The organism is Paraburkholderia sp. J41 (assembly GCF_905220235.1).
In the GTDB taxonomy this organism is placed as follows: Bacteria; Pseudomonadota; Gammaproteobacteria; order Burkholderiales; family Burkholderiaceae; genus Paraburkholderia.
Window position 1 is genome coordinate 1 of record NZ_CAJMZE010000016.1, and the last position, 57237, is coordinate 57237.

Sequence of the window (57237 nt, forward strand, 5' to 3'; positions counted from 1 at the left end):
AACGCCGCCGCGCAAGGGGGGCGCGAGAGATTTATTTCGCCCGCAAATCGGCCAGCGGCACCGCGTTAGCCATCGTCGCGTAGCCCAGGTCGCTCGGATGAATGTGATCGCCGCTGTCGTACATGGCGCGTAGGCGCACCGGATCGGCGGGATCGCGCAACGCCGCGTCGAAGTCCACCACGCCGTCGAACGCGCCGCCCGTGCGAATCCACCGATTCACCGCCGCGCGGATCGCTTCGCGATCCGCCGGCAGCGACGCCGGCGTAAGCGTCGCGCCGACAATCCGCACGCCGCGCGCATGCGCCTCGGCGATCACACGTCGGTAGCCCGCGATCAGATCGTTCGCATCCACATGCGTATGCGGGAAATCGCAATCGAGGCCGGAACGCGCCGGCATCGCCTGAAAATTGATGTCGTTGATGCCGATTAGCATCACCACGGTCCGCACGCCCGCATGCCCCAGCGCGTCGCGCGCGAACCGCTTCTCGAGCGCCTCGCCGTAACACGGCGAATCGCTGAGCAGCCGGTTGCCGCTGATGCCGAGATCGATCACCGCCGTATCGGCCCGCTGCGACTGCGCGAGCCGCCGCGCCAGTGCGTCCGGCCAGCGCCGGTTCTGATTGAGCGACGAACGCATGCCGTCGGTGATGGAATCGCCGATCGCGGCCACCGCCGATGCGCCCGGCGCCTCGACCGCCAGCCCCGTCACCCAGGCGTACTGCGTGAAGCGCTCGACGAACGCGCCGATCGACGGATCGCTCGTGTGATTGCCCGGCCGCGACACGTAATTGACCTGGTTCGCCACGCGATGCCACGCCGCCATCGTCTGCTCGGCGCCCATGTAGGTGCTGATCGCGTACGGTTTGCCGGCCTTCACGTCAATGCGCACCGGATCGCTGTCCAGCGCGCCGCCCGGCGGCACCGAAACCGAAGCGCGTCCGCCGAATGTCACCTTCGCGGTGTCGCCTTCGTTCGCCGCGGCGCCGCCCGCCGAGGACGCCATCGCCATCGCCTCGATCACCAGCGGCGTGCGCCCGTAGAGATTGCTCACATGCACGCGCGCGACCGTGCCGCCGAGCGTCGGATAGACGATCTGCCGGACCGTGCGCCCGGCGACGTTCGGCGCGCGATACAGCGCAGGCAGCGAATCGCGCTGCGGAATCTGCTGGAGCGTCGTAGCCCAGCTCGTCACCCATGTGCCGGACGGCGACTCCGCGTGAGCGGGCAAAGCGCCCCAGGCGGCCAAAGCCGCCACGAGCGGAGCAATAACAGGAGCAAAACCAGTCTTCATTCGAGAACCCGTGCGCGCAGGCAAAGGCGCATTGTGCCCGATAGCCGCGCCCGCGGCCTTGCATCGGCCTGACAGCTTCCAAAAGCGCCGCGGCGCCCGCTAATCCCGCATCGTCCGAACCCTTTTTGCGCTACCTCAAAATATTCATTTACCGACCGGTCGGTTGGTTTATACTGCACGACATATCGAATTCACCCACGACGAGAGCGTCTCCATGTACACGCAATCCCTCGACATTCCGGGCAACGTCGCGCCGCTCGACGCGGCCGCCGCCTCGCCCGAGCAAGCGCAGTTCGACGCCGTGATGGCCGCCGACGGCAAGATCGAGCCGCAAGACTGGATGCCCGACGCCTACCGCAAGACGCTCGTGCGCCAGATTTCGCAGCACGCGCATTCGGAAGTGGTCGGCATGCTCCCCGAAGGCAACTGGATTTCGCGCGCGCCCAGCCTCAAGCGCAAGGCGATCCTGCTCGCCAAGGTGCAGGACGAAGCGGGCCACGGCCTCTATCTCTATAGCGCGGCGGAAACGCTCGGCGTGTCGCGCGACCAGTTGATCGACGCGCTGCACGCGGGCAAGGCCAAATATTCGAGCATCTTCAATTACCCGACGCCCACGTGGGCGGACGTGGGCGTGATCGGCTGGCTCGTCGACGGCGCCGCGATCATGAACCAGATTCCGCTGTGCCGCTGCACCTACGGCCCGTATGCGCGCGCGATGATCCGCATCTGCAAGGAAGAATCGTTTCATCAGCGCCAGGGTTTCGACGCGTTGCTCGCGATGATGCAGGGCACCGACGCGCAGCGCGAACTCGTGCAGCAGGCCGTGAACCGCTGGTGGTGGCCGGTGCTGATGATGTTCGGCCCGAGCGACGCCGACTCCGTACACAGCAATCAATCGGCGAAATGGGGCATCAAGCGCATTTCGAACGACGATCTGCGCCAGAAGTTCGTCGATGCCACCGTCGAGCAGGCCAAGGTGCTCGGCGTCACGCTGCCCGACGCGGACCTCGAATGGAACGACGTGCGCGGCCATTACGACTACGGCGCGATCGACTGGGAAGAGTTCTGGCGCGTCGTCAACGGCGACGGCCCGTGCAACCGCGAACGTCTCGGCACGCGCGTGAAGGCGCACAACGAAGGCGCGTGGGTGCGCGAAGCCGCTCTCGCCCACGCCGAAAAACAACGTCAGCGCGCCGAAAAGCACGCGGCCTGACCACCGAAGCAAGGAGATCCGGAATGAACAAGGAATGGCCGATCTGGGAAGTGTTCGTGCGCAGCAAGCAAGGGCTCGATCACAAGCATTGCGGCAGCCTGCATGCCGCCGACGCCTCCATGGCGCTGCGCATGGCGCGCGACGTCTACACGCGCCGCCAGGAAGGCGTGAGCATCTGGGTGGTGCCGTCCGCGGCAATCACGGCGTCCGATCCGAACGAGAAGGCCGAGCTGTTCGAGCCGGCCGGCGACAAGATTTATCGCCATCCGACGTTCTACACGCTGCCCGACGAAGTCAACCACATGTAAGAGCGCCAACATGACGACGCCCACGCCCGAACATCTCGCGTACGTGCTGCGCCTCGCCGATACGGCGCTGATCCTCGGTCAGCGCAACACGGAATGGTGCGGCCACGGCCCGATTCTCGAAGAAGACATCGCGCTCGCCAACATGAGCCTCGACCTGATCGGTCAGGCGCGCCTGCTCTACACGCACGCCGCGACGCTCGAGCACGCGCTCACCGGCCGCGAGCGCACCGAGGACGACTACGCCTATTTCCGCGCCGAACGCGAGTTCGCCAACTACACGCTCGTCGAGCTGCCGCATTTCGGCCCACTCGCCGGAACGACGCATTCGGCCAACGACTACGCCGTGACGATCGCCCGCAACTTCCTCTATGCGTCGTTGATGGCGCATCTGTGGACCGCGCTGCTGCGTTCCGCCGACCCGCAACTGGCCGCCATCGCCGAACGCTCGATCAAGGAAACGCGCTACCACGTGCATCACGCGCGCGAATGGCTCGTGCGTTTCGGCGACGGCACCGACGAATCGCACCGCCGCGCGCAGGCCGCGCTCGACTGGCTGATGCCGTACACGCGCGAGTTCTTCAGCACCGACGCAGTGGAAGCGGCCGTGGCCGAAGCGGGCATCGCGCCGCTCACCGCGCAGCTCGAAGCCGCGTGGCGCGACGACGTCGAAGCCGCGCTCGCGGAAGCGACGCTCGCGGCGCCCACGCCGGTGAAGCACGTCACGACCGGCAAGTTCGGCGAGCATTCGGAGCACATGGGTTTCGTGCTCGCCGAAATGCAAAGCCTCGCGCGCCAGCATCCGGGCGCGCGCTGGTAGGCGCCTTGCTTCACGCCGCTCACGTAAGGACATGACGATGCCAGCGACTGCCGCCAATTCCGTCGATCACAGCGTCGATCACAGCGTCGATCAAAGCGTCGATCCCGCGCTCGACAAGGCCTGGGCCGCGCTCGAAGCCGTGCCGGACCCGGAAATTCCGGTCGTCTCCATTCGCGAACTGGGCATCCTGCGCGACGTGCGACGCGCCGCCGACGGCCAGCTCGAAGTGGTCATCACGCCCACCTATTCGGGTTGCCCGGCGATGTCGCAGATCGCCGAGGACGTGGCGCACGCGCTCGACGTCGCGCGGCTCGGGCCGTACCGCATCGCCACGACCTTGACGCCCGCGTGGACCACCGACTGGATCACCGCCGCGGCGCGCGAAAAGCTGCGCGCCTACGGCATCGCTCCGCCCACGGGCGATTGCGGCGGCGGGGCGCATACCGCCGGCGAAAAGACCGTCACGTTCATGCCGAAACTGCCCGCGCCGGTGTGCCCGCGCTGCGGCTCGAAGCACACCGAACGCCTCGCGCAGTTCGGCTCGACCGCGTGCAAGGCGCTTTACCGTTGCATCGACTGCCGCGAACCCTTCGACTACTTCAAACCCTATTGATATGGCCACTCCGCAATTCCACTCGCTGCGCATCCGCGAAGTGCGGCCCGAAACCGCGGACGCCGTGTCCGTCGCTTTCGAGGTGCCGCCCGAGCTGCGCGACGCCTACCGCTTCACGCAAGGGCAATTCGTCACGCTCAAGACGCATATCGACGGCGAGGAAACGCGCCGCTCGTACTCGATCTGCGTGGGCTTGACCGACTACGACCGCGACGGCGAGCTGCGTATCGGCATCAAGCGCGTGCGCGGCGGGCGCTTCTCGAATTTCGCGTTCGACCAGCTCGCGCCGGGCCACGAAATCGACGTGATGACGCCCGACGGCCGCTTTTTCACGCATCTGAACGCCGATCACGGCAAGCACTACGTGGCGTTTTCGGGCGGCTCGGGCATCACGCCGGTGCTCGCCATCATCAAGACGACGCTCGAAACCGAGCCGCGCAGCGCGTTCACGCTCGTCTACGGCAACCGCAGCGTCGACGCCATCATGTTCGCCGAGGAGCTGGAAGACCTGAAGAACCGCTTCATGAACCGCTTCCGGCTCTATCACGTGCTTTCCGACGACTTGCAGGACGTGGAGCTGTTCAACGGCGTGCTCGATCAGGAGAAGTGCGCGGCGTTCATCGACTCGCTGCTGCCGGCCGGGGAAATCGACGAAGCCTTCATTTGCGGCCCGGGCCCGATGATGGACGCCGCCGAAGCCGCGCTGAAGGCCGCGGGCGTGCCCACGCAAAACGTGCATGTGGAGCGTTTCGGCTCGCCGCTGCCGCAAGCGGGCGTGCCGCCCGTCGAGATCACCGGAAACACGCCCGCCGCCGATCTGGAGATCGTGATCGACGGCAAGAAGCGCAAGCTGCGTTTGCCCTACGAAGGCGTGAGCCTGCTGGACGTCGGCCTGAAAGCGGGCCTCGCGTTGCCGTATGCGTGCAAGGGCGGCGTGTGCTGCACTTGCCGCGCGAAGGTGCTCGAAGGCGAGGTGAAAATGGACAAGAACTACACGCTGGAGGAGCAGGAGGTGAAAGACGGCTTCGTGCTGACTTGCCAGTGCCACCCGCTGAGCGAGCGCGTGGTGGTCAGCTTCGACGAGCGATAAAGGCAGCGAAGGCGGATAGCGAAAGCGGCGGTGAAAGTAGCGGTGAAACAGGTGCCGAAAGCAGCGCTAGAGCAACAGCACGCTTTCGGCCCTCAAGCGATCCGCTTACACTAGGGGCCGCTCGCGGGTGGTGCAGCGCAACGCTGCCCGGCGCGAGCGGCCCCTTTTGTTCGCGCGCGTTCTGGCGCTTTTTCTCTTCCGGACCTCACGCGCTCCTTGCGGGTGCAACGAGTTGTCGATGACCACGATCCATCTCATTCACGGCAAGGCCGCTGCGGCCGCGCTCCAGCAAGCCGTCGAAAGCGCGGCGCGCGGCGAACGCGTGATCGCGCTCGCCGACGATCTCACGGTCGGGCCGCTGCGCGACATCGACGAAACCGGCGATCCGGCCGTGGCGCAGCGCGCCGAATTCTGGGAACACCTGGGCGGCATGCCCGAAACGCTCGCGCAAACCGACTGCAACGCGCTCGACGCGCTCGCGGCCGACGACGCCAACGTCGTGATCTGGCACACGCACGACGCCGCCGATCAACTCACGCTGCGGCGCATCTGCTATCGCCTGCGCAACGCGCCGCAACGGCTGAACGAAGTGCGCCTCGGCGCCGACGAACTCACGGCCGCGCGCCTCGCGCAGCGCCTGCCCGACGCCGCGCCCATCTCGGTGTTGCGCATCACGCGTCTCGCGCTCGAATGGCAGGAAGCGAAGTTCGCCAACGGCGAGACGCGCCGCTGGCGCGACAACACCTTCACGAGCGGCACGTGGGCCGATCTGGACACGCTGATTCTCGACACGCTGGAAAGCGCGCACGCGAGGCGCCCCGCCGACGCGCCGTGGCTCACGCGCGACGCGCTCGGCACGGCGCTCACGCACGCGGGCGCCGGTTTCACCGTGGCGGACCCCGTGGTGCGCTGGCGCCTGCGCGAGCTTGCCGCCGCCGATGCCTTGCGCCTGCGCGACGACCTGTGCGCGTCCTGCGCGCCGCGCACCGCCGAAGCGCGATCGGCGCGCAACGCCGTGCCGCACACGGCCGCGCACCTGTCCCTATCCCGCTGATTCCGCCCACCCCCGACATGGCACGCACCCGCGCACCCGACCACGAAACCCAACGCGACCAGATCCTCGAACTCGCCGCCGCCAAATTCGCGCAAAGCAGCTACCCGAGCACGTCGATGTCCGATCTCGCGGCCGCGAGCGGCACGTCCAAGGCGCGGCTCTATCACTACTACGAGAGCAAGGAAGCCATCCTCTTCGATCTGCTCGACCGCTACACCAAGCGGCTGATGCTGATCATCGCCGAAGTCGAAGGCGCGAGCCAGCGGCGCGGCCTCGACGAGCGCGAGAGCTTCGCGGAGCTGATCCGCGCGTTCCTGATCGAATACGAAACCTCGCACAGCCGCCACGTGGCGCTGCTCAACGACGTCAAATATCTCGTCGATACCCAGCGCGAAATCGTGCTGAACCGCCAGCGCGACGTGGTGGCCGCGTTCACGCGCCAGCTCGCGCGCGCGTACCCCGGCCGCGTGACCAGCGAAAACCAGACCGCGCTCACGATGATGGTGTTCGGCATGATCAACTGGACGTTTACGTGGCTCAAACCGGGCGGCCGCATGGGATACCGCGACTTCGCCGAACAGGTGATCGCCGTGGTGGATCACGGTTTGCAAAACCGCTGAGCGCGCGGCCGAATCCGGCGGTTTTTGGGGCCAGTATTGCTGCGATGCGACATGACGTATCACGGCAACAGTTGACGCATCAACCTATGCGCTCAGAATATTCCCTAAAAATCAAGAGCTTGAGCGCGTCGCGTTCATTAACTAGACGCAACACTCAAGTCGCCTATCCGGGTTTTCCCTAGATCGCACCCAGGGTTTTCGCTAGAATGCGTTTTTGCGGCGCATCATGCTTGCGCGCATTCCAGGAGAACCCATCCATGAACCCGATTTCGACCCAAGGCAACGAGCCGATCGTATCGCCCGTTCGTCCGCTGACGGCCGGTCCGGTCATGGTGCGCGTCCTCACTTCCGCCGACCGCGAACGCCTCGTCGCGCACTTTCTCACGCTGGACGCCGACGACCGCCTGCTGCGCTTCGGCCAGGCCGCGCCCGATCACGTGATCGAAAACTACGTGCGCTCGATGGACTTCACGCGCGACACCGTGTTCGGCGTGTTCGACCATCAGTTGCAACTCGTGGGCGTCGGCCATCTTGCGTATCTGCCGGCTGACGGCAACGGCCGCACCGCCGAATTCGGCGTGTCCGTGCTCGAAAGCGCACGCGGCCAAGGCATCGGCTCCAAACTCTTCGAGCGCGCCGCCATCCGCAGCCGCAACACGCACGTCACCCAGCTTTACATGCACTGCCTCTCGCGCAACAGCACGATGATGCATATCGCGAAGAAGTCGGGCATGAAGATCGAATACGCCTACGGCGAAGCCGACGCGTATCTCTCGCTCGAACCGGCCGACCAGAGCAGCATCATTGCGGAAATGCTCCAGGAGCAAGCCGCCGTGTTCGACTATGCGCTCAAGCGCCAGGCGCGCAACGCGAGCAAGCTGATCGAAACCATCCTGCCCCAAGCAGTCGCGGCCTGAATCGCGCGGTTTCCCTCGCCATGAAAAAAGCGGCCCCGGCCGCTTTTTTTGCGTCTGCGCGCGGCGTTGCGCGTCTCGCGCTCAACGAATCGGCAATGCGGTCGTTTCCTTGAACGTATCGAGCGAAAAACTCGATTTCACGTCGATCACCGAAGGATGGTGCAGCAACTGATCCTGCACGAAGCGCGAAAAATGCGCCATGTCTTCCACCTGCACGCGCAGCAGGAAATCCATGTCGCCCGTCATCGCGTGGCAGCCCACCACTTCGGGCCAGGTCTGCACGGCCGCGCGAAAAAGTTCGGCATGCGTGACGCCCTCGCGGCCCGCCGCCGTCGGCCCGCGCTTTTCCAGCCGCACGTTCACGTACGCGAGCAGATCGAGGCCGAGTTTTTGCGCGTCGAGCAACGCGACATAACCGCGAATCACGCCGCTTTCCTCAAGCCGCCGGATGCGCCGCAAGCATGGGCTCGGCGAGAGATTCACCCGCTCGGCGATCTCCTGGTTTGAGAGCCGGCCATTCTCCTGAAGGATCGCCAGAATGCGCCTGTCGATCGCGTCCAATTCGATGTTCGCCATTTTCTGCCGCAATCCAATTCGATGGCGGCAGTTTATAGCGCCAAATTTCCGTGCGGCGAATTAGTTCGCAAGTTTTCACTCAAACGCGCGGACTACACTGCTCGGACTACACCTCACCAACTACATGGCATCGGGAGACAGCACATGCAGGTCGCAACCTGGGACAACCCCGTCGGCACCGACGGCTTCGAGTTCATCGAATACACCGCGCCGGACCCGAAAGCGCTCGGCAAGCTGTTCGAGCGCATGGGCTTCACCGCCGTCGCGCGCCATCGCCATAAGGACGTGACGCTCTATCGTCAGGGCGAGATCAACTTCATCGTCAACGGCGAGCCGGATTCGTTCGCGCAACGCTTCGCGCGCCTGCACGGCCCGTCGATCTGCGCCATCGCGTTTCGCGTGCAGGACGCCGCGCAAGCCTACCGGCGCGCGCTGGAACTGGGCGCATGGGGCTTCGACAACAAGACCGGCCCGATGGAGCTGAACATTCCGGCCATCAAGGGCATCGGCGACTCGCTGATCTATTTCGTCGACCGCTGGCGCGGCAAGGACGGCGCGGCGCCGGGCAGCATCGGCGACATCAGCATTTACGACGTCGATTTCGTGCCGATCGAGGGCGCCGAGCAGAATCCGGCCGGCCACGGCCTCACCTATATCGATCACCTCACGCACAACGTCCATCGCGGCCGCATGGCCGAATGGGCCGAGTTCTACGAGCGCCTGTTCAATTTCCGCGAAATTCGCTATTTCGACATCGAAGGCAAGGTGACGGGCGTGAAGTCGAAGGCCATGACCTCGCCGTGCGGCAAGATCCGCATTCCGATCAACGAGGAAGGCGGCGAAACGGCCGGCCAGATCCAGGAATATCTGGACGCGTACCACGGCGAAGGCATTCAGCACATCGCGCTGGGAACGAACGACATTTACGGCACGGTGGACGGCCTGCGCGCATCGAACATCTCGCTGCTCGACACCATCGACACGTATTACGAACTCGTGAACCGTCGCATTCCCGGCCACACGGAACCGCTCGACGAACTGAAGAAGCGCAAGATCCTGATCGACGGCCTGCCCGAAGATTTGCTGCTGCAAATTTTCACGGAGAACCAGATCGGCCCGATCTTCTTCGAGATCATTCAGCGCAAGGGCAACCAGGGGTTCGGCGAAGGCAACTTCAAGGCGCTGTTCGAATCGATCGAACTCGACCAGATCCGCCGCGGCGTGGTGCAGGACAAAGCCTGACGCGGTTACGCACCGTAAATGAAAAGGGCGAAGATCGCGCGATCTTCGCCCTTTTGTCTTTTGAACCCGCCGCCGCACACCCGGCGACGGATTCGAATGAGTGGAATGCGGCGCGGATCAGCGCGGCATCGCGAATTTCAGGCTGGCTTCGGCCCGGCGTTAGTTCCGCGCCGCCTTTGCGGCGGGCAGGACGTTCGTTTCGGCCGGAGCGTTGGTGACGCATTGCACGCAGGGCGTGTTCGCCTTCGCGCCGCTTTGCGTGCGGGCGTTCGAAGGCAGCGGCGCGCTCATCGCGAAAAACGCCGCCGAGACCGTCAGGAAGGTCTGGATATGTCGATTATTCATGCTTGTACTCCTATTTTCAGACTGGCCTGTCGCGCTGAAACCCCGTTTTTGCGAGGCAAAAGCAGCTCCCACAGGTGAGGGAGTTCGACAGCATATTCAAGAGCGCGGACCAGCCTGTGCAACATTTACACGTTGTTACGTCCGTGAGATTTGACTCACATCCTTTCTTGCACAAGGACTTGCGTCTGTCATGTTGGGTCGTGCGAATTTTTTCGCGGGCCTGAAAAATGCAACGAAATGCTGCATTGCGCCAGCCGTAGAACGGCCTGCGGACCGCCCGCGCGCGACAGCGGCGGGTTTGTCCGAGTGCTACTATCAAAAAAAAGACGCCAAGATGGCGAGCCCGGTTGAAGCATCCACAAGATGCCGATGCCCAGAAGTTCTGGCGATCCCACAACGGATTGGTTGGATGGAGGAAGACAAACAATGAATGCCCCGCTCGACGCAGGTCAGCGCGCTTCGCTCGAAGCCGCACTCGCTTCCGTCACGCTCGACGACAAATACACCCTCGAACGCGGTCGCGCGTACATGAGCGGCATCCAGGCGCTGGTGCGTCTGCCCATGCTGCAACAGGAACGCGACAAGGCCGCCGGTCTCAATACCGCGGGATTCATTTCCGGCTATCGCGGCTCGCCGCTCGGCGGTCTCGACCAGTCGCTCTGGAAAGCCAAAACGCATCTTGCCGGTCACGGCATCGTGTTTCAGCCCGGCGTGAACGAAGACCTCGCCGCGACCGCCGTGTGGGGCTCGCAGCAGGTGAATCTCTACCCGTCGGCGAAATGCGACGGCGTATTTTCGATGTGGTACGGCAAAGGCCCCGGCGTCGATCGCTGCGGCGACGTGTTCAAGCACGGCAACTCGGCCGGCTCCGCGCAGCATGGCGGCGTGCTCGTGCTCGCCGGCGACGACCACGCGGCCAAATCCTCCACGCTCGCGCATCAGTCCGAACACATCTTCAAGGCCTGCGGCCTGCCGGTGCTGTTCCCGTCGAACGTGCAGGAATATCTCGACTTCGGCCTGCACGGCTGGGCCATGAGCCGCTATTCCGGCCTGTGGGTCGCGATGAAATGCGTGACCGACGTGGTGGAATCGTCGGCTTCCGTGGAGATCGACCCGCATCGCACGAAAATCATCCTGCCCGAAGATTTCGCGATGCCCGAGGGCGGCCTGAACATCCGCTGGCCCGATCCGCCGCTCGTGCAGGAAGCGCGTCTGCTCGACTACAAGTGGTACGCGGCGCTCGCCTACGTGCGCGCCAACAAGCTCGACCGCATCGAGATCGATTCGCCGCACGCGCGCTTCGGCATCATGACCGGCGGCAAGGCGTATCTGGACGTGCGCCAGGCGCTCACCGACCTCGGCCTCGACGACGAAACCTGCGCGCGCATCGGCATTCGCCTGTACAAGGTCGGCTGCGTATGGCCGTTGGAGGCGCAAGGCGCGCAGGCATTCGCGCGCGGACTCGAGGAAATTCTCGTGGTCGAAGAAAAGCGCCAGATTCTCGAATACGCGATCAAGGAAGAGTTGTACAACTGGCCCGACGCGCAGCGCCCGCGCGTGTACGGCAAGTTCGACGAAAAGGACGGCGCGGGCGGCGAATGGTCGGTGCCGATGGGCAACTGGCTGCTGCCCGCGCACTACGAGCTTTCGCCCGCGATCATCGCCAAGGCGATCGCCACGCGGCTCGACAAGTTCGAGATGCCGTCCGACGTGCGCGCGCGCATCGCGGCGCGCGTCGCCGTGATCGAAGCGAAGGAGCGCGCGCTCGCCAGGCCGCGGGTACAGGCCGAGCGCAAGCCGTGGTTCTGCTCGGGCTGCCCGCACAACACGTCGACGAACGTGCCCGAAGGCTCGCGCGCGATGGCCGGCATCGGCTGCCACTACATGACCGTGTGGATGGATCGCGGCACCAGCACGTTCAGCCAGATGGGCGGCGAAGGCGTGGCGTGGGTCGGCCAGGCGCCGTTCACCAACGACAAGCACGTGTTCGCCAATCTCGGCGACGGCACTTACTTCCACTCGGGCCTGCTCGCGATTCGCGCGGCGATCGCGTCGAAGGCCAACATCACCTACAAGATCCTCTACAACGACGCCGTGGCGATGACGGGCGGTCAGCCCGTCGACGGCGTGCTGACCGTGCCGCAGATCACGCATCAGCTCGCCTCCGAAGGCGCGGCGAAGATCGTGATCGTCACCGACGAGCCCGGGAAGTACGAAGGCGAGCCCGCTTCCCGGCTCGCGCCCGGCGTGACGATTCATTATCGCGACACGCTCGATGCGATGCAGCGCGAACTGCGCGAGATTCCCGGCACGACGATCCTGATCTACGACCAGACCTGCGCCACGGAAAAGCGCCGCCGCCGCAAGCGCGGCGCATACCCCGATCCGGCGAAGCGCGTCGTCATCAACGAGGCCGTGTGCGAAGGTTGCGGCGATTGCTCGGTGCAGTCGAATTGCCTCTCCGTCGAGCCGCTCGACACCGAATACGGCACGAAACGCCAGATCAACCAGTCCACCTGCAACAAGGACTACTCGTGCGTGAAGGGCTTTTGCCCGAGCTTCGTCACGGTCGAAGGCGGCCAGTTGCGCAAACCCAGGCCCAGCAGCGTGGCCGACGAGGCGATGCCCGTCGTGCCCACGCCCGACGTGCCCGCCATCGCGCGCCCGTACGGCGTGCTTGTCACGGGCGTGGGCGGCACGGGCGTGGTGACGATCGGCGCCCTGCTCGGCATGGCCGCGCATCTGGAAGCCAAGGGCGTGACGGTGCTCGACGTGACCGGCCTCGCGCAGAAAGGCGGCGCGGTGATGAGCCACGTGCAGATCGCGCAGCGCCCCGACGACATCCACGCCACGCGCATCGCCATGGGCGAGGCGAATCTCGTGATCGGTTGCGACGCCATCGTCACGGCCGGCGACGATTGCGTTTCGCGCATGCAGGAAGGCGTCACGCACGTCGTGCTCAACAGCGCGCCCACGCCCACGGCCGAATTCATCAAGAATCCGCAGTGGCAATTCCCCGGCTCGAACACCGAAGCCGACGTGCGCGCGGCTGCCGGCAACGACAACGTCGCGACCGTCGACGCCAATCGCTACGCGCTCGCGCTGCTCGGCGACGCCATCTACACGAATCCGTTCGTGCTCGGCTATGCGTGGCAAAAGGGCTGGTTGCCGCTTACGCACGAGTCGCTCACGCGCGCGATCGAATTGAACGCGGTGCAGGTCGAGAAGAATCTCGCGGCCTTCGAGTGGGGACGTCGCGTGGCGCACGATCGCGCAGCCGTCGACCAGCTCGCGAAGAAGCCGCTGCCGCAGCAGAACGCCGACGCGGCGGGCGCGAAGATCGTCTCGCTGCACACGCCCAAGGCGCTCGACACGCTCGTGGAAAAGCGCGCGCAGTATCTCGCCGCCTATCAGAACGAAGCGTATGCGCGGCGTTATCGCGCGTTCGTCGACACGGTGCGCGCGGCCGAAGCGAAGCTCGACCGCCCCGATGGCCAGCAGGCGCTCACCGAAGCCGTGGCGAAGAATCTGCACAAACTGATGGCGTACAAGGACGAGTACGAAGTCGCGCGCCTCTACGCGGACCCGGCCTTCGTCGAGAAGATCAAGGCGAGCTTCGAAGGCGACTGGAAGCTCAACTTCCATCTCGCACCGCCTTCGTTCGCGAAGCACGACGACAACGGCAAGCTCGTGAAGAAGCAGTACGGCCCGCGCATGCTCGGCGCGATGCGCGTGCTCGCGAAGCTCAAGTTCCTGCGCGGCACGGCGCTCGATCCGTTCGGCCGCACCGAGGAACGCCGCCACGAACGCGCGATCATCGGCGAATACGAAGCGCTGATGCGCGAGGTGATCGGTGGCCTGAGCGACGCGAACCTGCCGCTCGCGCTCGAACTCGCGAACCTGCCCGACGCGATTCGCGGCTACGGCCACGTGAAGGAAAACAACCTCAAGGCCACGCGCGCGAAGTGGGCGGCGCTGCTCGCGAAATGGCGCTCGCCGGAAAACGGCGCGGCGCAGCGCGCGGCTTGATGCTTTTCTGACGCGCTAAGAATCAAGGGCGCTCCGGTCGAACGGAGCGCCCTTTTTTCCTCCGCTCTTCCGGGCGAAAAATGCGCGCGCTTACGCAGCGCCACGCGCAATGGCGCGCGTTACTTCGCGTTCGCGGCCTTCGCCACCGTTGCGTTGGCCGCGGCCACGGCCGTCATGTTGATGATGCGTCGCACCGTCGCGGCCGGCGTGAGAATGTGTACCGGCTTCGCCGCGCCCAGCAGGAACGGGCCGACCGTCACGCCTTCGCCGCCGATCGTCTTCAGCAGGTTGTACGCGATGTTGGCCGCTTCCACGTTCGGCATGATGAGCAGGTTCGCCTCGCCCGAAAGCGTCGTGCCGGGGAACGACTGCTTGCGGATCAGTTCCGAAAGCGCGGCGTCGCCGTGCATTTCGCCGTCCACTTCGAGCTGCGGCGCGCGCTGCGCGATCAACTCGCGCGCGGCCTGCATGCGCTGCGACGTCGAAGAACGCACGCTGCCGAAGTTCGACGACGAAAGCAACGCGACCTTCGGCGTAATGCCGAACTTCTCGATCTCGCGCGCGGCGAGAATCGTCATGTCGGCGAGTTGCTCGGCGCTCGGCACTTCGTTCACGTAGGTATCGCAGATGAACAGATTGCGGCCCGGCAGCATCAGCAGATTCATCGCCGCGAAGTTTTCTGCGTGATTCGCGAGGCCGATCACCTGCTCGATGTACTTGAGGTGCGTGTCGAAGCTGTTCACGAGGCCGCAGATCATGCCGTCCGCGTCGCCCAGATGCACGAGAATCGCGCCGATCAGCGTGTTGAACTTGCGCATCGCGGCCTTCGCGACCTCGGGCGTCACGCCGTGGCGCGCGCCGAGTTCGTGATACGCCTGCCAGCACTTCTGGTAGCGCGGATCGTCCTCGGGATCGACGATCTCGAAGTCGGTGCCGGCGCGCAGCTTCGAGCCCATCTTCTGCAAGCGCATTTCCACGACCGAAGGACGGCCGACGATGATCGGCCGGGCGATCTTCTCGTTGAGCACGAATTGCGCGGCGCGCAGCACGCGCTCGTCCTCGCCTTCGGCGAACACGATGCGCGCCGGACTCGACTTCGCGGCCGCGAACACGGGGCGCATGACCATGCCCGTGCGGTAGACCGTCGCGCCCAGTTCCTCGCGGTACGCGTCCATGTCCTGGATCGGGCGCGTGGCCACGCCAGAATCCATCGCGGCTTGCGCCACGGCCGGCGCGATCTTGATGATGAGACGCGGATCGAACGGCTTCGGAATCAGGTATTCCGGGCCGAATTCGAGCGAATGGCCTTCATACGCCTTCGCGACTTCGTCGCCCTGATCGGTCTCCTCCGCGAGTTCGGCAATCGCGCGCACGCACGCGAGCTTCATCTCTTCGGTGATGGTGGTCGCGCCCACGTCCAGCGCGCCGCGGAAGATGAACGGGAAGCACAGCACGTTGTTCACCTGGTTCGGGTAGTCCGAACGGCCGGTGGCGATGATCGCGTCGGGGCGCACCTTCTTCGCTTCTTCGGGGCGGATTTCCGGCTCCGGGTTCGCGAGCGCGAGAATCAGCGGCTTCGCGCCCATCTCCACGACCATCTCGGGCTTGAGCACGCCCGCGCTCGAGCAGCCTAGAAACACGTCGGCGCCCTTGATGGCGTCGCCGAGCGTGCGCGCCTGCGTGTTGGCCGCGTAGCGCTCCTTCGACGGATCGAGATTGCCGCGCCCTTCGTAGATCACGCCCTTCGAGTCCGTGACCAGCACGTTCGCTTTCTTCAGGCCGAGATTCACGAGCAGATCGAGACACGCGATGGCCGCCGCGCCCGCGCCCGAACACACGAGCTTCACTTCCTCCAGTTTCTTGCCGACCACTTTCAGGCCGTTGAGAATCGCCGCCGAAGCGATGATGGCCGTGCCGTGCTGATCGTCGTGGAAAACCGGAATCTTCATGCGCTCGCGCAGCTTCTTCTCGATGTAGAAGCACTCGGGCGCCTTGATGTCCTCCAGGTTGATGCCGCCGAGCGTGGGCTCGAGCATCGCGATGGCTTCGACGAGCTTGTCCGGGTCGGTTTCGGCGAGTTCGATGTCGAACACGTCGATGCCCGCGAACTTCTTGAAGAGGCAGCCCTTGCCTTCCATGACCGGCTTGGCCGCGAGCGGGCCGATGTTGCCGAGACCCAGAACGGCCGTGCCGTTCGTCACGACGCCGACGAGGTTCGCGCGCGAGGTGTACTTCTGCGCGTCGAGCGGCTCGTCGTAGATGGCCATGCACGCGGCCGCCACGCCCGGCGAATACGCAAGCGAGAGATCGAGCTGGTTCGACAGCGGCTTGGTCGGCGTGACCGAGATCTTGCCGGGCTTCGGATTCTGGTGATAAGCGAGCGCGCTTTGCTTCAGTTGTTCATCCATTTTCGGGCCTGCCAGGACGTGAGAGAAAGAGAATGTGTTTTATGTCATGACGCCGACGGTTCGCACCGCGCTCGCCAGGCAAACGGCGGCGATCCCGCTCATGCGAGGAAGCGCACGCACGAGCGGCAGCGAACCCGCGCAGCGCGAAAAACGCATCGCGCCGACACGGCACGACGACGCAATGACACGCTGTTAAGCACTGCTACGAACGGGTTACGGCGATCCGGCGGGGCGATTAGTGTACACCGCGCCCATGACGCGATTACCCCGGTCAAAGCCCAATAGCCGGCATTTGCGCGGGCGATGATGCGGCGCGTCAGCGCGATGGGAAGGACGAGGAAAAACGCGAAGCCGGCGCGATGCGCGAAGAACCGCGACGTTGCGCAACGCGGCAACGCACGGCGCGTGGATACTCTCGCACGCCTCGCCGAACGATGTTGCAGGGCAGCGCGGCCACGCCGGCGCCGCCGTACTATGCGCATGTGGCGATGCGTCGCGGCAAGCGTGGAAAATGCGGAAAACGCGAAGGCGCCGGCGCGCGGCGCCGACGTGTACGCCGTCAGTCGAGCGCGGCGCCGCGCCGCTCGGGAATCAGAAAAAGCGTGGCGAGGATGTCGAGCACGTAGATCGACGCGAGCATGCCGAGCGCCGCCGCGAACGAATAGCGCGCCGCCAGCGCGCCCACGGCGAGCGGCCCGAAGCCGCCCACGGCGCGCCCGATGTTGAACAGCACGTTCTGCGCGGTCGCGCGCGCGGCCGTGGGATACAACTCGGAGATGAGCGCGCCGTAACCGCCGATCATGCCGTTGACGAACACGCCCATGAGCGCGCCGCCGATCAGCAACGCGAACGGCGTCGCCAGATGCGCGTAGACGAACACCATCGCCACGGCGCCCGCCTGATAGAACAGAAACGCGGGGCGCCGGCCGAAGCGGTCGGCGGCCATGCCGAACAGCCAGATGCCGAGCGCCATGCCCGCGACCGTCGCGGCGGTCCAGAGGCCCGACTTCGTGAGCGAATAGCCGAACGACCTGGAGAGATACGCGGGCAGCCAGATCATGAGCCCGTAGTAGCCGAAATTCTGCACCGAGCACAGCACGGCCACGCCCAGACTCGCGCGCGCCGTGCGCGCATCGGCCACGAGCAGGCGCAGCGCCCGCGGCTGCTCGTGCCGTGCGGCGCGCGCCACGCGCTCGCGATGTGCGACGAACATTTCCGGCTCGGGCACGCGGCGGCGCACCGCGAACGACACGACGGCGGGCAGCAAGCCGATCGCGAACATGCCGCGCCAGCCGATCGCGGGCAAGAGCGCCGGCGTGAGCAAGGCGGCCGCGAGCACGCCGAGCTGCCAGCCCAAACCGACATACGACGACGCCCGCGCGCGCAGGCGCGCCGGCCAGGTCTCCGCGACCAGCGCCATGCCGATGCCGAATTCGCCGCCCAGACCAATGCCCGCGATGGTCCGGTAGACGAGCAGATCGGCGTAGCCGCGCGCGAGCGCGCACAGCCCCGTGAACACCGCGAACAGCAGAATGGTCCAGGTCAGCACGCGCACGCGCCCGTAGCGATCGCTCAACGTTCCGAACACGATGCCGCCCGCCACGGCGCCCACGAGCGTCCACGTGACGAGGCCGCCCGCCTGCGCGCCGGACAAATGCAGATCGGCGCTGATCGCGGGCAGCATGAAGCCGAGCATCAGCAGATCGAAGCCGTCCATCGCGTAACCGAGCACCGAGGCGACGAGCGCGCGCAAGGCGTGGCCGCGCGGGGCGTCGGAGGCAGCGGGCGTGGGAACGGCGGTCATGGCGGAAACGTCCTGGAGGCGGAAAAAGCGCGAAATCGGCAAAAAGCGCGCAATAGAGCGCACAGAGCGCGAACCGGCGCACCGAATACGCCGTTTTAAATCGAACTCGACCGGGCGCGCCTGGGTGCGCGTGAGTGTAAAGGCGCGCGCGAGCCGTCACAACCGCGAAAACAAATGCGGGACGATGCGCGGTTGCGTGAGGCCGCGCCGCCCGCGATCGCGCCTGGTTTGCGCGCGGCGCGGGCGCGGCACGGACGCGAGCCGGGCGCTCGCCGTGGTCCCGCCGACTCGTCGGCGTCCGTCAAGTCAGGTAAAATACCGGCCTACGCGCGCAAGAGAAGCCGCCTGGACCGAGCGAGTCGCTCTGACACACGTTGTCGGGCGATCGGCGCCCCGGGCCGCGCATCGCGGAACACGCCGAAGCAGGCTTTCGGCCCGCCGTGCCAGCGCCACCGGGCCACGCGCCCACCCTCCTCCCGCTTTCATACCCAAGGATTCGCCCATGACAGGCTACGATCGCCAGACGATCTCGGACACGACCGCCAAGATGCTGCTCGAAGTGCAAGCCGTACACTTCAATGCCGAAAAGCCCTTCATCTTCACTTCCGGCTGGGCGAGCCCGGTCTATATCGACTGCCGCAAGCTGATCTCGTATCCGCGCGTGCGCCGCGGCCTCATGGAAATGGCGGAGGCGACCATTCTGCGCGACGTCGGCTACGAGCAGATCGACGCCGTTGCCGGCGGCGAAACCGCGGGCATTCCGTTCGCCGCGTGGCTCTCCGACCGCCTGATGGTGCCGATGCAGTACGTGCGCAAGAAGCCGAAGGGTTTCGGCCGCAACGCGCAGATCGAAGGTCTGCTCACCGAAGGCCAGCGCGTGCTGCTCGTGGAAGACCTCACCACGGACAGCCGCAGCAAGATCAACTTCATCAACGCGCTGCGCACGGCGGGCGCGCAGGTGAACCACTGCTTCGTGCTGTTCCACTACAACATCTTCAAGGAAAGCGTTTCGGTCCTGAAGGACATCGACGTGGACCTGCACGCACTCGCAACGTGGTGGGACGTGCTGCGCGTCGCGAAGGAATCGGGCTATTTCGAAACCAGGACGCTCGACGAAGTGGAAAAATTCCTGCACGCACCGGCCGAATGGTCGGCGGCGCACGGCGGCGCGACGGCCGCACCGCAATAAGCGCGGCGCCGCATCGGCAAAAAGGCCATCTGCTTTTCGGCAGATGGCCTTTTTTATTGCGTCGCGCCCTGCATGGGTATTGACGCTTGCATGCGCGGCGCCGGCCGCGGTCAATGCGGCAGCGATTCGACTTCGCCGTCGTCGGGCGTATGCGAAGAGAGATTGAGCAAGCCGTTGCTCTGTGCATACTGAAAAAGCTCGGAGTCGCGATCGAGTCCGAGTTTGCGCATTGCAGTATTTTTTTGCGTACTAATCGTCTTAATGCTTCGATTGAGTTTTTCGGATATTTCTTTAATCGTCATCCCTGAAACAAAGAGCCGCACGACTTCAAGCTCGCGTTTCGAGAGAATCACTTCATCGGTTTTTCCGCCGCTATTGATGCGCAATTGATCGAGCGCGACTTTCACCTGCGGGCTCATGTATTCGATGTTGCGGCTCACGTGCTGCACGGCGAGTCCGATATGGCTCAAATCGTCGGATTTGTGGACGACGGCGATCACGCCGAGTTCGCCGAGGCGCTTGAGCAGCGCGGCGTTCTCCAGCATGGTCAGAACTACGATGGGAATGGCGGGAAAGTTGCGCCGCAAATAGCCGATGAGCGGCAGCCCGTCGCCGTATTGGCCGCCTGGCATGGCGAGATCGGTCACTAGCACGTCGCACGGCACGGCCTGCAACGCCTTCACGAGTTCGGTGGACTGGCGCGCACGGCCGACGACCTGAATGCCGGGGAAATTGAGCAGTGCGTGTTCAGCACCAAACAAGATCACCGGATGATCGTCGGCGACTACGACCCTGATTGGTTGCTGCATCACCCCTCCATGTAGGCAAATATTGACTTCTCCGGCGCGCGGCCGACCCCGATTTCACCTCTTTCCGACGCGCGACAACTCCAACGCCCGACCTGGAGAACTCTCAACTATAGCCCAATTCGCCGCTCGCTCTGAACGCATTCAAGCAAAGCTTTCGCTTATATATCGCTATATTGAATCAAATTCGACCGAAAGCACAAATTAAAACGTTCCTTCGGACCTTTGTAGTCCGAATTTCACAAATACGTAAGAGAAATCACTAATGCGCACTCCCAAATTTTCAGACATCCAGAGCTTGCGGGCCGCGTTCGCTTCCTTGCTGGCAATCACGCTTGCTTTATCGACGGTCCCGGTCGGCGCGGGCGAAGCCTTCACGGTGTCGAGCAGCGATTTTGCCGACGGCGGCAAGGTCGGCGTGCGGCAAGTGTTCAACGCGGCGGGCTGCAACGGCGCGAACCGCTCGCCCGCCCTGTCGTGGCGTCACGCGCCGGCGGGCACGCGCAGCTTTGCCGTGACGATCTTCGACCGCGACGCGCCGGGCCGCGGCTGGTGGCACTGGGCCGTCGCCAATCTGCCCGCGAATCTGACCGGTCTGCCCGAAAACGCGAGCGCCTCGGGCGCGTTGCGCGCGCTGGGCGCGGTCGAGGCGCGCAGCGACTTCGACGTGGACGGTTACGGCGGCCCATGCCCGCCGCCGGGCAATCCGCATCGCTACGTGATCACCGTCTACGCGTTGCGCGTCGACACGCTTGCGCTGGCGCAAGGCCGTCCCGCCGCGCTGTTCGATCGCGAGATCGGCGGCGCGGTGCTTGGCCGCGCGCAGCTCCAGGTGACGTACAGCCGCTAGGCGCGGCGGATTATATCGTGGGAGGAATAAGCGCCCGCGATCTTCGCGTGCAGCCTTGCGTCACATGCCGTTGCGCGGAAATGATTAAGATGAAGCCTCGCTGCTCGCAGCGCCGTTCGCATCGTCCACATCCCTTTTTGCGGAGTGCTCCATGTCCCGAATCGTCATTGCCTATCACAGCGGCTACGGCCACACGAAGAAACTCGCGGAAAGCGTGCTCGAGGGCGCGGCGGGCGCGGGCGCCGATGCGAAACTGATCGCGGTCGACGGGATCGACGACGCGGGCTGGGCCGAGCTGGACGCGGCCGACGCCATCGTGTTCGGCGCGCCGACGTACATGGGCGGGCCGTCCGCGCAGTTCAAGACGTTCGCCGATGCGAGTTCGAAGGCGTGGTTCACGCAAAAGTGGAAAGACAAGATCGCGGCGGGCTTCACGAATTCGGCGACCATGAACGGCGACAAATTCTCGACGATCCAGTATTTCGTCACGCTGGCGATGCAGCACGGCATGATCTGGACGGGCACGGGCATGATGCCCGCGAACACCAAGGCCGCCACGCGCAACGACATCAACTTCGTGGGCGGCTTCGCGGGGCTGCTCGCGCAGTCGCCGGCCGACGCCACGCCCGAGGAAGGCCCGCTGCCCGGCGACCACGAAACGGCGCGCGCGTTCGGCGTGCGGGTGGCCGCCGTCACCGAACGCTGGCTCGCCGGACGCACGGCCGCTGCCTGACGCCTGACGCCGGACGCTGGCTCGCCGGACGCACGGCCGCTGCCTGGCGCCTGTGCCGCCCAAACCAACGCGGGGCGCGGACGGCGTGCGCAGCGTGTGGCCGGGCGGCGTGGGCGGCGCGGGCAAATTCACGCGGCGCGACCTGGCCTTACGGGTAAGCCCCGATTTTTTCGCGGCACGTTCGCGCACGCGTTCCTGCGAGGTCTTAAAATACCGTTCCGGCGCGGCTCGGCCGCGCCCGCGTTTGCAAACCGCTCGCCTGTGTCGACGCCTCCGCCAGCGCACGTTTGCAACCCCGAATCCCGCGTTCAGAGAGATTGAGATGAGCACGAAAGTTTTTGTCGACGGACAGGAAGGCACGACTGGCCTGAAGATTTTCGAATACCTGTCGCCGCGCACCGACGTCGAGATCCTGCGTATCGACGACGCCAGGCGCAAGGACGTCGAGGAACGCCGCCGTCTCATCAACGCTTCGGACGTCACGTTCCTGTGCCTGCCCGATGTCGCCTCGCGCGAGTCGGCGGCGCTCGTCGACAACGACCGCACGGTGCTGATCGACGCCAGCACGGCCTTCCGCACGCACGCCGACTGGGCCTACGGCCTGCCCGAACTCACCAAAACGCAGCGCGAGAAGGTGCGCCAGGCGAAGCGCATCGCCGTGCCGGGCTGCCACGCTTCGGCGTTCGTGCTGGCCATGCGCCCGCTCGTGGAAGCCGGGCTGGTCGCGCCGGACTTCGCCGCGCACGCCTATTCGCTCACGGGCTACAGCGGCGGCGGCAAGAAGATGATCGCGGAGTACGAAGCCGGCGGCAACGCGAAGCTCATGAGCCCGCGCCCCTACGCGCTCGGCCTCACGCACAAGCACCTGCCGGAAATGGCGTTCCACGGCGCGTTGACCGGCGCACCGGTTTTCACGCCCATCGTCGGGCCGTTCTACAAGGGTCTCGCGGTTACGACCTATTTTTCGCGCAAGCAGCTCGCGCGCAGCGCGAAACCGCAGGACGTGCTCTCGCTTTACGCCGAATACTATGCGGGCGAGCCGTTCGTGCGCGTGGCGCCGTTCGACGCCGAAGCCAACCTCGACGCCGGCATGTTCGACGTGCAGGCCAACAACGACACCAATCGCGTCGATCTGTTCGTGTTCGGTAACGACGAGCAGTTCGTGACTGTCGCGCGGCTGGACAATCTCGGCAAGGGCGCCTCGGGCGCGGCGATCCAGTGCATGAATCTCGCGATCGGCGCGGCGGAAAATACCGGCCTCGCCGGGTGAATCGCTTCGCACAAACGCAAAAGCCGGCTTGAGAGCCGGCTTTTTTCATCGTCTGGCGAAATGTCGCAACACTGTTGCAAATCGCTGGACGAAAAAAAGCCCGCCAATGGTTGGCGGGCTGAATCCATATCAGAGGAGACATGGAGGAGACAGGAACCAGTATAGCGACTAGCGTGATGCGATGCAACATGTAAAGTAGGGAGCGCCCTAAATGTCGCTTTCTCGCAACATCGTCATTGGCCTGTCATCGAAAGAATGAGCATGAGCTGATCGAGGCCGACGGGCCGCACCAGATGCACGTCGAAGCCTGCGGCAAGCGCCGCGTCGCGGTGGCGCGATTCGCCCCAGCCGGCCAGCGCGATCAGCATCGGCGCTTGCGGCATGGACGAGGGCGCCGGCGTTGCCGCGCGCAGCGCCCGCACGATCGTGCCGGGGTCGTCCCCGGCGAGCGAGAGCGCGACGATGGCCACCGCCGGCGCCTGCCGTGCGGCGGCCGCGAGCGCTTCGTCGAGCGTGCGCGCGAGCGTGACCGCATAGCCGAGATCGGTCAGCAAGGTGCCGAGGCCGGTGAGCGACTTCTCGTCGTTATCGGCGATCAGGATGTGCGCGGCCACTTTCCTGCTCCCGCGCGAGGTGCCGCCGTCGTCGTTGCCACGTTGATCGGCCTTTGGTGACGCAGCCGCGACCGGAGCCGGGAATCGGCTCCGTCATCCGGTGCGATGCGCCCCATTTTCCACAGACGTCATCCCGCTATTTGTGCGTCAGCGCGCGGTCATCGGTACTTTCGCGTGCGAAAGATCAAAAAAGCGCCGATTTCCGCAGCCAGGGCCGTCCTTCGCCGGATTCCGCCCTTCTCAGCGCTTCTCGGCGCTTCGATCGCCATCTCACCGGCCCGCCCGCCGCGCGTCACTTAAGCGCCCGATTTCCGCAGCTAGGGCCGTCCTTCGCCGGATTCAGCGCTTCTCAGCCTTCTCAGCCTTCTCAGCCTTCTCGGCCTTCTCGCCCTTCTCAGCCCTCCGATCGCCGTCTCACCGGCCCGCCCGCCGCGCCGCCACTTTGCCGAGCACGGCGAAATCGCGCTCGCCGTCGCCGTGCGCCACGGCTTCGATCAGGCTGTCACGCACGACGCTCGCCACCGGCAGCGGCGTCGAGACGGCGTCGGCGGCCGCGAGCGCGAGCCGCACGTCCTTCAAGCCGAGGCGCGCCTTGAACAGCGCCGGCTCGTAGCGGCCTTCGGCGATCATGCCGCCATAGCCCGCATAGACCGGCCCCGGAAACGGGCCGCCCGTCACGACGTCGAGGAAATCGCGCATCGCGACGCCGTAACCGCCGAGCAGCGCCGCCGCTTCGCCGAGCGATTCCACCGCCGAGGCCAGCATGAAGTTCGCGGCCAGCTTCATCACGTTCGCGTGCTGCGGTTCATCGCCGACGCGCCATGTTTTCTGGCCGATCACGTCGAACAGCGGCTGCACGCGGTCGATCGCGGCGCTCGCGCCCGCCGCCATGATGGTGAGCTTCGCGGCCTGCGCGGCGTCGGGGCGGCCGAGCACGGGCGCCGCCACGTATTGCACGCCGCGTTCGGCGTGTTCCTTCGCGAGCGTTTGCGCGAGCGCGACCGAAATCGTCGCCATGTTCACGTGTACGAGGCCGTGCGGCGCCTGGTCCAGCAAGGCGGCGTCGATCACTTCGCGCAGCGCCGCGTCGTCGGCGAGCATGGAAATGACGGCGTCGCCGCCGAACGCTTCGGCGGGCGTGGCGGCCACGCGCGCGCCGGCCCCGGCAAGCGCCTCCGCCTTCGCCGCCGTGCGGTTCCACACGCGCACCGTATGCCCCGCCTTGAGCAGATTGCCGACCATCGCGCCGCCCATTTCACCGAGACCGATAAATCCGATATCCATTGCACGCTCCTTGCGCTTTCGTTGAACTGTCGACGGCGCGTCGCTCGTTCGCGCCATCGACGGGAAAACGAGCAGTACAGCACAACGCGCGCCGCCGCGCTGAGGCGCGGGCGCGGGCGTTGGCGTTGGCGTTGGCGTTGGCGTTGACGTTGGCGTTGACGTTGGCGTTGGCGTTGGCGCTGGCGTTGAAGTTGACGTTGGCTTCGACACCACACGTCGGCAGGCGCAGGCGCGCGGTGCGATACTGCGTCGATGGTCACCGCCACCTTCCGCTTCTACGAGGAACTCAACGATTTCCTTGCGCGCCCGCTGCGCCAGCGCGACTTCTCGTGCGCCTGCGCGAGCGGCGCCACCGCGAAGCATATGATCGAGGCGCTCGGCGTGCCGCACACCGAAGTCGAGCTTATTCTCGTGAACGGCGAGTCGGTGGGCTTCGAGCACGCGCTCGCGGAAGGCGACCGCGTCGCCGTGTACCCGACATTCGAGGCGCTCGACATCCGCCCGCTCCTGCGCGTGCGCGAGGCGCCGCTGCGCGAGCCGCGCTTTATCGCCGATGCGCATCTGGGCGGCCTCGCGCAACAGTTGCGTCTCGCGGGTTTCGACACGCTCTACGACAACCATTTCGCCGACGACGAGATCGAAGCGCTGGCCGCCGCCGAGCATCGCATCGTGCTCTCGCGCGACCGCGAACTGCTCAAGCGGCGCGGCATCACGCACGGCTGCTACGTGCGCGCGCTCAAACCGCACGCGCAGGCGCGCGAAATCTTCGAGCGGCTCGATCTCGCGGCGAGCGCGCGGCCGTTCCGGCTGTGTCTGCTGTGCAACGCGCCGCTGCGCGAAATCGCGCGAGAAGCCGTGCGCGAGCGCGTGCCCGAGGGCGTGTTCGCTCGCCAGACGCGGTTCGTGACCTGCGACGTCTGCCATCGCGTGTTCTGGGAAGGATCGCACTGGCGGCGCATGCGCGCGCTCGTCGACAGCCTGACGCGCGATACGGCCGAAGCCGCCGAAGCCACGAACGCCGGTCACGAAACCGGCGCGCGATAACAGCTATAAGCGGCTATAACCGCACGCGATAAGCGGACACGATAAGCGGACCGCCAGGCAGGAAAAGCGCGGTACACCAAAGCCGCGATGGACGCAGGCGGGCGATTGCGTACAATTCGCGCCACGCATTCCACCGGAGCACGACACATGGCCATGAAGAAAACCGACCTTGAAAAGAACAAGGCGCTAAAACTGATGCAGGCGACGCACAAGGCAGGCCCCGACCGCTTCGGCAAGGGTTCCGAGCAGCCCGCCGCGCTCGATCGCCGCGAACAGCGCAAGCTGGATCAGGCGCAAGGCCTCGTGCCGTTCGCGTGCAAGCTCAACGCCGACCTCGTCGCCAAGCTCAAGGCGCGCGCGGAAAACCATCCTGGCGGCGTCAACGCGCTGGTCGGCGAACTGCTCGAAGCGGCGCTCGCAAACGGCGCGTCGTGATCGACACGCCTCGCGCCGCACTTCCCGCGGACGAAAAAAAAGCCAGAGCATTGCTCTGGCTTTTTTCGTGGCGCGGCAACGCTTAGTTCTGCGTGCCCTTGTCCGACGTGCCGGCGGCCGACGCGCTGTCCGAAACGGCGGCGCGCTTGCCGTGATGCTTGAGCGTCTTGTGCTGCTTCTTGGCCTTGGCCGGCGCGCTGGCCGCGGCCGGCGCCGTTGCCGCGGCGCCCGATGCGTCTTGTGCGAAAGCTTGAGCCGAAATCAGTGCGACGGATGCTGCGATGAGCGAGGCGATAATCTTCTTCATCTGTTGTTCCCCAAACCTGACAAATTGACGGCACGTTGTGAATTGAACAGCGCAAGTCGCGAAACCGCCCGTTGGCCGATCTGACGGGCATTTCGCGCGAGCAGTATTACGCAGCGTAGGGCGTTTGTCATCTCCAAATTCACCGTCGATGCCACGGATGAGACGGGGGTATTTTCGGGGGGACAACCGGCTTTCAGTTCGGCTACGATCGGTATTTCCGCGTTCGTTTTCCGCCGGGCAATCCCGCCGCCGTTCTTCCCGAGTTTTTCGCTTGAAATCCGCCACCCGCCGCCACCTGCGCGCCAATCTGCTGATGCTGGCCGCCGCTCTCATCTGGGGTTCGGCGTTCGTCGCCCAGCGCCTGAGCCTCGACGCCATCGGCCCGTTTCTTTTCACCGGCATCCGCTTTCTGCTGGGCGCGGCCGTCGTTTCGGCGTTCGTATTCGCGCGGCGGCGCGGGCCGGCGGCCAGCGCCGCCCCGCTTTTCGACGCGGCGCTGCTGCGCCCGGGCGCGCTGCTCGGCGTGGTGCTCGCGGTCGCGATCTCGCTTCAGCAAATCGGGCTCGGCTATACGAAAATTGCCAATGCGGGTTTCATCAGCTCGCTTTACGTCGTGATCGTGCCGGTTCTGGGCGTATTCCTGCGGCATCGCACCGGCGCGGGAACGTGGCTCGGTGCGGCGCTCGCGGCCATCCGGCTCTATTTCCTGAGCATCAACGAACACTTTTCGGTGATGTACGGCGATGGGTTCCAGCTCGGTTGCGCGCTCGTGATTTCCGTGCAGGTGATACTCGTAGGCCGCTATGCGCCGCGTCACGATCCGCTCGCGCTTTCGATCGCGCAATTCGTGGCGTGCGGTGCGGTGTGCCTCGCCATCGGGCTGGCGTGCGAACCGCTGCGTCTCGCCGATATCGTCCGCGCCGCGCCGACGATTCTCTATGGCGGCGCGCTCTCGGTGGGCGTCGGCTATACGCTGCAAGTCGTCGCGCAACGCGACGCCGCGCCGGCGCACGCGGCCGTCATCTTCAGCATGGAAGGCGTGTTCGCGGCGCTCGCGGGTTGGGCCGCGCTCGGCGAAACGCTCACGTTGCGCGCGCTCGGCGGCTGCGCGCTCATGCTCGCCGGCCTGCTCGCCTGCCAGTTGCTGCCCGCTTGGCAAGCGCGTGTGCGCGCGCGGCAAGCCACCGCTCAACCCGCCGAAACCGCCTGAACACGCGACTTCGGCGCATCTCAAACCCCCCGCATTCGACCGCGCGACCGCAACTTTTGCCCTGCGGCTTGCCTGCAATAAAAAGTAAAAATTCGTAAAATTTAATCGGTAAGTGCTGATTAAAGAGTGCCGTATGCGCTGGGCTGTCCTGCTTCTCTTTCTGCTGTGCGCGATTTACACGCACTGGCGCGGCAAGGCGCGCCACGGCAGTTTCTTCCGTCAACTCGGCGATCATTCCACTTTCATGGCGCCGCTGAACGGCTTTGCCTACGGGTTTTCGGCGGTGCCGAACACGCCGTTTATCTCGACGTCGTATTTCCCCGAACTCGCGCTGCTGAAATCGGAATGGCGCACGTTTCGCGAAGAAGCGCTCGCGCTTCAGGACGCAAGCCGCATTCAGGCCGCGGAAAAATATAACGACATCGGTTTCAATTCGTTTTTCCGCACGGGCTGGAAGCGGTTTTATCTGAAGTGGTACGACCATCCGCATCCGTCGGCGGCGGCGCTCTGCCCGCGCACGATCGAAATCTTGCAGCGCATTCCTTCGGTGAAGGCCGCGATGTTCGCCATGTTGCCCGCCGGCGGCTCGCTCAATCCGCATCGCGATCCGTTCGCGGGATCGCTGCGCTACCATCTCGGCCTGATCACGCCCAACGACGACCGTTGCGCGATCGTCGTCGACGGCATTCCGTACGCGTGGCGCGACGGCGAGGACGTGGTGTTCGACGAGACGTATCTGCACCACGCCGCCAATGGCACCGCGCAGGACCGCATCATTCTCTTCTGCGACATCGAGCGGCCGATGAAGTATCGCTGGGCGCAGGCGTTCATCGACGCAGTCGGCCATGTGTTGATGCGCGCGGCCGCTTCGCCGAACGAAACCGGCGACCGCACGGGCGGGCTCAATCACGCATTCCGTTACCTGTATTCGGTGCGGCTCGCGGGCAAGCGTTTGAAGGCGTGGAATCGCACCGTGTATTACGTCGTGAAGTGCGTACTGTTCGGCGGCATTGCGCTGGCGATTCTTTGGCACTGAACTGCGGCACTGAACTTTGTGCACTGAGTTGCGGTACTGAGTTGCGATACTGAGCTTTGCGCGCCGGGTTCAAACACGGGCGCGCCGCCGCGCCGTTTCCGCCCAAAGCGATCCCGACGAAAAGCGCCGCCCACGAGCGGCTTTTTTTTCGTGTGGATAAGCCGTGCGCATGCCGCTTTCACGCGAGTTATTCACGCGCACCTCTGGACAACCTGGGGATGACCTGGCGAACGACTTGTGGATCTATTCTTGATAACTCCGCGACCGGTGCGAACGCGCGAAAAGTTATCCCCGTTGCGCAAAATGCGTACAGCGATTGTCCGCATGGCTGTCCGTTTCGCATCGAATTGAAGCGCCACGCAATTTCCGGGTTGTCCACATGTCATCCCAGGGCTTGTTAACTGCTACTACTTATAAATATAAATACTCATATGAGTATGAAGACAACGCTGCCGCTCGCTGCGCTCGCGTGCTGCGCATTCGCGCGGCGTTGCGGTTCACGCGCCCGATGCGCCGCCCACACCGGCGAGAAAACGCGGCACGCCCAGCAGCGCGCGCCGCGCGATCGAGCGGCGAATCGCGTGCGGCTTGCCCGAGAACGTCAGCGTTTCGCTTGCGCAATGCACGCGGCCATCGTGTATGCATGCCCACGCGAAGCAATGGGTCGCTGTCACGACGGCGCCTGGTTCTTCGTCGTCTGGAAGCACGCCGATGCAGGCGAGCGCCACGCAAGCGCCCTGCGCGGGCGCTGCGCGTTGCGCCAGCGCGCCTTGTGCCGCTTCGCGCGCGACAGCCTCGCTGACCGCGCCATGGCGCGCGAGGGTCGGCATCCGCACGCCGGGCAGCGCGGCGAAGGCGGCTTGCGTGTACGCGACGTAGCCGAGATCGAGACAACGCCGCGCGCCCGCATGCTCGGCGAGCATCATGCCGATGGCGCCCCCCGTGGCCGTTTCCACGTTCACGAGCACGAGCGAGCGCGACATCAAATAGCCGGCGATCTGCTTCGACACATTCATCGCATCTTCATCCGAATAACCGAAACGCCGAGTGTCGCACGCCGCTTTGCGCACTTATCCTGCGCACACGTTCGACGCGCGCCGCCATGAAAAAAGGCGTGCTTTGGAACAAAGCACGCCTTGCTGCAACAAGAGAACGACTGCGCGAAACGCTATGCGCCCGCCATCATCTTTTCGATGAGCGGTTCGAGATGGCGCAAGCCGACGGTTGCGGGCTCGGCCTCGACCACGCCGAAGCATTCGGTGCGGCGCGGCGCCGGATCGACGAGAAAATTGCGCGCGTGCTGCCCGTGGCGCGCAGGCGGCAACAGGCGCTCCGGCGGAATCACCTCGAACGCCGTGCCGACCGCGACGAAGATGTCGTCGTCGGTCATCGCGCGCTGGATGCGCCAGAGCGTTTCGTATTCGGGCGCGGCTTCGTTGAAGAACACCACGCCGGGCTTCACGCCCTCGAACTGGCCGCACGAAGGGCACGCGGCCTGCGGATCGAGGCCCGGCCCCGAGGCGGGAAAGCGGTAGTCGCAGTCGGTACATAGCAGCGAGATCATGTCGCCGTGCAGATGCGTGACCTGGCGCGCGCCGGCCTGTTCGAGCATGTCGTCGATATTCTGCGTGACGAGATGCACGCGCTCCGTGCCCCACGCGTCCTGCCATTGCGCGAGCAGGCGATGCGCTTCGTTGGGCCGCGCGCCGCCGCATTCGGCGATGCGCTGGTTGTAGAAGCGGAACACCGCGGGCCGGTTGCGGCGCCAGGTGAGGTAGTTGCAGACTTCGTCGATGCTCGCGTGCGACCAGATGCCGTCGCCGGTGCGAAACGTGGAAATGCCGCTTTCCGCCGAAAGCCCCGCGCCGGAAAACACGAAGAGTCGCGGCGGCCTTGCGCGGCCGGCGGCGGTGGAAAGGCGTTGCGAGTCGGGCACGGGCGTCTCCTGAAGGCGTTGGCCGCCATTATGGCGCGAGCCGGCGCTTCGCGGATGTCGCGCGCGGAACGTCTGCGCGTGCCTGAGGCCTGAGAACGCCTGAGAGCGCGTGCGCGGCGCTCGCGGCGAGCCGGTGATGCTCCGGGGCGTCCGGGATCGCGCGAACGCCGCCTGGACGCTTACAGACGCTTTGGCGCGTTTCGCGCGCGGCGCGGGTCCGGGCGCGGGGCTGGCCGCAAAAACGCCGCGCAATAAAAACGCCGGACGGTTGTCCGGCGCTTCTTCGCCCTTCCAATGGTAATTGGAATTAGGAACGTTTCCGCTTTGAGCCCTGCACGGAATGACTTACGAATCATGAAGTTACAGCCGGCGTAAACGCTTTATCCCGTTTCTGCGGCTTCAGGTTGGGGAGGAAAATGACACTTCCCCTTGGGCAGAGTGGTCTGGAAATAGAAACGTTTACGCTCACGGGTGCCCACCTGCCACGTCTATACGTGGCCTTAGTTCCAGGCGGCGACCAACCGCACGATAGACGCGCGTCCTCGTTCAAGGTGTCTTGAGAATCCATGGCCGTATTGCTTCCTCCACGACGCGCTGCAGGTCGGCGAATGCCGTTTGGAAGAACTCACGGGTTGCGGAATGCCTAACAGAGCGCAGCGCAGCGTGTGCAGCTCGTTCAGCTGCTAGGCCCTCAGCAACCGGCCACGCACGGACAACTTCAAATGGCGAAGGCGTCGCTGTCGTGGAAGAAAGCTCGCGCGCGCGAACCTCTGGGTCACGGTCCGTGAATCCCACCTTGTACAGATTTTCAAGATGGGCCTGACAGCGCATGATGTACACATAAGCGCCGTGCATTCCTGAAGCTGTCGCTTTGGATTCAGACGCCTCGGCTGAAACCGGGAGAACGACATCTAACGGCTCAGGTACGCTTACTTCTGGCTGTTTCGCCATACGCCGACGATATTCCTCGATGCGGCGGCGAGCGTCAGCGAGCGATGCCTTCACATAGATAGTCTTGATTTCAGATGGGGCCGGCCGGTCCTTATGTCGAACGTGTGCACGCACCCAAGTACGGCCAACGACCGGGAGACCCTCGGCATCTTTGCCGGTTTGGTCGGGGTCCTGCAATGCACGCCAAAACCCGTCCACAGCAATCTGAAACTGCGGCGGACTGAACACGCGGCCCGGAACGGGCTCCGACTCTGGACGTACTATGCGAATGGCGGAGATGTTGCGAAACTGCTTGCGATGCGACATCGGCGCGCGTTCGATTTCCCGACGCTTGGACAAAGGTAACTTCGCGATTCGAGTCTCGCGCTTCTCGGTCTTAACGAGAGTAACTTTTGCGTCGAGATAGGCGGGGAGCAGAGTAAGCGTTTTGGCCATCTCCCACACAGTGCTGTATCTGTCCAGTTGGTCGACCATATTGCGGAAGCCAGGGTTGTCCTCCGATATATCGCCGGCAAAGGCAGCAAACACGTCAGTTTTCGTATCCCAGCGGTCACCCATGTCGCGAAAGAAGCACCTTTCCGAAAAGCTTCGGTTTTTCAAGTTGAAGCGCACCGCGGCTAGCGAAGGTAGCAGGTCGCTTCCCTCTATGACGACGATTCGATTGTCACCATACGCCTCACGGCGTAACGCTTCACTATCAAGAAGTGTTCGCTTCTCTGGCCGCACCTCAAGTTCCGCGCCGAGTTCGCTTTCGAGCTCAGACATCGTATGAAGCTCAGGTTGCTCTGCCAGCGAAAGCAGCATCGTCAGCTCATCTCCGCGCCGAATCAAGCTTGCAGCGCGAAATCCGAACGATGGCGCATCCTGCGTCGACAAAAGCAACGCGCTAGGAGCATCGCTCGAATTTACGTTGTATATGAAGCCTTCAGTCAGCGTGTACCCGAGCGCCAGACTCGATACTGGAGTGTTCGCATCGGTGATGAATTCGAGGAAGTCTTCGAAGCTTACGATGAAGTCTCTTTCGGGGAAGAGGCGATAGGGTTGCCCCGGGCGCGCACGGACGAAAAAATCACGGCACACCTGGAAGCTAGTGGGGAGACCTTGTGGTCCCATCTGCGTTTCGCGATTTTGATAGTCGCGCTGAAACTCGCGCAGTGCCTCGTCGGCGATAAGCCCAGCGCCGGCTTCCAGCTGCGCTTTAAAGATAGCGAGCTCGCCTTCGTACATCTTGCGAATTTCGGGCGGAACGACAAATGTTCTCGTCGTCTTTGAAAGGCTACTCGATGACCGGCCAACAGTGGCCGGCAAAGGTAGTCCGGTTTTCTTCCGTTCTGCCATGCTCCGCCTCTCTGTAGATTGCAGCGTAGTAGCCGTCGCAGCCCTAGATTCCCAAAACCGAATCCGCCGATTACTGTGGTTTGCTCGCTGGGCAGCGTTTGTTCAAGTCGGCATCCGCGATGCTCCCGACGACATAGCTACACAACAAAATTTCCAATTGCAAAAAAGGGTACAGATACTGTATAAATATACAGTATCGAGTGAGCATTTACTCGCTCCGAGCCAGCCCGAACTGCTAATGCGCGACTTCGAATAGGTCCAGATTCTTAGGCTTCCGCGTACGAGGTAGCGCGCCTGCCTGTCGGATGGATGTGACGACATCGCGCCAAGTGCGCTCAACGCCACTCTCGGTGGTGCGCGCGAGCAACGCTTTTTCAGAGCCTGTAAGCACACGAGGGGCAACGAGCCGCACGAAGTATGGCTGCACAAGTTCAGCGAAGAAGCTTACGGGATACAGCTTGCCGCCAGCCGCGTTCTGCTCCTGCACGCTTCGAACGATGGCAGTGACTTGCGAGGCGCCGAGTGGTTTGTTCGTTGCGAAGTTGCAGATTGAGGTCGGATTGACCGATAGCTGGCCAGACGTTGCCAACGACTTTGGCGACCGACACACGAGAGCGTAGTGAAATTCTTTGCGCCGCCCAGAAGGAAGAGTTGCCCTACTGGTCACGAGTGCGTGCTCCGGAAGCGGATGTTCTTCGCCGAACGCGTCAACAAAGGCAGTCCAGACGACAGTCTCGTCAGGCGCTGAATCGATTGCCTTGGCTTTACTAATCATTGGGGAGAAAAGAACCTTGAGCTTCTCACCGGTGCGCATCGCCATGTCGGCGTTACCGCCGAGCGATTGCCCGATTCCCCAAAAGAACAGCCCATTGCCCAGCGAGCGTTCCCACTCCTTACGTCGGATGATTAGCTGCAGTTGCTCACCGGACTCGGCGCCCATCTTGGTCCAGCAGAAACTACGCGGCAGTTGTTCCATATTGCGATTCCCCTCGTTGGGCGCAATTGTACCATATGGCTATTCAATAACGTGAGTTGAATACTATAATGAATAGATGCATGACGCTACCCCACACGATGTATTCGTTCAACTCAAGCAACTCCTGAGTACCGATACCAGGAGCGAATCTGCCATTGCTCGGGCGGCTGGCGTGAGCCAGCCATCGGTTTCCCGTTACAAGCGTGGAGTGGAACGACATCGCTGGGGAAAATCATTCATTAAGCTATGCAGCTTCTACGGCCTGAGCGTCCCGCTTCATGGAAGTCAGGCGCCCGAATACGAGCGTCAACTTCGCGATGCCATAATTGAAGTGTGGGATGGCAGCGCAAACCAAGCGAATGCACTTCTTGAACTACTGCGGAATCTGAAGCAGGTAACTACCAACTCATCCCTTGGAGCGCGTAATGGCTGAACATCCACGGATTCAACGAATATTCGGCGCGCTGGAGTCGGCTGGGTACCCCGTCAGGTTTCAACGTTCGTTGCTGCCGGAATGGGTGACTCCCGATGTCCTCCAGGATGAGGCGGTATCGACCGAAATTGCTGCCATCCTTGCGAAGCGCCTCAATCTGCGGACCAGCGGACTGTTCTCGCAGAATCCGTCCGTGGAGGAACTGCATCACTTCGATACGAAGTACAAGCGGTCTGTGAGCGCGAAATCAAAGGACCTCACGGCAGCCACATCTATCGCTGTAAGCGTTGCGGAAATGGTCGCGTACGCGTGTCCAATCCCGCACTCGGCATTTCCTGCGACGCCAGCGGAGATGCGAGCCAAGGTTCTAAGCTTCACGGGTAAATACATCGGCCTTCGAAACCTGCTCCTGGCGAGCTGGGCGCATGGTATTCCTGTCGTTTTCTTGGCCGAACTGGGACCAGATATTTCGAAGATGGACGGCATGGTCGTACACACCGAGTCCCGTCCAGTCATTCTGCTTTCCAAGAATTCGCCGTATTGGTCGTGGCAGCTTTTTATCTTGGCTCACGAAGTCGCACATTGCGCGCTGGGTCATGTACAGCCAGATGAGATTCTCGTAGACCAAGAGCTGGGTAGCGATTCTTACGCGTTGGCTGATGCTGACGATGACGAACAGGCGGCGGACCGCTTTGCGCTCGAAGTTTTGAATGGCCGGCCCGATGCGAACTACACATTGGGTGACCAAGTTGCTAACGCCGCCGAACTTGCGGATACGGCATATCGGGAGGGTCTCGCTAGTCAGGTGGACCCTGGGCACATTGTATTGAACCTTGCAAACCGGTCTGGCGATTGGGGCTTAGGTATGGCAGCGCTGAAGATACTGCATGGCAAAAACGAGTCGGCTCAAAGCGTCATCAACGGCGCCATGTGGATGAACATGGACGCACGCCGCCTGCCTCGGGAAAGCCTTGAGTACCTTGCCCAAGTGACTGGCACCGAAGTTGTACCTTCGTGAGCCGAACAAAATGATTTTGTTCGACAACGATGTCCTCCTGAAGCTTGCGACGTACGACCTCATTGACGAAGCACTGAATGCCCTTGAGCTTCGGCCCGAGCAGGTCTCTGTCCTGTCGACTGCCAAATACTCGCTATTGCCCGCAAAGAATCGGCTACTGCGCTGCAAAGACGAAGAAACCGCGGACCGGCTGGATGCATTCTTGAAAGCGTGCGCAGTTATCTCGCAAGATGCTATAGCGCCGGAGTTGGTCGACGAGCTTGCAAGCATTCAGTCGTTGGACTCCGGGGAGGCCGTCCTTTTCGCATATGCTGCGACCCACGACGATTCTGTTGTCGTGACGGGCGACAAACGTGCACTTTCGGCATTGATGAAGTCGCCCATCGCAGAGAAATTGCAAGGACGTGTGATGGCGCTGGAGTCCGTGTTTGAGGTGATGACCGCTCAGAATGTCGAGCCGATTCAGGTGAAGGTTCGCGCCAAACCTACCACGGACAAATCGCTGTCAAACGTATTCGGTAAGTCGTACGCAGCCTCGGCCGAAAGTGTCAGGGAAGGACTGAGGTCTTACATCAACCACATGGTCGGACAGACGGGCGACCTCTTGTGGAGACCGCCCGATAGCTAAAGGGTGCCGCAGAGCGAAGGCTCAGCGCTCAGTTCCGAACGAACACAGCGTAGGGAGCCTTCACGCGCGCGACGAGGCCGATTTCTTTTACAACACGTTCTTCGGGCGCGATGGGGATTTCGCGAGGCACGTAGTTGAAACAGCCCTTGTCCACCTGGAAGCGCATATAGTCGGTGGCCTTGCGTCCGCGATTCGGTCCAATTCCGACTTCGAGCTCGCCGAGGTCGACTTCGAACTCATCAATGCGAAGTTCGTCCAGGACTAGCGCGAACCGCGACCCACGGACCTCGATTCCTTTCGGAACGGGCTTCCAATCCACGCCATCATCGGAATACTCTTTCGCGACTTCAGGCGGCGCCGCGTGCTTTGAATTCATTTTGTTCATGACGATGAGCAATTGCCCGCCCGCAGCCTCGACCTGTTTCCCGAAAGGCTGCACCATCGACACTGGATGGCACGTGGAGCCGCCATATCCCCAGAATATGGCTCCGGCCTGGTCGTACTCCTTCTGCTTCCGGGCGATGATGTCCTCAATGGTCTCTTGCGCATGAAGACCGACCTTCATGAAAATCAAGCCGCCAGCGCCTAACACATTATTCATGCTTCGCCTCCGGAACCAGCTCGAGCTGGTAAAGATGGTCAGGTGCCTTGCCCCGGTTCAAGGTAGACACGTCGCGGACATACTGATACTTCAATGGCGACAGTTTGCCGTAGAAGTTCGCGCGTCGCTCACTGGACAGAGCATCTGACTGCGCAACCATCAAACCTGGCTCAATTCGCCGGAACAGTAGCGAGCAGGACCGAAGGTCGGGCGCGTCATCAAGGTGATACATGTGGAGCTGCGGCATCAGCTCGCTGACCACATACCCGAGCTGAAGGGCACGCGCTTGTGTATCGCGCAAAACCAGCTGAGTCCACGCAAGGTCCGGGTCATCGCCTATGACGACGATGCCAAGGCTTTTTTCGTTCGTTGCTTCGCTGCCCCGTTCCAAGAACGCTGTAACGCTTTGGCCACCGTTGCTCGCCCCCCAAGGCGGGTTAATGTGAAAGCCGTCATACCTCCCGAAATGCTCGGCCGGCAATGGGTCTGCCACGTTGTACAGGAACGCGTTGACTTCGACCTCGGGCGCAAGCTTTTCGCCAAACCTCCGAACGGAATTAACGATGCGTTCGTCGAAATCGAGCAGCGTAATAGACTTTGGTCCGTACGGAATTACCTTCGCAGTCTTTAAGTGGGCGGCGGACAGCGCAATCCCATCGCCGTCCCCAACAAAAACGACATCTTTGTCGTGAAACACCCGTGCTACATATTCCGCCTGAATCACCATATCCGCTACTTTCATGTAGATTTGGTCGAATTCGCGAATGGGCGGCGGCCGGTTCATTACTACGTCAGAAATCGCATTGATTGCCTTGCGCAAATCAAAGTCCATTGGTCTCTGCTCCCAGTATGGTTCTCTCTCACGCGGTTGCGTGGCTCATCTTGTGTCGATGGGGGATACGATGCGTCACGGTCCGGCCAGAAATAATACGACGAACTGCACAGCGTTCTAGTGAAATTTTTAAATGATTTAGCATTTTCCGGTATACGCTCGGACAATTTCCGCTATGGTTGAGCTATTAAAGTGCGAGTAATAGTTGCCGTTCAAAGTTGTCGAAGGGCATTCTGTGTCGGCCCGCAGCTCCAGTGCGAAGGCCAGCGCCGAACTGAGTGTAATACCCGACACGGTGCATCCGTCCACACTCGGACGGCTGACGGCTCCACAGCGTTGCGATTCTGTATCCCTCCTTGCGGAGCTCCACAATCCGTGGCCGCGGGTCAACGATGTCGAGAAACCGCACCGCCTCCAACGTTGTCACGCCACCGCGCATCTTCATCGCCTCGAGCAGGCGGGCGCGCTGATGCGCGGCGGTGTTCTCAGGCCAGTTGGCGATGATGCTGCTGAACGATGAATGGTCCAGCCGTCGGTTTTGTTTGTGCATTTGACGCTAACGTAGTGAAGATGAGACCCATTGTTGGCCACATGCTTCAAAACGTAGCTACCCAAATAGCGAGCGAATCGGGCGCCGAATCGTCCGGCCAAAATTCGGCCATTTTTGAGCCGATTTTGGCCGCCTGCTATTCAGAGGGATGGTCAGGCTCCAAACCGATTTCGCGACGGAGCATGTCCAGGTGGTCGACTGCGACAATCCTGTCAGTCTTATCTGGGAAGCGTTTGGCGAGCGCGAGCATCGCTTCGAATATCTCGCTGGTTGTCTGCGGCAGTGGGACCGCGGGGAGCACCTTCGGCGGGATGCTTGCCCGTGCAACCACGAGGTGCGCGAGGTTCTCGCTCTCGGCGGTTTGACGCCGTTTCTCTTCCACGTACCGCTCGATGGCGGCTCGCTCGACGTCGGTCAGGATTTTCCGCACGGCGCGCGATTCGGTGTCTTCCCAAACCCGCGCAGCGACCGTCGCGATGAACTTGTTCGGATAGTCTTCGCACATCTCGTAAAGCGCTCGGGCAAGGTGCAAAACGAATGTGCGCCGCTCCTCGAATGCCGGGCGGCCGGCAGAGCGCGTTTTGACAGCCGATGCTACATCGTCCAGGTGTCTGAACTGCTCAAAGAAACTCGCCTGGAGCTGGGACGGCACCCAGAAGGAAGTCTCAGCCAGAAGGGAAGACTCAAAGGCCTCCGCGCGCTTCATCACTGCCTGGACAGCTGCGGCAGTGGGCAACAGCTCGGACGGCTCGTCGTCGACACAAGCCACGAACGCGAGCGCGACCTGAGTAATCGCCGTGACCTGCAGCACGGTCCCCTTGCCGAACACAGACCGTTTGAAGAAGCTCCGTACAGTGGGCTGGTCCAGGAAGCTCTTATACCAGGCGGCCCCCGCTTTCTCCGCTTGGCTGAGCCGCAGGAAATGCCGAGCTTCTTCGCAGGTTGAGCGGAGGGTCTCATTTGCTTCGAGAACAATCATGTGTGCACCTTCAGGCCTTTCATGTCCGCGACACGGAGCGAAGTTTGTTCACGGACCGAGTTGACGTCATCGTTCGGCAAAGCCCTTCGCGGCCGCCATGACATCCGTCACCATCCCCGCTGCGAGTGCTTCGAGCGGCGTGCGTCTTCCTAGCGACCCCTTGGGTTGCGTGAAGAACTGCCACTTGCTCCAGCCCGGAAGAGACCCAAGCTCCTGCGTAACCTTTTGAAGCCGCTTCCGGTCGACCTCAAGACTCAGATAGAACGCCGGATAATACGTCGTCGGTCCGACTTCTACACCAAAGATTCTCCCAGCCTTGACCGCTTTGCTGAGCGCCTGCTTGGTGACGCCGAGATGCTCCAGAAAAGTCGCCGGTTTCATCAGGTGCTGCTCGCGCACCAACGCCTCGCGCCTCCGCAGGACATCATTCTCATCTGCATGTCCTCCGTATCCTGCAGCCGCCTGCTCAGCCTTCAGCACTGACCCTGGGGCCAAGTCGTACCTGACCAGCCGCTCGAGCTCATCATCGGACATCGCGGTGAGAGCATTCGCTTCACTCATATCGAGCCGGTCGACAAATATGGCGAGGCGGTTGAGCGCCGCCCTGCGTGCAGCCTCAACAGCGGTGTCCAGCGATGAGCGGGCAGCCTTCGATTGGACGCGAGTCATGGGTGACCTCCGGAAACAACCCATCTAAGTTTAGCTGAACCCGGACAATCGTCAACCAAGTCAACCAAATCAACCAAGTAATCCGTGTCGGGTCATGAATTTTTGTCAGGAATGACCGGCTGGGCCGTTGCGGCCCAAAAATGTTGAAACTGGAGCGGCCTAGCGAAAGTCGCGAGGCTTGCTAGCGTCAGCGTGTTAAGTCGCTCACGGAACGCGAGCTGACTGAATCCTCGCTAAGAGACTGCGGGCTGCCCGCCAAGAAACGCAAGCGGGTTGAGACCGATAGCGATGGTGCAACCAGATGGCACGCGTGCTCGGCCATCGGCTCCGTACTCAACGGCGGTCATGGCGCGCTCAGATAGAACCCCGATAGCCTCGCCCCGCTCGTTGAACACCGGGCCGCCGCTGGCGCCGGGATGCATTGCGTTGTCGATATACATGACATCGCATTCGAGGGTTCCGAGACCAGAGACCGTCGTCACCATGCGCCTGAGGTTGCCGATATGCCCTTGCTTGATGAGCGGCCCCGTCATGTCGGCCATGTAGCCCTTGCCCATCGCTGCTTTAAATTCGGCTGCGCCCTTTGTCTCGGGCTCGAGCAGTCGGTCGATGTCGAAAGGGAGGCGCAGCTCTTCTGAATAGCCTGCCAGGAAGACGCGCTGGCCAAGTCGGGGCGTATCCCCGAGCACAACCGGTATCCGAGGGACCTCGGTTGAAAACGGCTCTTTCGGATTCAGCATCGCGATGTCCAGCTGGACTGGCTGCGAGAATCCCGGGACCTGTATGTTCATGGAGCAAAGCTGGACCACATACTCTGCGACCGGCAGACCCTGGAACTTGCAGTATATCTTCAGCGCCGGGTCAGTGTAGTCGCTGTGTCGAATCGGGAACCGCCCGGTGACAACGTGCGCGGCCGTAATCACCTGACCGTTCGGAAGAAACGCGAAGCCTGAGCCCTCGCTGATTTTCTCGTCTTCAAGGAAGACCGTGATACAGCAGCAGGCTGGCGAGATTCGACTGTAGAGTTCTTCGAGCATCAGATATTCATAAGTGAGGGTTCAGGTTTTGGTCAGGCGGCGTGGACCGAAGTCGCGCTGCGCGGCCGGCGCCGCAGGCGACCAGACCTGCGTCATCTGTTCGCCTGCGTGGCCGCGCTCGCCACCGTCAATGATTGCCGAGGTTGTTCCCGCGGCTGGCGTTGCGCCTCGCACGCATCCGCTCTACGAAGCGCGCGTTGGCACTGAGCACCTTCCGCTCCGACTTCTCCGGCGGAGCAGCGGGTGCGGGCGCGGAAACGGGAACGATGATAGGTCCGCTCGTAAGGCCCAACGCTTCTGCCTGCTTCCTGCCCCAATCGCGGTCAATCTCTTCGTCGGCGTTTCTCTTAGCTGCCACCATCGACTCGCCCTTGAGTCCGCCCAAGTCGCCATTCGCGATGCGGGTGCGTTCAGCCTTGCCCACGCCAGTGTGCTGGGCCACCGTCGAAACGTGCTTCGCACTGACACGCCTTGCGTTCTCTTCTTCCAGCTTGCGCATAGAATCGGCCTCAGCAGTGAGGTTCAAATCGTCCCACATCAGGTTACCAACGCGGAGAGCATCCTCTTCAATAAGCCGGAGGAGGTTTTCCTCCCCATTAGGCATTTCCCAAATGAGGGCGTGGGGGCTCCCATCCAGCGCCTTGACCTTCACGACGAGAGGCTTCCGTTGAGGCTTAGGGGTCTTTACGTGTTCGGTCCACAAGGCGGTAAGCTCCGGCGATTCATACCGATAGCCCCCCGAGAAATGGACGAGGCCTCTGAGGACGGTGTACGGCTCCCAAGGAACAAACCTGCGAAACACCTCCCTCGGTGTGAGTTTTCGCGCGGCATCGCCGGTGCGTTTTAGCTGCGCGTGTTCCCACAGGGCCGCGGGTGTTCCTGAGTTGCCGTCCATAAGCATCTTGATGTCACGGAGTTTCGAACGGTCGCCGTGCAAATTGTGGTGTTGAATCGCGAGCCATAGGCACTTTTTGAACTTCTTGATTGGCATGGGGCGTTCCGTACGGGCTTTCCTGCGCTCCTCTTGGCGAACCTTGTCATTCTCACGGTCGTACCCGCCGGGCCACTTCCGCAGGATTTTCGCCATCATCGAATTGATGCTTTCGACAACCGCCTTCAGGTCACCGCGAGACGGCGGCGCAATTTCGAATCCCAATCTCATCTGGCCGCAGGCGACCTCGGCGTTCTTGTGAGCAGCGCCCGCGCCGTTGTCGACAAATATTCCGTCGATGGTTCCGGAAACCAAGCCATCGGCGGACTGGAGCCCCAGCTCTTTCGCGAGCTCCTCCTTATCCAAATAAATCGACGCGATGCATCGTCGGTATGCTTCAGCCTTTTCACCTCGTATGACTAGCTCTGCACCTAGGATGGTGCGGAAGTTGCGCGACACGGCCAGTATCACCTTGATGTGGATAGGTTTAACCTTCCCCTTCACGACAACCGCAATCGGGACCCTCGCAGTGAAGGCGTCGAGGTCTGCAATTTCGATTCGCCCCTGTGTGTAGGTGGTCGCCGTGCCAACTCTGGCTGCGTGCGTCTGCTCCTGAATAAGATGTCGGTTCCGCAAACTGAGCAGGTCGTCCCTGACTATCAGCGGGGTCGACTTCTTGAGGAAAGTATGCAAGGTTGGGGTCTGCCACTCAGGGACATCGATGTAGTGCTCCATGAGCCGGTCGTAAGCCTCCAGCTTGGTTTTACGCTCAACCGCCCAACACGTCTTGAGCGCGTCGCTCATCTGCTTTTCATCGTCGGAGCTGGTAGGCGCGCGCCGATAAGTTATGGGCTTGCCCGTCGCCTCGTGATGCCGCTTCTCACGCCGTTCCGCGGCGCTCAACCTGCCAGATTTGTTGACGAGCTTTCCGGTCCGCGACTGTCCTTTACATCCCTTCTTGTGGTGCTGAGCAAGCATCGCATTGGGAGCGCCGCCGAAGTGGCAGAATTGATGGAGTAGCTTGCAGACATACGTGGCCCATCCACGAAGCTTTCCAAGAGACTGGCAGACGTAGCGCAGTGCCTTTGCTCGCGCCGCTGAGTCGGTGACAACCTCATCGTCAAAGACGAAGTCGCTTGGGTTTCCCAAGCCTTTCGTGTCGCGGAAGCAGAACGCTCGAAGAATCCGGTCGCGCCGCTCGAAGCCTGTGAGTGAACTCTTGAGCTCTTTGGGCAGCTGCGTCAGAGGCAAGTTCATATAGTCAGGCGCGACAGACTCGTCGGTCCGGGCGATGTCGCTGAGCGGCTTATCGGCCGCATCCTCTGACCACACCTCCCAATCCCCTCGGCCGGTAGGAGCTGCATTGCGCTTAAGCCTGAGCACGTGGAGCTTCCTGTCGACCTGATTCCAGCAGATGGCCCTGTACCGCGCGGCCTCGCCGTCTCTCAATCGTTTGAATGGGGCGAAGCGGTACAGACCCTTGGGCCAGCGCTCCTCGACCTGATTCAGACGTTGCAGCATCTCTGGGTCGGCGGCCCGAGGCAACAATCCCGATACAGGTACGACCTTGTACGTTTCAGTGCAGGACATGGCTGCTCCTCATCGATGCGTTGCGATACAGACGGCTGGGAACCAGGCGGAACTCCTTATCGGTTTCAAGAAGGTAGTTGTGGTCGACCTGCAAAAAACCGTATGCGACTGCGGCGGCGAACAGGTGAATTGCCTTGTCATAGCTGATGTTCATATGGCGCGCGGAACGCTCCATCACCGCCTTCAGGCATCCCCGATTGCTACAACGGATGACAACGGGCGCAAAATCGCGAGCGGGCTCGTAAAGCGAAGGGAGATGCTGGTCGCGCGCGAACCCGAACACGGTCCGAAGGTTGCAGAACTCGATAATCGGCACCGCGTCGCCACGAACCAGCTCCCAAGTCCAGCCTCGCTCCGCCATCGCCGCGCGTTCTCGCTCCTCGCGCTCAAGGTCCTTCTCGTTAGGAACATGACGTGGACTCTTCACCGAAATCGCGTGATACCGTAACTTGAAGTCTGGCGGCAACGCATACGTGACGATGACATCGATGGTCATGATTTTGTTTCGCGCCAGCCGCTTGCCTTCGGCTTCCGCTTGCCAGTACGCCTGCCGGTCGTAGATTCCATACTGCTCGCGAATGTCGAGGACAGAAGGATGCATCGTCAGCTTCGTCAGCACGCGGTACTCGGACATGGATAGCGCCTGCATGAGCCGGTCAAACTTGAAGCCGGGCACAACCACGCGGGTGCTGTGGAGTGGCGTACGCGCTTTCAGGAGCGGTGTGAACTCTTCACCGTGCGGCCAGCCGAACGGGTCATATGCAGGGAGCAGAACGCTCTGCGGCACGACACAGGGTCTGACATCAAAGAACCGGAACGTCTCCTTGCCAGCGTCCGGCTTTGCAGATGGAGTGACCTGGTCTGCGACATAATCGTCGTGGAGCCACCTTCTGGCTGCCAGGTCGAAAGGTGACACATAGACTCTCCCGCGACGTCTGCGCACACCGGTATCGGATTGAGCTATCGTATCCATTCAAACCTCCACGTAGAAAAGTGATGTGCGCATCACGCCGCGCGTGAGCGCGTACGGGCCTTCCATTGCTCCTTGCTTTCCTTGTTCCTCGATACCGCCGCAAGTGACTCGCCGAGCCGGCCATTGAGGTGAGATTGGCCGAAAAGGTCTGAGCGTCTGAACCCACGTACGAGGACTCGCTTACAGATGCGTCCAGAGTATTGCGAGTCACGTAGCCGACGCCCCTGTTCGTCAATGTGACGCGCGAACTCAACGTCCAGCTTCTTGTCTCGCTCGATACCGAACTTCGGCACTGGAACGTCGACACCTGCTTCCGTTAGCCGCGCTCGGGAAAGAAATTGGCGAACGTGCCACGGGAAAAACTGCTGAAGCTGGTCGTGCGAGAGCTCTGGCCGCTGCTGCCGCAGTTCCGAGTAGCAAAGGATGTGGCGAGATTCGTCGCGGTCGAAGCACTCTTTTTGAGCAATCCGGCGATACGGGTACGTCCAGGAGAGCGGGAGGACTCGCGTGGAGGTTTCAGGCTTTTTGGGTTGCCCCTGCGGACGTCGAGGCCCTGCGTGAAACACATCTTCGACAGCACGCCATTTTCCGTAGAGCGCAATCAAAAGCATGATGGCTTCGGCCGGATGGCGAACGGCCTCGTCGCCTCTAAGCACTTTCGCGAACCGCATCGGGCCAACTCGATTCAACCCTGTCCGCCGTAGCGTCGGCGTCAACGGACTGGCATTAAAGAAATCAACGGCTGCGCGCTTGTCGACCTGGCCACTTGATACGATTCCATATTGAACAGTTGCCTGCTCGACTGCAGCCCTGATGCCGTCCTGGTCGAAGCGCGGCAGATAGTTTGAGTTGAGCAGTTGAGATGCTGCTTTCGCGACCTCAATCTCGATTTCCGCCTGCGCAGAGGAGAGACTGACAGCATCTCCGATGGGCTTGAGTCCGCAGCCGCAATGATGTCCGGCATGGAGGACTCTTTCCGGATTCATTGCGAAATCCATACATTCCTCGCAAGCCTCGTGAAGCGGGACACCGTGCTTGCCGCAGAACAGGAGCCCAGGTACGAGATGGTCGCGTCGCCAGAACGGATTGCCGCAGCATGCAATGTCCTCTTTCATGCATTCGGGACAACGGAGCAGCCGAACTTTCGACCAGCCGCTCCGCGGCCCATTCATCCCTAGCTTTGCCTGGAGCCCATGGTGTGGGTCGCCGAGGAAATGGGCCTTCACAAAGAGATGGTCATCGGTCTCAAGGAAGCGGGCCGTCAACGGCAGCAGTGTGTTGTGTTCGAGAACGTCTTCGACAGAACCCACTGTGTCGCCGAGAAGCTCGATGACCGGTCTTTGGCCACTTGGCAGCAACCAGGACTTACTCGACAGGTTGTGCTTCGCGTATCTCCTGAGCCGTCGGAGGTACAGGGTGAACATCTCGCCGCGACAGATAGACAAACCTATCGCGGGCCGATAAAGCCTCTTATAGGTAGCCATAGCGCCCCGGGTCAGCGATGCCGGTTGAACTTCTGGACGGTCTCCACGCGCAGCCTAGCCTGGCGGGACACCGACGCGATGTCGCGAGGCAGCCCTTCGACCATGTTGCGCTCCGCCGCCCGCTCGAAGCGCCGGCTCACGAACACCTCCCTGGCTGCGGGCCGCTGGACCGGATTCGGAGCGCGACGCAGACTGCGCGTGACGCGGTCGAACAGATAGTCGTTCATCCCATAGGCCAACCGCATCTGATACGCCGAAGGCAACGGCTCCCTACCGCCTGCACGCTCGCGCATGTCAACGGCGTTCCCGCGAATCGTGCTCAAGACGCTTTCGGGAATCGCGTGTGTGCGACGCGGGTTATACGGACGGCGCGCCGGCCTCTGATTTGCCAGCAGCCATGGCCGGTCATTGCGGTAGAGCCACATCCAGAGACCCAGAGCGGTGCGACGCAGCTGGGTGCGGCTGGCGGTCGGAGCGGCAATGGAATGGTCCAGCCAACGCCGACGATGAACGTCTCTCGACAGCCGCTCTTCCATCGACGCGTGGTATCCGAGGGGCGCGCGCGATGGCTTCTGACGGATGGGCTCGATTTCGTGCGCGGTCCAATCCATCAGCACAAGAATCGACGCCGGCGCGGCTCGGTCGACTCTGTTCGCAGCACGGATACAGCTTTCGATGATGTGCCAATCGGCAGCGAGCTGGGTCAAGCGTGCATCTTCGAATCCCTCGGAGAAGAGGCCAAGGAATTGAGGACGGAGCTCCCTCAACCGCAGCCTTCCCCCTTCCGTCGCATAGCCTTTAGCTTGCAGGTTCTCGTGGATGCGCGACCACAACGCTCCGGGCGCCGTATTCTGATGTATAGACCATGCAAGTCGTGCGTACCGCAACGAGTTGGCTTCACGAGCCTGGCCGCGATTCTGCGAGAGCAGGATTTCGAGCGAGCTGCACTCGCTGTCACAGACCAGCTTGCACCCATGCCACGGGCAACGAGTTGCGTATGGGATGCAGTGCGCCACGTAAGAGATGCGGCGGCCGGCTACCATGGTCGCCTCCAGTGCACACTCGGGGCATTGCAGACCGAACCGGTTCCCGCACTCGAATCCTGGCATCAGCTTGGGATACTTCGTGCGGGTGATGGTGCCGAAGACGACGTGCTCAGCGGTGCGTTCAGCCATGGCGGCCTCCATTCCTACGGTAGCGAAGCGATGCAGGGTGTGGTCGGCGAGCAGGTCGCGCTCATCGCCGTAAGCGGAAGACGTCGCGTCGCAGAACTGCTGCACGCGGCATGGGAGGCTCCCATACAGGAGCGCGCCACGTCGGATACCTGTTCTCAACAGCTTGCGCACTGCGTGCGTGCCGCTCGTCTTCGCAACCATGTCGGCAATGCTGGTCACCGACTCGCCCGGCCATGCCGGGAATTGCACTCGCACATCGTGGATAGCCTTGGTCATGATGCTTCTCCCATGACGGGCAATAACAGCGCGGACACCATGGGTTCGTCATTCGGCGCGATAAGCATCATCGCCGAATCGATGGGCAACCAATCAGCAAAGCGCATGGCTGTCACCCGGCTAACCTTCGCCTTTTGCTTGACCATGGCGACGAGGGCGAGCGCCTTGCATTCCATCACGAGCGCCTTCCTGGCAAAACCGTTCAGCGCCTCCGGAGTGAGCGCATTACCCCACTGGCCCTTGTCCATATCTCGAACGTGACGCCCCAATTTGAACAGCAGGTCCGTGTGTCCCGCGCAGTGCGTAAACATCTCCCGGACAAACCAGTCGGGCCGTGCCGCACCAAACGCATCTGCAAAATAGTTCTGCCACGTGTATTCCGAATAGAGCTCCCAATGCGGGTCCTCTTTGCCGAAGGGCTCGATGATGCAGGCGCCATGGCTGTAAAGAGAGGCGGCGGAAACGCCGAGCTCGACCAGCGACGCCGCAGCGCCGGGTGTCCCGACACACACAACCGGAATCCCGGTGAGAGTCGCAAACTGACCCAGCTCCATGAGCACGAGCGGTGCGCCAGACTGAGCCATGGCCTTTGCGGTTATGCCAGTGATGAGCAGGACCCCCAGGTTCTGCTGTATTCCGAGAGCGGCCAAAGAATGCGCACAATCTTCCGGGTTGCGATGGAAGGCGCCCCTGACTTCGTCTGCGAATCCCGTTATTACTACGCCGTCCAGTTTCCGGAGCAGCGTCTTGACGAAGCGACGTGGTGAACCGTTCGGCGGAAACTCGACGGTCAGGGATTTCAGCCGGTTTACGCGAATCGGCTGCCCAGTCGGCGTGTCAACGTCGAAACTCGCCGAACCGGTTCCGACGAAGTCTTCGACAGCGGCTACGAACGAGTGCATGCCCATGGCGGAGGGTATGGATACGAACATGCCTCTGGGACCTGCCGTTCGAACTGAGATAGGTAGGGCCGGAATGTTGTGGCCATGCGAGTCAGCCGTGTCCGCAAGATGCACCGACGCACGCATCAGGAGCTGCTGAAATGCGAAGTCAGCAGGGTTGCGCTCCTGTGTGCTCTGAAAGATGGCTTCCGCAAGCGCTTTCACCAGTTCAGTCAGCGCCTCTGTCGGAAAGAGTGCAGAAGCGTCGGAATCGATACGGCCGTCGGCGCCGCGCTCCGGCGCGATGGTCATGCGGTCGGCAACCGAGTCGTGGTCATCCCACTGCGGAACGTAATTCAAACAGGGGTTGTATCGGACTATCAATTCCCCGTTTCGATAGTCCAGCTCGATAATTTCGTTGGAAGGTTCCCGCTTCATGACCGGCTCCCTTCGAATTGCCCCCCGATGTACAGGGGCTGCCTGTGAATCACGGCGCGCGATTTCCTCGCATTGCGCGTATTGCATCCGAAATGGCTACGGCCCGGCGCGAATGAGCGACGGAATCGTAAAGATGGGCAACGAATGGGAAGGCCACCGCCGATTTTCGAATTCGAACCGGATTCGTTAAATGGCGGGTCCGCGAGCATGATTGCTTTAGGAAAGAATTCAGTATGGGCAACATGAATACCGGGCATTTCAGCCTCCGAGGTTAATTTGGCCGAATGTCTCCCTGCCTTTCAAAAAAAGCATGCGAAAACATTGACAGCCCAATCAACTCGTGAGACCTTACGCCTTGTCTAGGGGCGCAAGGTTTTTCTCACGAGGTGAGTGAAAACTGGTCTAAGTCAAAAAGGGATGGTTGCTGCCATCCCTTTTTGCATTTTTGCGTCGGCTATTCCCGGCACCAATATTCGAAATTTTGCGCTCGGGTTGTAAATGCCGGCGGGCACGCGCGCCAGAAGTTCGCGGCTTGCAGAGCACGCTTTTGGGAATCGTGGGTCGAGAGCTGTCGGCGGAACTCATGACAGCAAAGGCGCGAAAACCTGTCGGGGCGGCCTACAGGATGTCGCCAACAACCAGACGAAGAAGTCCGGTCTTGATGGGTGGTCGGCCGTGGCCGAGCGGACGCTTCCAGCATGACTACGTTCCTCAGGTTGACCGAGGCGCCCCGGCCATGGGAGTCCCTACGCGCTCTGTGGCGAGGAGCTCCCCCAGAGGGGGCACCAATACACCCGGGCTGAACTCACCGGATGCCCGTCTTGCTCAGTCGCAGTCGACTTATCAACTGCGAACTAGCACTACCTAGTAATCTCTCAAAAATTCCTTGGTGTGGACTTTGTATAGTTCACCATGGAATTCTTCGGTTCTTATCTTCTATCTACCTCCGGTTCGTTAAGTTGAGAACATACTAACGACCATTTTCTGTTCGTCAACAGTTTTTAGGTGCAGCATTCCGCCAATTTGCATTACCCCCTTATTGGACGGGAGTTAGCCGGGGAATTATTTTTATATCAATGTGCAAGTCTCCCTTCGTCGCGGCGACAACATGGCCTGTTGGAGCTTTGCAAAGAAAACGGCGCTGAGTTGACTAGAAAAACTGCACCATTTTTCTTGGCGCATTTCACGGTATAGTATTAACTATTCTTTAATTGATATACGTATAGCGTTAAATAAACACGGAGTCGTTTTCACGAAAATCCGGATGTCTGTCAGTTAATGCGTGTAGTAAGCTTATCTGCGAGATGTCGCCACTCGTCCGACGTTGCCGCCCAGAGGCCATGGGGAACAATGACTGCATTACTGCGCAGGGGAACGGGCACACTGCAGGCATCACACTCGAGCACGATGAGCTGGCGCGGCTGGCGGCGCTGTACGTCGGCATCAAGGTGCTCGCGTCGTCCTACCGCAGCGTGCAACTTGCCGCGCCGCAATACCCGATTTCCTCGCGCGGTAGCGCCGATGACCCGATTACGCAGCCGTTGCGGAAGGATGTCCGAGATGGTTTTCATGTCCAGCGCCGGGAGCCATACCGAATTGAGCACGATGCCGACCTGTTCGAGCGGTTCTACCATATCGGCGAGGTACGTCAGATGCCGACATTCTGACCATCGACATGGCTCAGCCGCAGCGAGTTGCGTGCGGGTCACGGTGCGTGGGACGACGACGCCCTCCACCGTTAGATATAGCACTCGTTCGGGAAACATGTTGACCACCTCCAGAAAGAGGCAGATGCACACCGGGAATGACCGGCGATACACTCTCAAGAGATGCGCGGAAGGCATTCTGACCGAAACGTCCGCCCTGTATTCGGGGGAGTTTTTCGGTCAGGAACCTCTCGGGAGAGTGCGCTTTTTTTCGCACTGAAGCTTAGGCAATCGGTTGGAAAAATCAACTATTTATGAGCGAAGCTGACACCCCCTGGTCGAGACTTGCCTCGCGAGCGACGCGTGTGGCGTTGACCCGAAAGGACATGACCTATAGCGCTCTGGTCGATGCGCTCACGCGTGACGGAGTGAGCGGCGGGGAGCGCGCTATCGTCTCGAAGATTTCCCGTGGCACGCTGCGGACAAGTATGTTTTTGCACATCCTTGCGGCAACAAACGCCCAACTTCCAGAGCGCTGGATGTCGGCGATGCGTCAAGATGGTACGTGGGAGGAGCGTGCAAGGAGAGTGTTCGAGGCGGAACTGGCACGACAGCCGTCGATTGACGTGAACGACATCGCCGGGCGGCTCGCCCGGCTGGGAGCGGCCGTGTCGGCGTCCTCGTTGGAAGCGCAACTGCGGGGTGGCCTGCTGCCGCTCAGCGTGTTCATCCAGCTGCTTCATCTGCTCAACTCGGAGTCTCTCGACCGCTTCATCGACCAGAGCGACATGGTCTACGCCGCAAGAAGCGCGGTTGAGGTGGACAACGCATAAATCTGCTTCTCCTTGCGGTTTCAAATCGTTGTACTACAGTGACTTCAGGTGCGAAAAATTTCGCACTTTCTAGCGGCCCGAGGAAGCAGAACAAAGGGGGGCCAGCGTAAAACATTCTTTGCTTCAGGAGCGCAGCTGGTCACGCGTTGTAGCCTGCCCGAAATCATCGGGCGCTCACCGGCGACAGTCGTCTACCAGCAACCAGGAAGAGGCCAAGCTCCTCTACTGGCTCGCACACAGCACGAACCGACCGCAAACAGCTCCCTCGCTGGAGTTGCTCCTGCACGCCCTTGGACTGAACAGATAGCGCCGTTGCCACTACGCGGTCGCTGGCTTTCCCGTCTCCACTCGCTGCAGCTCAGGGGCATCGTGCTTAGCGCCTGCAGCAGTGTCTGGAGGTCATCATGCCTATCTGGCAAGTAGCACCGGTGAAAATGGAGCCACAACTCGCTTTGATTTCCTGGGAAATCCTTGAGACCGATTCACACACGCGCCACTTCGTTGGCGTCGATGTTCGAGACCGTTCGGGACGAGTCAGCTCCGCGATAACGCATTTCGACGCCGTCGCTCGCAAGGGCGTAACGCAGTCGGGGCGTATCTACGAGCTGTGCGGGCCGTCAAGCCACTCGAGAGAGGCGGAGTACGTTTGGAAACGCTGGTGCAAGTGGAACGGTGTCGTCGAGTTCTCGGACGTCACTTCGCTTGTTTTTACGGAGTTACAGCCATGACGTTTCCTACCGAAAGGACACAGGCAATTCTCGAAACTCGAGATTTTCTACAGCTGCTGGCGGACGCCGAATCTATCGAAGTCGCCGGGCTTGTTCAGTCGGTTGCACTTGCGCTGCTGAGACACCTCCCCGTGCGGGACGACCTCGAGGCCAGCGCGCTGATATTGCCGGAAATCTGGGCCGCGCCGTCCGATATAGACCGCATCAGGCGACGAAGTGCTCCGGCCGACGTCATGATGTTTGCGCGCTAACTGACCACCTGGCTACTAACCAACATGGAGTCGTCCATGCCGAACGCAAATGCTTTGGACTGGCCGGCCTTGCTCGGCACACGCGAGCAAGCTGTAAAGCAGGGCCACCTGATACTCCCAGACGCGATGAGCGAGGCGCTTGATGTGCCGCGCATCAGGCTGCAGAAGATGCTCCGCCGCGGTGAGCTGTTTGCTATTTTTGTTGAAGGTCGCCCGTACATTCCGTCCTTCCTAGTTGCCGACGACTCAACGAGAAAGCGGCTGTGGGAGCTATGCAAGATTTTGTATCCAGCGCCGGCAGAGGCGAGACTCGGCTGGCTTCATACTGCGCGGGCGTCAACCTGGAGTTTGAGGCCCGTCGACTGCCTGTGTGATGCTAAGCGCTACGACTGCGTACGCTTCCTCGCGAAAGCCTGGGCATCAGAATGGTCCAGAACCATCGTCTCCGTGTATCCCGGCGAGACTCTCGACCGTAGTGAGACAGCTGCCGAGCCTCTGTATCGGGCCGTCCTTGAAATCGACCCTCGTATAAATCTGTGGACGCGGGTCATCGCTACGGTTGGGGCGAACGAGCGGTGGAACGGGAGAGCCCCGGTAGGCCGCATGATGGTTTCCGTGAGTCGGCTCGCACCTCCTGACTCACGCCTGTTCGAAGCCGCACTGATACTGACGCCTGCCGACGCCGGACACTCACTCGCCATTCAGTCCACTGCCGGAGAGAGCTATCTGTTGCCGTTGCCCGCCCGAACGACCGCTGGCAATATTCCAGCACTCATCCGTTATGTCGCAGCTCATATGCGGGCAGGAGGACGGTCAGGCGGCATGACGCTCATGGACGCGGCAGACGTGCTCGGTATCGGTCTTCATGAAGCTCGCGGGCTGGTATCTGCGAGTCGCCTAGAGCAACTTGACTCTCGTGCCAGCGGCAGGCGCGGCATTCGGGTGACAGTCGGTTCGGTCAGGTCGTTGCGCCTGGCCGAAAGCATTTACTATCGAACTGGTACGTTGTCCCAGTGAGCCGGAAAGTCGGACCGAGGGACGTGGCTCAGAGGCCCATCTCCGCGACGTCCGCATGAGCGTGCGCACGGACGGAGAGCAACTCGTTCTCCGAATCGCATAGCGCGAGCCAGCCCAAGCGGATTGCCGCGGCTACGCCGGATGGCACCGAGTGCGCCTACTCACTCATGCAGCGACGCCGTTATACCCCGACCTTGATTGGACACTCAGCGGCAACCAGCTTTAAATCGCTGTCACTTAGCAAATTCGGATTAGGAAGCAGAAGAAGCTTCTCAAGAATCTCGTTCGGCTCGTATGTCTTTTCGGCTACAAAAGCGAGGAAGTGAATGCGCTGCTGCACGAACGGTGCAGCTTTCCCGAGACACTCCGGCTCGTATAAGCCGCGAATCGGCTGCCACTGCCCATCGTGAAGCCAGCAGTGAACCAATTCTCGTGGCATACGATTTGGTCCATATGCAATTTGCGCGTAATCCCAAGGGTCGCCGCCGTTCAGATACGCTCGCATATCAACCAGGATGACGTGAATGCGACCGTCAGGCTCGGGGAATTTCGTGGCCCCGACACCGTCGAAAACTTTCGCGCCTATCTTTTGTTGGGCCAGCAACATCTCACCCTCTTCGCTTTCCTTATTCTCGTCAGCAGTGTTCCCCACGTTCGGCGAACTGAGGAATCTCGATACGAAGGGGCCGTCCTCGACTGTTGCCCTCTTCACCGCCTCGCTTGGTCTGATGCTCGTCAACTCGAAGAGCCAGTCCGCGTTTCCGGGCACACGGAAGTCGATTACCGTATCGCCGACGCCGGCACGAAATTCGTATTCTGGCGCCGGCCCTTGATTGAGAAGAGCATGTGCAAACCGTGCCTCAAACAGCAAGGGCATGTTATCGCTGCAGAGGCCGCCATCTCGCTCGATGCGGTCAACGAGTGGCTTTGCCCACGTAACTGAGGATAGTTCGGGCAATACGCGCTCCATAGCCCGCGCTTCACGCTCACTCAAAGTCTCGCCCCACATCACGCCCTCCGCTTGTCTTGCGATGATGGTCTGTGCTGTATGGCTGACAACACTCAATCACGCGCGCTCAAATACTACGGTAGCCGCCAAGCAAAGCCGAGAATGCAGTGCTTCTCGCATGCCAGCGTAAGCTATATTACCAAGCGCAAACAGCACGCATCGGCTCGTTCTTGGCACGGGGTAACGCCAGTCATACGTCGCGTCATTCGATTTGCATATACAGTTTTCCACACCGCAAGCGCTGACGTGAATCGACACTTGTTTCTCCTTGCCGCCAGTTTTGCGCGGCCGTAAAGCACACGGAGCACGTTCGCTCAATCGTATGCCCCAACGAAAGGTTTTTTCAGAGACACATGGAACAGGAATGGTTTGAACTGCGGGAGGCGCGGCGCCGCACATTGACGACTTCAAGCTGGGTACCGCTGCGCGCAAGTATCACGACAGAAAGCGGTGAGTATGCGTATCTGGGTTGGAACAAGACCTACTTCGGGCTCGGTTCAGTCGCGTGCGCGGTAGAGGACAGGGAGCATGCCCAAGAGCTGGGTTGGATGGATGCCGGCATAAGCCACTCGCATGGTCCGGATGCGAGTGGCGACGAATACCATTCGGTCGAGTTGTTCCGTGAAAGTAATGACTTCGTGGGCCTCAACTTGGTGCTTGAGCAGCCAGGCTTCGGGTCGAAAGATAAAGAATGGCATTTGAACCAGGACTTGGTGATAGCCCTTGGTCTCTTTCGGGAAGGAGACGTATGGGTTCGCCCGTCTGAGGGATATGTTGAAGTTGCGAAGTTGACTCGCAATCTCGGCCGCCCCTGTGAGCTGAAAATTCGCACGGAGTATTTGAAGGACTATCTTGCGGCGCGGAGGATGGGACTCTTCACGTCTATCTACACCGACCGCGACGAAATCCTGGCCGACGTGTCACACATCAAGTGGGAGGGCGGCAAGGCCTCGGTAAAAGAAGATGGGATTGAGTGGGAAGGCATCGTTATGCCGATTCACGCAGGCAATGGTCACCGGTTTGGGTCGGAGACAGCCGTTTTTCATATCGCGAACAATAGCGAAGCGCGACACGACGATGTGCCGGCATTCTCGTTTCCCGCAGGAGACAACGCAAAGAGTCGGCAATGGCGCGTGAAGGCCGAGGGAGACAAGTTATTCCGGGTTATAGGCAAACTGTGGAAGAGCGAATGGATTGCGCCCGCTGACCGCAGTCCCCGGGTTCGCCGAGACCCGATGCCTGCTACGGTGTACTTTCTGACCGACGCATCGGGGAAGCGCGAGAGCCGTGACACCCTAGCCGCGCAAGGTCGGTGGCTGTGGTTCAAGCCCGACGTCGTCAATGCGCTGCTGCGGTTCAGAGATAGCCGCCTTCTGTGGTACACGCAGGATACGGGAGAGGTGGGAGCCAATGCGGACTCGACGGTGCACTTCGGCATCAATGCACTTGGGTTGGTCAACGTGTACGCCAAGGACATGGGGCTGCTCGATGACTGGCAACAGCAGGTCTGGGCAGCGTACACGGTCGCACCCGAAGGCGGAGTGTCAGCGGAGCTCTGGGCATCGCAGATGGACGCATCGCCAGTCGAAACTCAAGCCCCCGAGAAATTTCTTCCAGAGGTTCTGGAATTCGTAAATTTAGCCTTCGAGAGACACTACGGCACCGCACTTTTCCGACCACATCAAGAGTATTCAGACATCGTCGGCAGGTGCCACCGATTCAGAGGCCTTGACCAGGAGGGTTTGCTCGCCCTCGCCAAGGACCTGGCCCGCCTCACCGCCGACAGTATCGACGCACAATCGTTGCAAAAAATCGTCTCCCCTCCGAAAGGGGAAAAATGGGGGTCGCTCAAGTCACTGGAAAAGGTTGTGGCGACTCTCCTTCCAGAAGAACGGGCCCGCGAAGTCACCGGCCCGCTGTTCGGCACATACGACCTTCGGTTGGCGGATGCTCATCTTGCTGGCAAGGACCTCTCGCAGGCTTACGAGAGTGCGCGAATTGACCGCGAGCGGCTGCATATTTTCCAGTCTTGGCAACTTTTGGACTCGTTCGTGCGCTCTCTCGCAACCATCGGCAGAGCGGTCGAAAAGGCGAGGAATGCCTCAGAAGCTTCTGGCGCGGCCCCGACTGAGAGCTAGCGCGAGCCGACGCGTCCGCTGAACGCGCTTCACGAGCCGGCGGCTTCAGGCAGCCAGACGGTGTTCGTAGTACGGCCGGTCTCGGTCATCTGGCATGTCCTGAAGCGCTTTCAGGTTTTTAGGGTCCGGATTTAGCCAGGCTTCGACGTGTTCAGGCTTGATGGGAACGATGCAGCGGTCATGGCCCGCCGCTGCAACCTCAGATGGCGGCTCGTCGGTGATAGCCGCGAACGAATATAGGTCCTGCTCGCCCGTAGCCGTCCAATGCGACCAGAGGCAAGCGACGAGCATCTGCTGTGCGTTAGTCATCGCCCTTGGCTGCAAGCAACTGGTGCGCGCGCTTCATCACCCACACCACTTCAGCCTGCGAAAGGTCCCATGCGCCAGCGTCAACCTTCAATCGCATCCCTTTCTCGGCTCGAGCCAACGCCACGTCCGGCGACAGGCCGGCCGTAGCGACCTTACGCGATGCATATTGGAAGAGCTGGTCGGCGAGGTCATCGCATATGTCGTAGCGTTCCAGCAGTTCTTCATCGGTGGGCCCGCTGACATAGCGACCGTCGACTTCTCGAACGAGGAGCTTCGGTTGAACGCCAGTCACGGAGCCAAGCTCAGGCTCTCTCGGAAATTCGTCAGGCACGTGTCGGTCAGCCATTCCGTCCTCCATCGAGTTGCGAACGCCACGCTAAATAGTACGCCGCATACCGCGGCTTGCTAGCTCCGCCAGCGTCTGCGCCGAGGCACGCCGGAATGTGACGGGCCACATGACAGGCGTCGTTGACCACGAGACGCCTGCCAGAAATACTGTATAAAT

General features: G+C 61.9%; 51 protein-coding genes and 1 pseudogene. 24 read left to right on the top strand and 28 right to left on the bottom strand.

The genetic code is table 11. The annotated features are described in order from the left end of the window. Nucleotides 1-31: 31 nt before the first annotated feature. Nucleotides 32-1291, bottom strand: coding sequence for an SGNH/GDSL hydrolase family protein (locus U5805_RS17755; RefSeq protein ID WP_322104802.1), 1260 nt, complete (start codon nucleotides 1289-1291; stop codon nucleotides 32-34). A gap of 214 nt (nucleotides 1292-1505) precedes the next feature. Here U5805_RS17755 and paaA point away from each other — a divergent pair, with 214 nt between their 5' ends. From paaA to U5805_RS17795, 8 genes are all read left to right on the top strand, one after another. Next, nucleotides 1506-2504, top strand: coding sequence for a 1,2-phenylacetyl-CoA epoxidase subunit PaaA (gene paaA / locus U5805_RS17760; protein ID WP_322104803.1), 999 nt, complete (start codon nucleotides 1506-1508; stop codon nucleotides 2502-2504). Nucleotides 2505-2527: 23 nt separating this feature from the next. After that, nucleotides 2528-2812, top strand: coding sequence for a 1,2-phenylacetyl-CoA epoxidase subunit PaaB (paaB, locus tag U5805_RS17765; protein ID WP_089439024.1), 285 nt, complete (start codon nucleotides 2528-2530; stop codon nucleotides 2810-2812). Between the two features lie 10 nt (nucleotides 2813-2822). Further along, nucleotides 2823-3629 carry a 1,2-phenylacetyl-CoA epoxidase subunit PaaC gene (paaC, locus tag U5805_RS17770; RefSeq protein WP_322104804.1) on the top strand — a complete coding sequence of 269 codons (807 nt, stop codon included), beginning with the start codon at nucleotides 2823-2825 and terminating at the stop codon, nucleotides 3627-3629. A 37-nt stretch (nucleotides 3630-3666) separates the two neighbouring features. Further along, the gene (gene paaD, locus U5805_RS17775) at nucleotides 3667-4242 is read left to right on the top strand and encodes a 1,2-phenylacetyl-CoA epoxidase subunit PaaD (RefSeq protein ID WP_415914626.1); all 576 of its coding nucleotides are present in this window, start codon (nucleotides 3667-3669) and stop codon (nucleotides 4240-4242) included. Nucleotide 4243: 1 nt separating this feature from the next. Beyond that, nucleotides 4244-5332: a 1,2-phenylacetyl-CoA epoxidase subunit PaaE gene (gene paaE / locus U5805_RS17780; RefSeq protein WP_322104806.1), complete on the top strand. Its 1089-nt coding sequence runs from the start codon at nucleotides 4244-4246 to the stop codon at nucleotides 5330-5332. A gap of 238 nt (nucleotides 5333-5570) precedes the next feature. Then, a complete protein-coding gene (locus U5805_RS17785) occupies nucleotides 5571-6386 on the top strand; it encodes a DUF1835 domain-containing protein (RefSeq protein ID WP_322104807.1) in 816 nt (271 codons plus the stop codon). 17 nt (nucleotides 6387-6403) lie between these two features. Then, entirely contained in the window at nucleotides 6404-7006 is a 603-nt protein-coding gene (locus U5805_RS17790) for a TetR/AcrR family transcriptional regulator (RefSeq protein WP_322104808.1), read from the top strand. Between the two features lie 257 nt (nucleotides 7007-7263). Continuing rightward, nucleotides 7264-7923 (top strand): GNAT family N-acetyltransferase, encoded by a 660-nt coding sequence (locus U5805_RS17795; protein WP_322104809.1) that lies wholly within the window; start codon nucleotides 7264-7266, stop codon nucleotides 7921-7923. Nucleotides 7924-8004: 81 nt separating this feature from the next. Here U5805_RS17795 and U5805_RS17800 read toward each other — a convergent pair whose 3' ends face one another. Then, nucleotides 8005-8499, bottom strand: a complete 495-nt coding sequence (locus tag U5805_RS17800) for an Lrp/AsnC family transcriptional regulator (RefSeq protein ID WP_322104810.1) — start codon at nucleotides 8497-8499, stop codon at nucleotides 8005-8007. Nucleotides 8500-8643: 144 nt separating this feature from the next. Here U5805_RS17800 and hppD point away from each other — a divergent pair, with 144 nt between their 5' ends. After that, entirely contained in the window at nucleotides 8644-9741 is a 1098-nt protein-coding gene (gene hppD / locus U5805_RS17805; RefSeq protein ID WP_322104811.1) for a 4-hydroxyphenylpyruvate dioxygenase, read from the top strand. Nucleotides 9742-9900: 159 nt separating this feature from the next. Here the strand turns inward: hppD and U5805_RS17810 are convergent, their stop codons facing one another. Continuing rightward, entirely contained in the window at nucleotides 9901-10086 is a 186-nt protein-coding gene (locus U5805_RS17810) for a hypothetical protein (protein WP_322104812.1), read from the bottom strand. A gap of 426 nt (nucleotides 10087-10512) precedes the next feature. Here U5805_RS17810 and U5805_RS17815 point away from each other — a divergent pair, with 426 nt between their 5' ends. Then, nucleotides 10513-14115 (top strand): indolepyruvate ferredoxin oxidoreductase family protein, encoded by a 3603-nt coding sequence (locus tag U5805_RS17815; RefSeq protein ID WP_322104813.1) that lies wholly within the window; start codon nucleotides 10513-10515, stop codon nucleotides 14113-14115. A gap of 119 nt (nucleotides 14116-14234) precedes the next feature. On the opposite strand, the gene U5805_RS17820 is transcribed toward U5805_RS17815, so the two are convergent. Continuing rightward, entirely contained in the window at nucleotides 14235-16523 is a 2289-nt protein-coding gene (locus U5805_RS17820) for an NADP-dependent malic enzyme (protein WP_322104814.1), read from the bottom strand. 559 nt (nucleotides 16524-17082) lie between these two features. Next, on the bottom strand, nucleotides 17083-18327 hold the full coding sequence (locus tag U5805_RS17825; protein WP_322104815.1) for an MFS transporter: 1245 nt from the start codon (nucleotides 18325-18327) through the stop codon (nucleotides 17083-17085). Nucleotides 18328-18829: 502 nt separating this feature from the next. Between U5805_RS17825 and U5805_RS17830 the strand changes: the two genes are divergently transcribed. Then, nucleotides 18830-19516 carry an orotate phosphoribosyltransferase gene (locus tag U5805_RS17830; RefSeq protein ID WP_322104816.1) on the top strand — a complete coding sequence of 229 codons (687 nt, stop codon included), beginning with the start codon at nucleotides 18830-18832 and terminating at the stop codon, nucleotides 19514-19516. 110 nt (nucleotides 19517-19626) lie between these two features. Here the strand turns inward: U5805_RS17830 and U5805_RS17835 are convergent, their stop codons facing one another. Further along, nucleotides 19627-20325: a response regulator transcription factor gene (locus U5805_RS17835; protein WP_322104817.1), complete on the bottom strand. Its 699-nt coding sequence runs from the start codon at nucleotides 20323-20325 to the stop codon at nucleotides 19627-19629. A 262-nt stretch (nucleotides 20326-20587) separates the two neighbouring features. Here U5805_RS17835 and U5805_RS17840 point away from each other — a divergent pair, with 262 nt between their 5' ends. From U5805_RS17840 to argC, 3 genes are all read left to right on the top strand, one after another. Next, a complete protein-coding gene (locus U5805_RS17840; RefSeq protein WP_322104818.1) occupies nucleotides 20588-21172 on the top strand; it encodes a YbhB/YbcL family Raf kinase inhibitor-like protein in 585 nt (194 codons plus the stop codon). Between the two features lie 151 nt (nucleotides 21173-21323). After that, nucleotides 21324-21905, top strand: coding sequence for a flavodoxin family protein (locus tag U5805_RS17845; RefSeq protein WP_322104819.1), 582 nt, complete (start codon nucleotides 21324-21326; stop codon nucleotides 21903-21905). A 322-nt stretch (nucleotides 21906-22227) separates the two neighbouring features. Next, nucleotides 22228-23175 carry an N-acetyl-gamma-glutamyl-phosphate reductase gene (gene argC, locus U5805_RS17850; protein ID WP_322104820.1) on the top strand — a complete coding sequence of 316 codons (948 nt, stop codon included), beginning with the start codon at nucleotides 22228-22230 and terminating at the stop codon, nucleotides 23173-23175. A gap of 233 nt (nucleotides 23176-23408) precedes the next feature. Here the strand turns inward: argC and U5805_RS17855 are convergent, their stop codons facing one another. Beyond that, nucleotides 23409-23789: a response regulator gene (locus U5805_RS17855; protein ID WP_322104821.1), complete on the bottom strand. Its 381-nt coding sequence runs from the start codon at nucleotides 23787-23789 to the stop codon at nucleotides 23409-23411. 414 nt (nucleotides 23790-24203) lie between these two features. After that, nucleotides 24204-25073 (bottom strand): NAD(P)-dependent oxidoreductase, encoded by an 870-nt coding sequence (locus U5805_RS17860; RefSeq protein WP_322104822.1) that lies wholly within the window; start codon nucleotides 25071-25073, stop codon nucleotides 24204-24206. A gap of 252 nt (nucleotides 25074-25325) precedes the next feature. Between U5805_RS17860 and U5805_RS17865 the strand changes: the two genes are divergently transcribed. Beyond that, nucleotides 25326-26117 carry a Mut7-C RNAse domain-containing protein gene (locus tag U5805_RS17865; RefSeq protein ID WP_322104823.1) on the top strand — a complete coding sequence of 264 codons (792 nt, stop codon included), beginning with the start codon at nucleotides 25326-25328 and terminating at the stop codon, nucleotides 26115-26117. A 147-nt stretch (nucleotides 26118-26264) separates the two neighbouring features. Beyond that, nucleotides 26265-26552, top strand: coding sequence for a hypothetical protein (locus U5805_RS17870; protein ID WP_322104824.1), 288 nt, complete (start codon nucleotides 26265-26267; stop codon nucleotides 26550-26552). An 82-nt stretch (nucleotides 26553-26634) separates the two neighbouring features. On the opposite strand, the gene U5805_RS17875 is transcribed toward U5805_RS17870, so the two are convergent. Beyond that, nucleotides 26635-26859 carry a hypothetical protein gene (locus U5805_RS17875; protein WP_322104825.1) on the bottom strand — a complete coding sequence of 75 codons (225 nt, stop codon included), beginning with the start codon at nucleotides 26857-26859 and terminating at the stop codon, nucleotides 26635-26637. Between the two features lie 271 nt (nucleotides 26860-27130). Here U5805_RS17875 and U5805_RS17880 point away from each other — a divergent pair, with 271 nt between their 5' ends. Then, nucleotides 27131-28069 (top strand): DMT family transporter, encoded by a 939-nt coding sequence (locus U5805_RS17880; RefSeq protein WP_322104826.1) that lies wholly within the window; start codon nucleotides 27131-27133, stop codon nucleotides 28067-28069. Nucleotides 28070-28202: 133 nt separating this feature from the next. After that, nucleotides 28203-29105 carry an aspartyl/asparaginyl beta-hydroxylase domain-containing protein gene (locus U5805_RS17885; protein ID WP_322104827.1) on the top strand — a complete coding sequence of 301 codons (903 nt, stop codon included), beginning with the start codon at nucleotides 28203-28205 and terminating at the stop codon, nucleotides 29103-29105. 497 nt (nucleotides 29106-29602) lie between these two features. On the opposite strand, the gene U5805_RS17890 is transcribed toward U5805_RS17885, so the two are convergent. The 4 genes from U5805_RS17890 to U5805_RS17905 all read right to left on the bottom strand — a co-directional run bounded on the left by U5805_RS17890 (nucleotide 29603) and on the right by U5805_RS17905 (nucleotide 34306). After that, nucleotides 29603-30121 (bottom strand): CinA family protein, encoded by a 519-nt coding sequence (locus U5805_RS17890; protein WP_322104828.1) that lies wholly within the window; start codon nucleotides 30119-30121, stop codon nucleotides 29603-29605. A gap of 152 nt (nucleotides 30122-30273) precedes the next feature. Beyond that, the gene (locus U5805_RS17895) at nucleotides 30274-31041 is read right to left on the bottom strand and encodes an SIR2 family NAD-dependent protein deacylase (protein ID WP_322104829.1); all 768 of its coding nucleotides are present in this window, start codon (nucleotides 31039-31041) and stop codon (nucleotides 30274-30276) included. Between the two features lie 546 nt (nucleotides 31042-31587). Then, entirely contained in the window at nucleotides 31588-33330 is a 1743-nt protein-coding gene (locus tag U5805_RS17900; protein WP_322104830.1) for a GIY-YIG nuclease family protein, read from the bottom strand. Nucleotides 33331-33565: 235 nt separating this feature from the next. Then, on the bottom strand, nucleotides 33566-34306 hold the full coding sequence (locus tag U5805_RS17905) for a hypothetical protein (RefSeq protein ID WP_322104831.1): 741 nt from the start codon (nucleotides 34304-34306) through the stop codon (nucleotides 33566-33568). Between the two features lie 425 nt (nucleotides 34307-34731). Here U5805_RS17905 and U5805_RS17910 point away from each other — a divergent pair, with 425 nt between their 5' ends. Both U5805_RS17910 and U5805_RS17915 read left to right on the top strand, forming a co-directional pair. After that, nucleotides 34732-35757, top strand: coding sequence for a hypothetical protein (locus U5805_RS17910; protein ID WP_322104832.1), 1026 nt, complete (start codon nucleotides 34732-34734; stop codon nucleotides 35755-35757). Nucleotides 35758-35767: 10 nt separating this feature from the next. Next, nucleotides 35768-36385, top strand: a complete 618-nt coding sequence (locus U5805_RS17915; protein WP_322104833.1) for a hypothetical protein — start codon at nucleotides 35768-35770, stop codon at nucleotides 36383-36385. Nucleotides 36386-36413: 28 nt separating this feature from the next. Here U5805_RS17915 and U5805_RS17920 read toward each other — a convergent pair whose 3' ends face one another. The 12 genes from U5805_RS17920 to U5805_RS31840 form a co-directional block, all read right to left on the bottom strand. Beyond that, on the bottom strand, nucleotides 36414-36986 hold the full coding sequence (locus U5805_RS17920; RefSeq protein ID WP_322104834.1) for a hypothetical protein: 573 nt from the start codon (nucleotides 36984-36986) through the stop codon (nucleotides 36414-36416). Then, nucleotides 36979-37818, bottom strand: coding sequence for a bis-aminopropyl spermidine synthase family protein (locus U5805_RS17925; protein ID WP_322104835.1), 840 nt, complete (start codon nucleotides 37816-37818; stop codon nucleotides 36979-36981). The genes U5805_RS17920 and U5805_RS17925 overlap by 8 nt, the downstream gene beginning before the upstream one ends. 187 nt (nucleotides 37819-38005) lie before the next feature. Continuing rightward, nucleotides 38006-38368: a helix-turn-helix domain-containing protein gene (locus U5805_RS17930; RefSeq protein WP_322104836.1), complete on the bottom strand. Its 363-nt coding sequence runs from the start codon at nucleotides 38366-38368 to the stop codon at nucleotides 38006-38008. Nucleotides 38369-38504: 136 nt separating this feature from the next. Continuing rightward, nucleotides 38505-39347 (bottom strand): hypothetical protein, encoded by an 843-nt coding sequence (locus U5805_RS17935; protein WP_322104837.1) that lies wholly within the window; start codon nucleotides 39345-39347, stop codon nucleotides 38505-38507. Nucleotides 39348-39413: 66 nt separating this feature from the next. Then, entirely contained in the window at nucleotides 39414-40016 is a 603-nt protein-coding gene (locus tag U5805_RS17940) for a hypothetical protein (protein ID WP_322104838.1), read from the bottom strand. Between the two features lie 233 nt (nucleotides 40017-40249). Then, nucleotides 40250-41053 carry a serine protease gene (locus tag U5805_RS17945; RefSeq protein WP_322104839.1) on the bottom strand — a complete coding sequence of 268 codons (804 nt, stop codon included), beginning with the start codon at nucleotides 41051-41053 and terminating at the stop codon, nucleotides 40250-40252. A 127-nt stretch (nucleotides 41054-41180) separates the two neighbouring features. Further along, on the bottom strand, nucleotides 41181-43574 hold the full coding sequence (locus tag U5805_RS17950; RefSeq protein ID WP_322104840.1) for a hypothetical protein: 2394 nt from the start codon (nucleotides 43572-43574) through the stop codon (nucleotides 41181-41183). Beyond that, on the bottom strand, nucleotides 43561-44547 hold the full coding sequence (locus U5805_RS17955) for a TnsA endonuclease N-terminal domain-containing protein (protein WP_322104841.1): 987 nt from the start codon (nucleotides 44545-44547) through the stop codon (nucleotides 43561-43563). The genes U5805_RS17950 and U5805_RS17955 overlap by 14 nt, the downstream gene beginning before the upstream one ends. 32 nt (nucleotides 44548-44579) lie before the next feature. Next, a complete protein-coding gene (locus tag U5805_RS17960) occupies nucleotides 44580-45971 on the bottom strand; it encodes a TniQ family protein (protein ID WP_322104842.1) in 1392 nt (463 codons plus the stop codon). A 71-nt stretch (nucleotides 45972-46042) separates the two neighbouring features. Then, nucleotides 46043-47482 (bottom strand): TnsD family Tn7-like transposition protein, encoded by a 1440-nt coding sequence (locus U5805_RS17965; protein WP_322104843.1) that lies wholly within the window; start codon nucleotides 47480-47482, stop codon nucleotides 46043-46045. Then, nucleotides 47479-48801, bottom strand: a complete 1323-nt coding sequence (locus U5805_RS17970; protein ID WP_322104844.1) for a hypothetical protein — start codon at nucleotides 48799-48801, stop codon at nucleotides 47479-47481. Before U5805_RS17970 ends, U5805_RS17965 begins: the two co-directional genes overlap by 4 nt. 1271 nt (nucleotides 48802-50072) lie before the next feature. Beyond that, nucleotides 50073-50645, bottom strand: a complete 573-nt coding sequence (locus U5805_RS31840) for an HAD domain-containing protein (protein ID WP_415914627.1) — start codon at nucleotides 50643-50645, stop codon at nucleotides 50073-50075. Nucleotides 50646-50761: 116 nt separating this feature from the next. Between U5805_RS31840 and U5805_RS17980 the strand changes: the two genes are divergently transcribed. The 3 genes from U5805_RS17980 to U5805_RS17990 all read left to right on the top strand — a co-directional run bounded on the left by U5805_RS17980 (nucleotide 50762) and on the right by U5805_RS17990 (nucleotide 53276). After that, a complete protein-coding gene (locus U5805_RS17980; protein WP_322104846.1) occupies nucleotides 50762-51280 on the top strand; it encodes a DUF6471 domain-containing protein in 519 nt (172 codons plus the stop codon). Nucleotides 51281-52004: 724 nt separating this feature from the next. After that, entirely contained in the window at nucleotides 52005-52259 is a 255-nt protein-coding gene (locus tag U5805_RS17985; RefSeq protein ID WP_322104847.1) for a BPSL0761 family protein, read from the top strand. 36 nt (nucleotides 52260-52295) lie between these two features. Continuing rightward, nucleotides 52296-53276, top strand: a complete 981-nt coding sequence (locus U5805_RS17990; RefSeq protein WP_322104848.1) for a hypothetical protein — start codon at nucleotides 52296-52298, stop codon at nucleotides 53274-53276. Nucleotides 53277-53457: 181 nt separating this feature from the next. Here the strand turns inward: U5805_RS17990 and U5805_RS17995 are convergent, their stop codons facing one another. Next, nucleotides 53458-54342, bottom strand: coding sequence for a hypothetical protein (locus U5805_RS17995; protein WP_322104849.1), 885 nt, complete (start codon nucleotides 54340-54342; stop codon nucleotides 53458-53460). 296 nt (nucleotides 54343-54638) lie between these two features. Between U5805_RS17995 and U5805_RS18000 the strand changes: the two genes are divergently transcribed. After that, a complete protein-coding gene (locus U5805_RS18000) occupies nucleotides 54639-56423 on the top strand; it encodes a hypothetical protein (RefSeq protein WP_322104850.1) in 1785 nt (594 codons plus the stop codon). A gap of 45 nt (nucleotides 56424-56468) precedes the next feature. Here U5805_RS18000 and U5805_RS18005 read toward each other — a convergent pair. After that, a pseudogene (locus U5805_RS18005) lies at nucleotides 56469-56720 on the bottom strand (SOS response-associated peptidase family protein); the annotation flags it as partial. Between the two features lie 4 nt (nucleotides 56721-56724). Further along, nucleotides 56725-57078 (bottom strand): hypothetical protein, encoded by a 354-nt coding sequence (locus tag U5805_RS18010; RefSeq protein WP_322104851.1) that lies wholly within the window; start codon nucleotides 57076-57078, stop codon nucleotides 56725-56727. Nucleotides 57079-57237 lie beyond the last annotated feature (159 nt).

Bases quoted from the DNA above. Each gene is read 5' to 3' on its own strand.
- U5805_RS17755 (WP_322104802.1), bottom strand. From the start codon at position 1,291: ATGAAGACTGGTTTTGCTCCTGTTATTGCTCCGCTCGTGGCGGCTTTG.
- paaA (WP_322104803.1), top strand. From the start codon at position 1,506: ATGTACACGCAATCCCTCGACATTCCGGGCAACGTCGCGCCGCTCGAC.
- paaB (WP_089439024.1), top strand. From the start codon at position 2,528: ATGAACAAGGAATGGCCGATCTGGGAAGTGTTCGTGCGCAGCAAGCAA.
- paaC (WP_322104804.1), top strand. From the start codon at position 2,823: ATGACGACGCCCACGCCCGAACATCTCGCGTACGTGCTGCGCCTCGCC.
- paaD (WP_415914626.1), top strand. From the start codon at position 3,667: ATGCCAGCGACTGCCGCCAATTCCGTCGATCACAGCGTCGATCACAGC.
- paaE (WP_322104806.1), top strand. From the start codon at position 4,244: ATGGCCACTCCGCAATTCCACTCGCTGCGCATCCGCGAAGTGCGGCCC.
- U5805_RS17785 (WP_322104807.1), top strand. From the start codon at position 5,571: ATGACCACGATCCATCTCATTCACGGCAAGGCCGCTGCGGCCGCGCTC.
- U5805_RS17790 (WP_322104808.1), top strand. From the start codon at position 6,404: ATGGCACGCACCCGCGCACCCGACCACGAAACCCAACGCGACCAGATC.
- U5805_RS17795 (WP_322104809.1), top strand. From the start codon at position 7,264: ATGAACCCGATTTCGACCCAAGGCAACGAGCCGATCGTATCGCCCGTT.
- U5805_RS17800 (WP_322104810.1), bottom strand. From the start codon at position 8,499: ATGGCGAACATCGAATTGGACGCGATCGACAGGCGCATTCTGGCGATC.
- hppD (WP_322104811.1), top strand. From the start codon at position 8,644: ATGCAGGTCGCAACCTGGGACAACCCCGTCGGCACCGACGGCTTCGAG.
- U5805_RS17810 (WP_322104812.1), bottom strand. From the start codon at position 10,086: ATGAATAATCGACATATCCAGACCTTCCTGACGGTCTCGGCGGCGTTT.
- U5805_RS17815 (WP_322104813.1), top strand. From the start codon at position 10,513: ATGAATGCCCCGCTCGACGCAGGTCAGCGCGCTTCGCTCGAAGCCGCA.
- U5805_RS17820 (WP_322104814.1), bottom strand. From the start codon at position 16,523: ATGGATGAACAACTGAAGCAAAGCGCGCTCGCTTATCACCAGAATCCG.
- U5805_RS17825 (WP_322104815.1), bottom strand. From the start codon at position 18,327: ATGACCGCCGTTCCCACGCCCGCTGCCTCCGACGCCCCGCGCGGCCAC.
- U5805_RS17830 (WP_322104816.1), top strand. From the start codon at position 18,830: ATGACAGGCTACGATCGCCAGACGATCTCGGACACGACCGCCAAGATG.
- U5805_RS17835 (WP_322104817.1), bottom strand. From the start codon at position 20,325: ATGCAGCAACCAATCAGGGTCGTAGTCGCCGACGATCATCCGGTGATC.
- U5805_RS17840 (WP_322104818.1), top strand. From the start codon at position 20,588: ATGCGCACTCCCAAATTTTCAGACATCCAGAGCTTGCGGGCCGCGTTC.
- U5805_RS17845 (WP_322104819.1), top strand. From the start codon at position 21,324: ATGTCCCGAATCGTCATTGCCTATCACAGCGGCTACGGCCACACGAAG.
- argC (WP_322104820.1), top strand. From the start codon at position 22,228: ATGAGCACGAAAGTTTTTGTCGACGGACAGGAAGGCACGACTGGCCTG.
- U5805_RS17860 (WP_322104822.1), bottom strand. From the start codon at position 25,073: ATGGATATCGGATTTATCGGTCTCGGTGAAATGGGCGGCGCGATGGTC.
- U5805_RS17865 (WP_322104823.1), top strand. From the start codon at position 25,326: ATGGTCACCGCCACCTTCCGCTTCTACGAGGAACTCAACGATTTCCTT.
- U5805_RS17870 (WP_322104824.1), top strand. From the start codon at position 26,265: ATGGCCATGAAGAAAACCGACCTTGAAAAGAACAAGGCGCTAAAACTG.
- U5805_RS17875 (WP_322104825.1), bottom strand. From the start codon at position 26,859: ATGAAGAAGATTATCGCCTCGCTCATCGCAGCATCCGTCGCACTGATT.
- U5805_RS17885 (WP_322104827.1), top strand. From the start codon at position 28,203: ATGCGCTGGGCTGTCCTGCTTCTCTTTCTGCTGTGCGCGATTTACACG.
- U5805_RS17890 (WP_322104828.1), bottom strand. From the start codon at position 30,121: ATGAATGTGTCGAAGCAGATCGCCGGCTATTTGATGTCGCGCTCGCTC.
- U5805_RS17900 (WP_322104830.1), bottom strand. From the start codon at position 33,330: ATGGCAGAACGGAAGAAAACCGGACTACCTTTGCCGGCCACTGTTGGC.
- U5805_RS17905 (WP_322104831.1), bottom strand. From the start codon at position 34,306: ATGGAACAACTGCCGCGTAGTTTCTGCTGGACCAAGATGGGCGCCGAG.
- U5805_RS17910 (WP_322104832.1), top strand. From the start codon at position 34,732: ATGGCTGAACATCCACGGATTCAACGAATATTCGGCGCGCTGGAGTCG.
- U5805_RS17915 (WP_322104833.1), top strand. From the start codon at position 35,768: ATGATTTTGTTCGACAACGATGTCCTCCTGAAGCTTGCGACGTACGAC.
- U5805_RS17920 (WP_322104834.1), bottom strand. From the start codon at position 36,986: ATGAATAATGTGTTAGGCGCTGGCGGCTTGATTTTCATGAAGGTCGGT.
- U5805_RS17925 (WP_322104835.1), bottom strand. From the start codon at position 37,818: ATGGACTTTGATTTGCGCAAGGCAATCAATGCGATTTCTGACGTAGTA.
- U5805_RS17930 (WP_322104836.1), bottom strand. From the start codon at position 38,368: ATGCACAAACAAAACCGACGGCTGGACCATTCATCGTTCAGCAGCATC.
- U5805_RS17935 (WP_322104837.1), bottom strand. From the start codon at position 39,347: ATGATTGTTCTCGAAGCAAATGAGACCCTCCGCTCAACCTGCGAAGAA.
- U5805_RS17940 (WP_322104838.1), bottom strand. From the start codon at position 40,016: ATGACTCGCGTCCAATCGAAGGCTGCCCGCTCATCGCTGGACACCGCT.
- U5805_RS17945 (WP_322104839.1), bottom strand. From the start codon at position 41,053: ATGCTCGAAGAACTCTACAGTCGAATCTCGCCAGCCTGCTGCTGTATC.
- U5805_RS17950 (WP_322104840.1), bottom strand. From the start codon at position 43,574: ATGTCCTGCACTGAAACGTACAAGGTCGTACCTGTATCGGGATTGTTG.
- U5805_RS17955 (WP_322104841.1), bottom strand. From the start codon at position 44,547: ATGGATACGATAGCTCAATCCGATACCGGTGTGCGCAGACGTCGCGGG.
- U5805_RS17960 (WP_322104842.1), bottom strand. From the start codon at position 45,971: ATGTTCACCCTGTACCTCCGACGGCTCAGGAGATACGCGAAGCACAAC.
- U5805_RS17965 (WP_322104843.1), bottom strand. From the start codon at position 47,482: ATGACCAAGGCTATCCACGATGTGCGAGTGCAATTCCCGGCATGGCCG.
- U5805_RS17970 (WP_322104844.1), bottom strand. From the start codon at position 48,801: ATGAAGCGGGAACCTTCCAACGAAATTATCGAGCTGGACTATCGAAAC.
- U5805_RS31840 (WP_415914627.1), bottom strand. From the start codon at position 50,645: ATGCCTTCCGCGCATCTCTTGAGAGTGTATCGCCGGTCATTCCCGGTG.
- U5805_RS17980 (WP_322104846.1), top strand. From the start codon at position 50,762: ATGAGCGAAGCTGACACCCCCTGGTCGAGACTTGCCTCGCGAGCGACG.
- U5805_RS17985 (WP_322104847.1), top strand. From the start codon at position 52,005: ATGACGTTTCCTACCGAAAGGACACAGGCAATTCTCGAAACTCGAGAT.
- U5805_RS17990 (WP_322104848.1), top strand. From the start codon at position 52,296: ATGCCGAACGCAAATGCTTTGGACTGGCCGGCCTTGCTCGGCACACGC.
- U5805_RS18000 (WP_322104850.1), top strand. From the start codon at position 54,639: ATGGAACAGGAATGGTTTGAACTGCGGGAGGCGCGGCGCCGCACATTG.
- U5805_RS18010 (WP_322104851.1), bottom strand. From the start codon at position 57,078: ATGGCTGACCGACACGTGCCTGACGAATTTCCGAGAGAGCCTGAGCTT.